The following is a 57,671-nucleotide window of genomic DNA, read 5'->3' as shown; positions in this document are numbered from 1 at the left end:
TGCTGCTCCGGAAGCTTAAAAACTTTCCTTTATTATTTGGTGATCTTTGATTGCTGAAGATAAATTAGCATAGAGTCAAAAACCGTTCGTGGGAAACTGCGAACGGTTTTTTTGTGAGTGATTGATGTCTGCTAGGTTTGATTTTGGTGAAAGAAAATGATGCGAGCAATTGAAATTACGCAGTATGGCAAGCCAGAGGTTTTGCGTTTGTGCGAGCGGCCAATTCCTGTTCCTACTGCTGGTGAAATTTTAATAAGGGTGCGGGCTGCTGGTATAAATCGGCCAGATATTTTGCAAAGGATGGGACATTACCCAGTGCCTGCTGGAGCTTCTGATTTGCCTGGGTTGGAGGTGGCGGGTGAGATTGTTAGTGGCGATGTTTCGGGAAGTGACTTTGCTGTCGGTGATTTTGTGTGTGCTTTGGTGCAAGGTGGCGGTTATGCTGAGTATTGTGTTGCACCTGTGGTGCAATGTTTGCCAATCCCTAAAGGCCTGAGCTTGATTGAGGCGGCGTCTTTGCCTGAAACTTTTTTTACGGTCTGGTCGAATGTGTTTGATCGCGGGGCTTTGTTAGTTGGTGAAACTCTGCTGGTGCATGGTGGGACATCGGGAATTGGTGTGGCCGCGATACAGATTGCAACAGCACTGGGTTCTAAGGTTTTGACTACCGTTGGTTCTGATGAGAAATGCTGTGCTGCAATTAAATTGGGTGCTGTGCGTGCAATCAATTATCGCACCGAGGATTTTCTGGAGGTCGTGAGGTCGGAAACTGCTGGTAAGGGTGTCAATGTGATCCTTGATATGGTTGCTGGAAAATATCTTTCTAAGAATATCGATAGCTTGGCTGATGATGGTCGCTTGATATTAATTGCTCTTTTGGGTGGTGCTAAAGCTGAAATTGATTTATCGCAGTTGTTGCGGCGTCGTTTGCATTTGACTGGGTCAACATTGCGGCCACGCACTGTTGAGTTTAAAGCTACGATTGCACGTGCGTTGCGCGAAAAAGTTTGGCCTCTGTTGGAAAGTGGAGCGGTGAAACCCGTAGTTCATCAAGTTTTTCCTTTGTCTCAAGCCAGTGAGGCACACGAGCTGATGGAGGCTAGTCAGCACATCGGTAAGTTGGTGCTTGAGTTGTAGTTTGAGTGGCATTGTTGTTCACCTGTTCCAGTAAATTTGTGGATGAGATGTTGGTTTGTGTGTTATTTCTTGGTAATGCGCTCAAAAAAATAGGAATTTATTTAAACTTCTAATGGGGAAAATTGACCCTCTGAGCTCTGGCGCGATACAATACACAGTTAATTAAATTTTGAATCTTATGGCACAGCAACGACGTACATTAATAGCCGGTAACTGGAAGATGAACGGCAGTCTTACAGCGAACTCTAACTTGTTGGGAGATTTGCTGGCGGCAAAGATTGAATCTGCATGTGAAGTTTTGGTTTGCGTGCCAGCTGTGTATATTGCGCAGTGTGATGCAATGTTGTCAAAGTCAGGCGTGGCATTGGGGACGCAAGATGTGTCCGCTCATCAGTCTGGCGCCTATACAGGGGAGATTTCTCCTGCGATGTTGGCAGATTTTTCCTGTAAGTATGTCATTGTGGGGCATTCGGAGCGCAGAGCTTATCATCATGAATCGAATGAGTTGGTAGCGCAAAAGGCCTTGCAGGCTCTCCGTTCAAGTATTTTTCCGATTGTTTGTGTTGGTGAAACGTTGGAGCAGCGCGAGGCTGGTAAAACAAATGAAGTTGTGGTTGCTCAGTTGCGGGCTGTGATGGATGTGCTTGACGATGGTGCGTTGGCGCGTATTGTTGTTGCTTACGAGCCGGTATGGGCTATAGGTACTGGTAAGACGGCAACTCCTGAAATGGCGCAAGATGTGCATGCTGTCTTGCGTAAAACTTTGGCTGAACGTAGTGAATTTGCAGCTGAAAAAATCCGCATTTTGTATGGTGGAAGTATGAAGCCTGATAATGCAAGGGAATTGTTGGTGATGCCGGATATTGATGGTGGTTTGATTGGTGGGGCATCGCTGAAAGCTGCGGACTTTTTGGCAATTATTGCGGCTTCTTAGTGCGTCGGGGATTTTGAGGGCCTTGGTTGGTTTCTCTATTATGGGTTGTAAAAGATTAAACTTGAATGGATGTTTTAAATGAATGCTTCTTTATCTACGTTGGTGATGGTTGTGCAGGTGATTTCTGCTTTGGTGATTGTTGGATTGGTTTTGTTGCAGCATGGTAAGGGGGCTGATATGGGTGCCTCATTTGGATCTGGTGCGTCTGGTAGTTTGTTTGGTGCGACTGGTTCCTCAAACTTTTTGTCAAAGTCAACAGCGGTAGCTGTTGCGGTTTTCTTTATTGCGACATTGATCTTAACTTCTTTTGGTGCAAACAAGGCGCCATCCGTTGGTGTGATGGATAATTTGCCTGCGGCAAAAACTGTTTCTGCTAGTGCTTCTGCGGCTGCAGTGGCTGTGCCAGGCGCGGCATCAGCCTCAGCTGCGAGCAAGGCTGCAGAAATTCCGAAATAAATTAATGTAGATTAGTTTGTCCAGTAAAAAAATCTTGAATTGGTGCAATTGTGCGTTGAACAATTGAGCTGGATCTAGTAGAATGCTGGGCTTATGCCGACGTGGTGAAATTGGTAGACACGCTATCTTGAGGGGGTAGTGGCGAAAGCTGTACGAGTTCGAGTCTCGTCGTCGGCACCATAGAATAAATCAAGTATCTCTGCTTGATTTGATCGAGGAAGTGGTTGCGAATTTGGTTTGAATTGAGCAATCACTCAATCATGCAATTAACATCTCAATGTTGCGTTTTTATACGGATAAGCTAACGTGAACCTCGAAAATTATTTCCCAGTTCTTCTCTTTATTTTGGTCGGTATTGCGGTTGGTATTGTGCCGCAAGTTCTTGGTCGCATTCTTGCGCCGCATCGTCCGGATAGTCAAAAAACTTCTGCTTATGAGTGTGGTTTCGAAGCTTTTGAAGATGCGCGCATGAAGTTTGATGTGCGCTACTACCTTATTGCAATTCTATTTATTTTGTTCGACCTTGAAACTGCTTTCTTCTTTCCGTGGGCTGTATCCATGAAGGAGTTGGGGTGGACTGGTTTCTTGGTGATGCTTGGTTTCATCTTGGAATTTGCGGTCGGTTTTTGGTATATCTGGAAAAAGGGCGCTCTCGATTGGGAGTGATCTTATAGGAAAAGCTTATGTCAATTGAAGGCGTATTAAGCGAAGGCTTTGTTACCACTAGTTTGGACAAGCTGATTAATTGGACGCAGACAGGTTCGATGTGGCCAATGACGTTTGGTTTGGCTTGCTGTGCTGTTGAGATGATGCATGCGGGTTGTTCTCGTTATGATCTGGATCGCTTTGGTGTTGTGTTTCGTCCGTCACCGCGCCAGTCCGATGTGATGATTGTGGCTGGTACCCTGTGCAATAAAATGGCGCCAGCTCTGCGTAAAGTTTATGATCAGATGGCAGAGCCTCGTTGGGTGGTTTCGATGGGGTCTTGTGCCAATGGCGGTGGCTACTATCATTATTCATATTCGGTTGTTCGTGGTTGTGATCGCATTGTTCCTGTCGATATTTATGTGCCAGGCTGCCCTCCGACTGCTGAAGCCTTAATTTACGGCATTATTCAGTTGCAGAATAAGATTAAGCGTACCAATACTATCGCTCGCTGATTGATTCGATAGAGAAAATTACAAACTAAAGCAAAATGACTACCAAACTAGAAAATCTCGAGTCTGCGGTAAAAGCTGTCATCGGCGAGCGGCTTGTGCAGTCGCATGTGGCTCTCGGTGAGTTGACCATAGTTGTGTCTGCAAAAGACTACTTGCAAGTCATGTTCGATTTGCGTGATAGTGCTGCAACTTGCTTCGAACAATTGATTGATCTTTGTGGTGTTGATTATTCGACCTACGGGGATGGTGTTTGGGATGGTAAGCGTTTTGCTGTTGTGTCGCATCTGACTTCGGTCAAGCATAATTGGCGCCTGCGTGTTCGTGTGTTTGCCGAAGATGACGAGTTTCCAATTGTGGCTTCGTTGGTTGATGTGTGGAGTACGGCAAACTGGTACGAACGTGAAGCATTTGACTTCTTTGGTATTTTGTTTGATGGTCACAACGATCTGCGTCGCATCTTGACTGATTACGGGTTTATCGGTCACCCTTTCCGTAAAGATTTTCCAGTTTCTGGTTATGTTGAGATGCGCTACGACGCTGATCAAAAGCGTGTGATCTACCAGCCGGTGACGATAGAGCCGCGTGAAAATACGCCGCGCATTATTCGCGAAGAAAATTACGGGATAAAGGGTTAAGGACGCGATATGGCAGAGATTAAAAATTACACCTTAAACTTTGGTCCTCAGCATCCAGCTGCGCATGGTGTTTTGCGTTTGGTGCTCGAATTAGATGGTGAAGTCATTCAGCGTGCTGATCCTCATATCGGCTTGTTGCATCGTGCAACTGAAAAATTAGCTGAGCAAAAGACATTCCTGCAATCCGTTCCTTATATGGATCGCTTGGACTACGTGTCCATGATGTCCAACGAGCACGCCTACGTCATGGCGATTGAAAAGATGCTTGGTTTGGAAGTGCCTTTGCGTGCGCAGTATATTCGCGTGATGTTTGATGAAATTACGCGTATTTTGAATCACTTGCTGTGGATAGGTGCTCATGGTCTTGACGTTGGCGCAATGGCGGTAATGTTGTATGCCTTCCGTGAACGTGAAGATTTGATGGATTGCTACGAGGCTGTTTCTGGTGCGCGTATGCATGCTGCCTATTATCGTCCAGGCGGTGTTTATCGCGATTTGCCGGATGAAATGCCAAAGCATAAAGCATCAATTCTGAAAAATGAAAAAGCCATTCGTTTATTAAATGAAAATCGTCAGGGATCTTTGCTCGATTTTATCGAAGACTTTACCAATCGTTTCCCGAAATACGTCGATGAATATGAAACTTTGCTGACAGATAATCGTATCTGGAAGCAGCGTTTGGTCGGTATCGGTGTGGTTTCTCCTGAACGTGCTTTGGCGATGGGCTTTACTGGTCCAATGTTGCGTGGTTCTGGTATCGAATGGGATTTGCGTAAGAAGCAGCCATACGAAGTTTATGATTTGCTCGATTTCGACATTCCAGTTGGTGTGAATGGCGACAGTTATGATCGTTATTTGGTTCGCGTTGAAGAGATGCGTCAATCCAATCGTATCATCAAACAGTGTGTGGAATGGTTGCGTAATAATGCCGGTCCTGTGATGTCGACTAATCATAAAGTCGCACCGCCAAGCCGTGTGAATATGAAGTCGAATATGGAAGAGTTGATCCATCACTTCAAATTGTTTACTGAAGGTTTTCACGTTCCTGCTGGTGAAGCTTATGCGGCAGTTGAGCATCCAAAAGGTGAGTTTGGCATTTATCTGATGTCTGATGGTGCGAACAAGCCTTACCGTATGAAAATTCGTGCACCTGGCTTCCCTCATTTGCAAGGTTTGGATGAAATGGCTAAAGGTCACATGATTGCTGATGCGGTCACAATCATTGGTACGCAAGATATCGTATTCGGCGAAATCGACCGTTAACTGGTTGTTGGTAGAAATAAATATTGATAGATGATTGGCTCTTTTTGAGAGTCAATATTTGAGGCAAAAGCGATGGTCTTATCAGAGCAAGCATTAAAGAAAATTGATCGCGAATTGGCGAAGTTCCCAGCGGATCAACGACAGTCTGCCGTGATGGCGGCCTTGGCGATTGCCCAGGATGAAACCAGTTGGTTATCTCCTGAAGTGTTGCAATTTGTTGCCGATTACATCGGTATGCCTGCCGTTGCAGTGCAAGAAGTTGCAACTTTCTACAATATGTACAATACCAAGCCAGTCGGTAAGCATAAAATTACCGTTTGCACCAATTTGCCATGTGCGTTGTCTGGTGGTGAACGTGCTGCTCATCATCTAAAGCAAAAGCTCGGTCTCGACTACAAAGAAACAAGTGCTGACGGCAAATTTACCTTGATGGAAGGTGAGTGCATGGGAGCTTGCGGCGATGCACCGGTGCTGTTGGTTAACAATAAACGTATGTGCAGCTTTATGTCGAATGACAAAATTGATGCCTTGGTCAGTGAATTGAGTCAAACAGCAGAGGTGGGTAAATAATGACGAGTCTACATAATCGCCATATCAAGCCACTGATTCTTGCTGGCTTAGACGGAAAAAACTGGCATCTGCAAGACTATGTTGCGCGCGGTGGCTACCAATCTTTAAAGCGTATTTTGGATGAAAAAATCCCACCAGAGCAAGTGATTGCGGAGCTGAAGGCTTCCTCGCTGCGCGGTCGTGGCGGTGCGGGTTTTCCAACTGGCTTGAAGTGGAGCTTCATGCCACGTCAATTTCCAGGTCAAAAATATCTCGTCTGTAATACTGATGAAGGCGAGCCAGGTACATTTAAAGATCGCGACATCATCCGCTACAATCCACATGCTTTGATCGAAGGTATGGCGATTGGTGCGTACGCAATGGGTATCACGGTTGGTTATAACTATATTCACGGCGAAATTTTTGCTGACTATGATCGTTTCGAAGAAGCCTTAGAAGAAGCGCGCGCTGCCAACATGTTGGGTGATCGCATTCATGGTTCTGACTTCTCATTCCAATTGTATGCTTTCCACGGTTATGGTGCATACATCTGCGGTGAGGAAACAGCGTTATTGGAATCCTTAGAAGGTAAAAAAGGCCAGCCTCGTTTTAAACCACCATTCCCAGCAAGTTTTGGTTTGTACGGTAAACCAACGACCATCAATAACACTGAAACCTTTGCTGCTGTGCCATTCGTGTTGGCGATGGGCGGTGAAGCTTATGCTGCACTTGGCAAACCAAATAATGGCGGCACCAAGATTTTCTCTATGTCAGGTGACGTGGCGAAGCCAGGTAATTACGAAGTTCCTATGGGGACACCATTTGCGACTTTGTTGGAGTTGGCTGGTGGTATGCGCGATGGCAAGAAGATCAAAGCAGTTATTCCAGGTGGTTCCTCCATGCCAGTTTTGACTGGTGATGTGATGATGGCCACCGACATGGATTATGACTCCATTGCGAAGGCTGGTTCTATGCTTGGTTCTGGCGCGGTCATCGTGATGGACGAAACGCGCTGCATGGTCAAATCTTTGCTGCGTTTGTCTTATTTCTACTTCGAAGAGTCTTGCGGTCAATGTACACCATGTCGTGAAGGCACAGGCTGGCTGTATCGTATGGTTCACCGTATTGAGAACGGCCAAGGTCGTCCAGATGATTTGGACATGTTGAATGCAGTTGCAGATGGAATCCAAGGTCGCACAATTTGCGCTTTAGGTGATGCTGCTGCAATGCCAGTTCGCGCATTTATTAAGAATTTCCGTGCAGAGTTTGAATACCATATCGAGCATAAACATTGCTTGGTTCCGACTTATTTATAAACAAGGCTGTAGTTTGTTCTTGAATTGAGAATTCATTCAAGTCTGAATATTTATTCGCTTAGCGTACCCAGAGCACACCATGGTTGAAATTGAAATAGACGGCAAGAAAGTAGAAGTCCCTGCGGGCAGTATGGTGATGGACGCTGCCAATAAACTTGGCACCTACATTCCTCATTTCTGCTATCACAAAAAATTGTCGATTGCTGCAAATTGCCGCATGTGTTTGGTTGAGGTTGAAAAAGCACCTAAACCTTTACCTGCTTGTGCAACGCCAGTGACGCAAGGGATGATCGTTCGTTCCAATAGCGATAAGGCGGTCAAGGCACAAAAAGATGTGATGGAATTTTTGTTGATTAACCATCCACTGGATTGCCCAATTTGTGACCAAGGTGGTGAATGTCAATTGCAGGATCTGGCGGTTGGTTACGGTAAAACAAGCTCACGCTACGAAGAAGAAAAACGCGTTGTCTTCCATAAGAATGTCGGTCCTTTGATCTCGATGGAGGAGATGAGCCGCTGCATACACTGCACACGTTGCGTACGCTTTGGTCAAGAAGTCGCTGGCGTGATGGAACTGGGTATGCTCGGTCGTGGTGAGCACTCAGAAATTACTTCTTTCGTTGGCAAGACAGTTGATTCTGAATTGTCAGGCAATATGATCGACTTGTGTCCAGTCGGTGCATTGACTTCTAAACCTTTCCGTTACTCAGCACGTACTTGGGAATTGTCTCGTCGTAAATCCGTCAGTGCGCATGATGGCTTGGGTGCTAATCTCATTGTTCAGGTCAAAAATAATAAAGTCATGCGCGTCGTTCCGTTGGAGAATGATGCCGTGAACGAATGCTGGATTTCCGATAAAGATCGTTTCGCTTACGAGGGTTTGAATAGCGAGGATCGTTTGACTAAGCCGATGTTGAAGCAGGGCGGTCAATGGCAAGAAACCGATTGGCAAACTGCTCTGGAGTATGTGGCACATGGTTTGAAAAATGTGAAATATGAACATGGTGCGAATTCTATTGCTGGCTTGGCTTCTGCACATTCCACACTAGAAGAATTAAGCTTGTTGTCTCGTGTCGTGCGTGGCTTGGGTTCAGATAATATCGAAACACGTTTGCGTCAATCAGACTTTGCTTTAACTGGCAAAATCAAACCATGGTTGGGCATGTCAATTGCCGCATTTGCGCAATTAAAGCAAGTCTTTGTGATTGGTTCTTTCCTGCGTAAAGACCATCCACTGTTAGCGGCTCGTCTGCGCCAAGCGGTCAAGTCTGGCACGAAATTAAGTGTCTTGCATGCGACAGATGATGAGCTTTTGATGAAGGTCGCAAACAAAGCGGTTCTTGCGCCATCCGCATGGTTGTCTTTCTTGGCTGAAGTCGCAACAGCGGTTGCCAGTACAAAACAAATTGCTAAACCAACTGGTTTAGCCGATGCCGCTGTATCAGATGCGGCGCAAGCGATTGCAACAAGTTTGTTGTCAGGTACTGATGCACAATCAGCTGGCGTATTCTTGGGTAACACAGCGGCGCAACATCCGGATGCTTCTAAGATCCACGCACTAGCACAATGGATTGCACAAAATACCGGTGCTGGTTTCGGTTACTTAACTGAAGCGGCAAATACCGTTGGTGCTTATCTTGCTGATGCGGTTCCATCAAATGCTGATACAGCGACTAATGTTTTAAGTAATGCACGTAAAGCAGTGGTGTTGTTGAACGCCGAACCGACATTTGATTTTGCGAATGCTAACCAAGCGCAAGCGGTATTAGCGCAAGCTGATATGGTTGTTGTCATGTCCGCGTTCAAACACGGCATGGAATACGCGGATGTATTGTTGCCAGTTTCTCCATTTACCGAGACAGCGGGTACCTTCGTCAATTGCGAAGGTCGCGCACAAAGTTTCCACGGCGTGGTGAAGCCATTAGGCGATACGCGTCCAGCATGGAAAGTATTGCGTGTACTGGGTAATTTGTTAGGTTTGGATAACTTTGAATTCGAAACAGCAGAAGCGATTCGCGATGCCGTTTTGGGGCAAGGTCAAATAGATTTGTCGACTAAGCTAAATAATATTGCAGATATAGCGATTACTTCTTCTGTGCAGCATTCTGGTTTGGAGCGTGTCTCTGATGTGCCTATTTACAGCACAGACGCGATTGTTCGTCGTTCTGAATCCCTGCAACGTACTGCGGATGCAAAAGCAGCTGCCATTAGTTTGAGTGCTGCAGAGTTTGCGCGTCTTGGAATTGCCGATGGTGACTTCGTGAAATTGACGCAAGCGGGCGCATCCGTATTGGGTTCGGCTAAACTTGATAAAACTTTGCCTGCGACAGTAGTCCGCGTGGCTGCCGGTGTATTGGCAACGCATCAACTGGGTGCGATGTTCGGCCCAATTAATGTGGAGCGTGCATAATGAATTTCTTAGATACGGTTCAATCCTATGGCGTGCAATACCTTGGTGGTTTGTGGCCTTTAGTCTGGACTTTGGTCAAGATCGTTTGTATCACCTTGCCAGTCATGGGTTGCGTCGCCTATTTGACTTTGTGGGAACGCAAAATGATCGGTTGGATGCACGTGCGTCTTGGGCCAAATCGTGTCGGTCCTGCTGGTTTGCTACAACCGATTGCTGATGCTTTAAAGTTGCTCTTGAAAGAAATCATCATTCCGGCGAAAGCGAACAAAGTTTTATTCGTTATTGCACCGATTATGACAATCATGCCAGCCTTGGCAGCGTGGTCTGTTATACCTTTTGGTCCAGATGTCGTGCTAGCTAACGTTAATGCTGGTTTACTTTTGATTATGGCCATCACTTCAATGGAAGTGTACGGCATCATCATCGCTGGTTGGGCATCAAATTCTAAGTACGCGTTCCTAGGTGCGATGCGTGCCTCAGCGCAGATGGTGTCTTACGAAATCGCGATGGGTTTTGTATTGGTTATTGTGTTGATGGTTTCAGGTAGCTTGAATTTGATTGATGTTGTGAATGGTCAGTCAAAAGGCTACTTTGCAGAACATGGCTGGAATTTCCTGTCATGGAACTGGTTACCGTTGCTTCCTATGTTTGTGATCTACATTATTTCAGGTATTGCTGAGACCAATCGTCATCCATTTGACGTTGTGGAAGGTGAGTCTGAAATTGTTGCAGGTCATATGGTTGAATACTCTGGTATGTCATTTGCGATGTTCTTCCTCGCGGAATACGCCAACATGATTTTGATCTCTGCATTGGCATCGTTGATGTTCCTCGGCGGTTGGAACTCTCCAATTGGCCATGAAGTTCCGGTATTAGGTTTATTGGCATATCTGCCAGGCTGGATTTGGTTGGGTGTGAAGACTTTCTTCGTGGTGTCTTTGTTTATCTGGGCACGTGCTTCTTTCCCACGTTATCGTTACGATCAAATTATGCGTTTAGGTTGGAAGGTGTTTATTCCTCTCACCTTGGTCTACTTGGTTATCGTCGCTGCATGGATGCAAACCTCCTGGAATATTTGGAAGTAATCGGCTAAAGCAAAATGCCAGCAAATAATGGAAGCAAATAATGGAAGCAATTAAGGATTTCTTTGGCAGCTTAATGCTGCGCGAGTTGATCAAAGGCTTAGCCTTGACAGGTCGCTATATGTTTGCGCGCAAGATTACGGTGCAATTTCCAGAAGAAAAAACACCACAATCGCCACGTTTTCGTGGCTTGCATGCGCTACGTCGCTATCCTAACGGGGAAGAGCGTTGTATCGCCTGTAAATTGTGTGAGGCAGTTTGTCCAGCGATGGCAATCACGATTGAGTCCGATCAGCGTGAAGACGGCTCACGTCGTACTACCCGTTACGACATTGATCTGACTAAATGTATTTTCTGTGGGTTCTGCGAAGAGTCTTGCCCTGTTGATTCTATTGTCGAGACGCATGTTCTTGAGTATCACGGTGAGAAGCGTGGTGATTTGTATTTCACTAAAGAGATGTTGCTCGCAGTGGGTGATCGTTACGAACCAGAAATCGCGGCAGCACGTCAAGCTGACGCCAAATACCGCTAAGACTGGAAGAGCTGAATTATGGATTTTGTTACTGCCTTATTTTATGCATTCTCAGCGATTTTGATTATCGCTGCGACGCAAGTGATTACCGCGCGTAATCCGGTACATGCAGCCTTGTTTTTGGTGTTATCGTTTTTTACAGCCGCTGGTATCTGGTTGTTGTTGAAAGCAGAATTTTTAGCAATCGTGCTGGTGTTGGTTTATGTCGGTGCTGTCATGGTCTTGTTCTTATTCGTTGTTATGATGCTTGATATTAATATGGATAAGATGCGTGAAGGATTCTGGGGGCGATTGCCTTTGGCAGCAATCGTTGGCGTTATCGTCGCATTAGAAATGTCCGCAGTGTTATTGAAAGGATTTTTGCGTCCTGATAACACCGTTCCAGCAGCCGCTAACGAGATTGGTGTAACAAAAGCCTTAGGTATTGAAATCTTTACGAACTACGTATTTGCGTTCGAAGTTGCCGCAGCCATTCTCTTGCTGGCGATTGTCGCGGCGGTGGCATTAACATTGCGCCGTCGTAAAGATAGTAAATATTTTGATCCAGCGGCGGCAGTCAAAGTAAAACGTGCTGATCGTATCCGTATCGTTAGTATGAAGGCAGAGTCTGAACGGGCGAACGCAAAATCAGACGCGCAGACAAATGCAGAAAACACAGGTGCATAAATGACTTTGACACTGACCCATTTTTTGATTTTAGGTGCGATTTTATTCGCAATTTCCATTGTCGGTATTTTCATGAATCGCAAAAACATCATTGTTTTATTGATGTCGATTGAATTGATGTTATTGGCGGTTAACATGAATTTTGTTGCGTTCTCCCATTATCTTGGCGATGCGGCAGGCCAGATTTTTGTGTTCTTTATTTTGACCGTCGCGGCGGCAGAATCCGCAATTGGTTTGGCGATTTTGGTTGTGATGTTCCGTAATCTGGATACGATCAATGTTGAGGATTTAGGTACACTCAAAGGCTAAGCTATTTTTGCTTTGCTGATGTAAAGACAGATTAGATAGTTCGAGAATTTAAAAGAATTAAGATAAAAAAGGGTCATTATGGCGGGGCAACTTAACCCACATTTATTGCTGGCAGTACCGTTAGCGCCACTTGCTGGCGCTGCGATTGCAGGTCTGTTAGGCACCAAGTTTTTCGGCAACGTGGTTGGTCGCAAGGTGTCGCACACGGCGACTATTCTTGGCGTATTGGTTGCGTTTGTGTTGTCCTGTATGACCTTATCCGATGTCATGGCTGGAGCAAGCTACAATGGCACTTTGTATCATTGGATGACGGTTGGTAGTTTGAAACTGGAAGTTGGTTTCCTCGTCGATAGCTTGACCGCAATGATGATGTGCGTCGTGACCTTCGTGTCATTGATGGTGCATATCTACACTGTTGGTTATATGGCAGAAGACGAAGGCTACAACCGCTTCTTTGCTTACATTTCCTTGTTTACTTTCTCGATGTTAATGCTTGTGATGAGCAATAACTTCTTGCAGTTGTTCTTCGGCTGGGAAGCAGTCGGTCTGGTCTCTTATCTGTTGATCGGTTTCTGGTACACCAAGCCAACTGCTATTTATGCAAACATGAAAGCCTTCTTGGTGAATCGTGTTGGTGACTTTGGTTTTATTTTAGGTATCGGTTTATTAGTGGCTTACGCAGGCTCGATGGATTATGCAGAAGTCTTTGCGAAAAAAGCAGAGCTAGCTCCTTTGATGTTGCCAGGCACTGACTGGATGCTGATTACTGTCGCCTGTATCTGTTTGTTTATCGGTGCTATGGGTAAATCTGCGCAGTTCCCACTGCACGTTTGGTTGCCTGATTCTATGGAAGGCCCAACCCCGATTTCTGCTTTGATTCACGCTGCAACGATGGTGACAGCTGGCATTTTCATGGTGGCACGTATGTCACCTTTGTTTGAAATGTCAGATACAGCGTTGAATTTCATCATGATCATTGGTTCTATTACCGCATTGTTCATGGGTTTCCTTGGCATTATTCAAAACGATATTAAGCGCGTGGTTGCTTACTCAACCCTGTCTCAATTAGGTTATATGACTGTGGCTTTAGGCGCATCTGCTTATTCAGTGGCCGTATTCCATTTGATGACGCATGCTTTCTTTAAAGCTTTGTTGTTCTTAGCGGCCGGTTCAGTGATTATTGGTATGCATCATGATCAAGACATACGTAATATGGGTGGTCTGCGTAAGTACATGAAAGTAACTTGGTTTACTTCATTGTTAGGTTCTTTAGCATTGATTGGTACGCCATTTTTCTCAGGTTTCTATTCAAAAGATTCGATTATCGAAGCTGTTATGCTGTCGCATTTGCCAGGTGCTGGCTTTGCTAAGTTTGCGGTGTTGGCGGGTGTATTCGTGACCGCGTTCTATTCTTTCCGTATGTATTTCTTGGTCTTCCATGGTAAAGAAAACTTTGGACATGCACATGATGCGCACGGACACGATGATCACCATCATGGCTTAGCACCAGGACAAAAACCGCATGAGTCTCCAGCGGTGGTTTGGGTGCCTCTCGTATTGTTGGCGATTCCATCTGTCTTCATTGGCTTGTACACGATACAACCTATGTTGTACGGTGACTTTTTTAAAGATGTGATTTTTATTGACCACCACTCACATCATGCAATGAATGAGCTGAAGGCAGAGTTCCATGATTGGAAAGCGATGGCTATCCATTCTCTGCAAACAGCACCATTCTGGTTAGCTGTTGCCGGCGTGGCATTGTCCTACTATTTCTACATGGTGAAACCTTCGATTCCAACCATGATCAAGCAAAAGTTTAGTGCCGTCTTTACACTACTCGACAACAAATACTACATGGATAAATTCAATGAAGTCGTGTTCGCCGGTGGTGCACGTTTATTGGGTGGTGGGTTGTGGAATATCGGTGATAAGGGATTGATCGATGGTTTAGTGGTGAATGGTAGTGCGAAGCTGGTCGGCTTATTTTCTAAATTGATTCGCCTATTCCAGACTGGTTTCATCTATCACTATGCGCTGGTAATGATCTTGGGTGTTTTAGGCTTCTTGATTTATTTCATGCCTCTCCCATTTGTTAAATAAGTGACCATAATAAGATAATCATGATGCTGTCAAACTCTCCATTATTAAGCCTGTCGATCTGGTTACCAATCGCATTTGGCGTTTTCGTATTAGCTTTTGGTCGTGATAAGAATCCTAGCTTGGTTCGTCTCATTGCTTTGGTTGGTTCGCTGTTTAGCTTTGCTGTGACAATTCCAGTAATTCAAGGTTTCGACAATGCCGCGCATGGCATGCAATTCGTAGAACGTATGAATTGGATCGAACGCTTTCACGCTTTCTATGCTTTAGGTGTTGATGGTATTTCTATGTGGTTGGTGCCGTTGACGGCTTTCATTACAGTGATTGTCGTGATCGCAGCATGGGAAGTCATCGAAAAAAACGTTGCGCAATACATGGGCGCGTTCCTTATTTTGTCCGGCCTCATGATTGGTGTTTTCTGTGCCACTGATGGTTTGTTGTTCTACGTATTCTTCGAAGCGACTTTGATTCCCATGTACATCATTGTTGGTGTCTGGGGTGGACCAAATCGGGTTTATGCAGCGTTTAAGTTTTTCCTATATACCTTGCTTGGTTCTTTGTTGACCTTAGTAGCGATTATTTATCTCTACTTTAAATCGAATCAATCTTTCGATATCTTGGCTTGGCATCAATTACCGTTGAGCCTGCATGAGCAAATCTTATTGTTCGTCGCCTTCTTAATGGCGTTTGCTGTCAAAGTGCCGATGTGGCCTGTGCATACGTGGCTGCCGGACGCCCACGTTGAAGCACCAACTGGTGGCTCAGTCGTGTTGGCGGCGATTATGCTGAAACTTGGTGCATACGGGTTCTTGCGTTTCTCATTGCCAATCGCGCCAGATGCTAGCCACTATTTGTCTGGCATGATGATTACGCTGTCTTTGATTGCCGTGATTTATATTGGTTTGGTTGCATTGGTCCAGAAAGATATGAAAAAACTGGTTGCTTATTCTTCCATTGCGCATATGGGCTTCGTGACACTTGGCTTCTTCATGTTTAATGAATTAGCGGTGCAGGGCGCGATCGTGCAAATGATTTCTCACGGCTTTATTTCCGCTGCGATGTTCTTGTGTATTGGCGTTTTGTATGACCGCGTGCATTCACGCGAAATCGCTGATTACGGTGGAGTAGTCAATACCATGCCTAAGTTTGCGGCACTGTTTGTGTTGTTCTCAATGGCAAATTGCGGCTTGCCAGCGACTTCAGGTTTTGTTGGTGAATTCATGGTCATCATCGGTGCGGTTAAGTTTAATTTCTGGATCGGTATGTTGGCAGCAACGGCCTTAATCTTCGGTGCAGCTTATTCTTTATGGATGGTGAAGCGTGTCGTTTTTGGTGCGATTACGCATGACCACGTCGCCAAATTGACCGACTTAAATACGCGTGAATTCTTCATGTTGGGTATCTTGGCAATTGCTGTCATTGCGATGGGTGTCTATCCAGCGCCGTTCACAGATGCGATGCAAGTCTCCGTGGCTGATTTGTTGAAGCATGTCGCAACATCTAAAATTGCTCCATAGTCGTCATTAGAAATTAGAAATCAATAATATGAACCTGATTCCACCATCACTTTATCCAGAAGTATTTCTGCTAGTGTCAATCTGCGCAATTTTGCTGATTGATATGTTCCTGGCCGATGACAAGCGAAATATTACCTATGCACTGAGTCTGTTATCGCTCGGTGTTTGTGGTGTATTGACTATGAATGGGACGACAAGCGGCTCGGTTTATCTGAGTAACAATATGTTCGTTTCAGACGCAATGTCGAATTTATTGAAAATGTTTAGTTACATTGCGGTTGGTGTGACCTTCATCTATGGCCGCCAGTATGCAACTGACCGTGGCATGACGAAAGGTCTGCTAGGTGGTGAATTTTATGTTCTGGCGTTGTTCGCTTTGTTGGGCCAGATGGTGATGATCTCTGGTAATAATCTTTTGATTATTTATCTTGGTTTGGAATTAATGTCTTTGGCTTTGTATGCGTTGGTTGCATTGCGTCGCGATCACACTGCATCGACTGAAGCAGCGATGAAGTACTTTGTGCTTGGTGCTTTGGCTTCTGGTTTCTTGTTGTATGGTATTTCGATGTTGTACGGCGCAACAGGTACCTTGAATTTAAATGAAATGTCCAAGATTGCCGCGTCTGCGACGGCAAATAAAACGATCCTAGTTTTTGGTATCGTGTTCTTAGTTGCAGGACTCGCGTTTAAGTTGGGTGTTGTTCCATTCCATATGTGGGTTCCGGACGTCTATCAAGGTTCTCCTACTGTCGTTACCTTGTTATTGGGTGGTGCGCCTAAATTGGCGGCTTTTGCTATCACCTTCCGCTTATTGGTAGAGGGGCTGTTTCCGCAAGTGGTCGATTGGCAGCAAATGCTGATGGTCTTGGCGGTCATGTCGATGGCGATTGGTAATATTACCGCGATCGCACAGACCAATTTAAAACGGATGCTGGCTTATTCCACGATCTCTCAAATGGGCTTCATGCTCCTCGGCTTCCTCTCAGGCGTGTCAAATGGCAACATCACGCTAGCGGGCGAAGCGTATAGCGCGTCGATGTTCTATGCAATCACCTATGTAATGACAACTTTGGGTACCTTCGGCATTATTTTGTTGTTGTCGCGTGCTGGATTTGAAGCAGAAAACATTTCGGATCTCAAAGGCCTGAATAAACGTAGTAAATGGTTCGCCTTTATCATGTTGCTGTTGATGTTCTCGTTGGCAGGTATCCCTCCATTAATGGGCTTCTATGCGAAGTTGTCGGTATTGTCATCGGTAGTAGCTGCTGGTCAGGTTTGGTTAGCTGTATTGGCGGTTCTGTTCTCATTGATTGGTGCGTTCTACTACTTGCGTATTGTTAAAGTCATGTACTTCGATGAGCCAGTTGACACATCACCGATCGTTGCTCACATGGACCTGAAAATAGTTCTCAGTGCAAATGGTTTAGCAGTTTTAGCTCTGGGCATCATGCCAGGGACATTATTGCAAAGCTGTATCGATGCCATCAAGAGTAGTTTGGCGTCTTAATTTTTCATCCTCATATAAAAGAGAAGTGCTTTGAATACATCACTATCTAGTTGGCTTGTGATTATTGTGGCACTTCTTGCCGCTAGCCTGCCGTTTGTCACAGAGCGCGTCTTCGGCTTAATCCGTTTAAGTCGTGAAAAGACAGTCTGGTTGCGCTTAGCCGAATTGATCGTCTTGTATTTTGGCGTTGGTGCTTTAGGCTTTTTACTGGAAGCAAACGTTGGTAATCGATTTGAACAACGCTGGGAATTTTTCGCGATCACGGTTTGCTTATTCACTGTGTTTTCTTTTCCTGGTTTCGTCTATCGCTATCTTCTCAAACGCGCTACCTAAAAATTCATACCAAACATGAATATCCTTGATCTCGCTCCAGATCAAAATCCCCAATTAGCCGAAATTAAAGTTGATAGCCAACGTGTCTATCAAGGTAGTTTCCTGCACGTAGAAAAAGATACGGTCAGACTGCCAGATGGGAATCTGGTCACGCGTGAATACATCAAACATCCTGGTGCGGTCGTGATTCTGCCATTATTTGAAGATGGCACAGTCTTGATGGAACGCCAGTTTCGCTATCCACTCAATCAAGTCTTTCTAGAATTCCCCGCCGGAAAGATTGATCCAAACGAAGACTCTTTAGTTTGCGCAAAACGTGAGCTCAAGGAAGAGACAGGCTACACCGCCACTGATTGGCAATTCCTCTGCACTATCCATAATGCGATTGCCTATGCAGATGAACATTTGGATATTTATCTGGCACGTGGCTTGATTGTAGGTGAGGCAAAACTCGATGAAGAAGAGTTTCTAGAAACCTTCACTGCGCCAGTATCCGAAGTCTTGGAATGGGTCAAATCAGGAAAAATCACCGATGTGAAAACCGTCATCGGTGCATTTTGGTTAGATAAAATTCTTAAGCAAGAATGGTCAGTGTGAACTACCTCATCACAATTTCATTTCTATCGTGACCCCAAATTGCCTGAACGAAGGGGAAAATTCCTGATTCGTGGTTTTGAGCTTACTGCTGACATATTGTTGGATACTGAGGTTGTCTTGCGCTAGCAAATTTCTCACAACAAATCGCATTGTGGTCTCCTTGTTCCATTTCCACTTCACAAATGCATCCAAACGGCGACTCACACTACTGTAGCGACTGTTTTTTCGGGATAATTGAAATCGACCGCCGCTTGTGAAGGTATAGGACGCGCCACCTGACCAACTATCATTCGCTTTGTAATCTATCCCAGTGTTGGCAGATAAACGTGCTTGCTGCGCAAACCGATTATTGGGTGCAGGGACATTATCAACAGACGACCAATTGCGGGCGGCATTCGCTCTGAATTCAATATTTTTGCCACCTTCGAATAACACTGATAAGGGAAATTTGGTGTCGAGTTCGATGCCATGCGCTTGTGCATCACCATCATTGACGGGCATATCAACCCAGCGTTGATTGATCTCACTAATCTCCCGGCGGATGACGTTTTCAATCTTTTTAAGATAGGAAGTCACACTGTATTTCACACCATTATCACCAAAATGTTCAAACCCCGCATCAAGACCTAAGGCTATTTCTGGTTTTAAAAATGGATTGCCACTTCTTTCTGGAAATGCAGACTGATTGTTTAAGCCTGTAAAATTCGTCGGAATTAAGTCTGCCGCATCCGGATTTTTAAAGCTGCGAGCAATTGCCAGCCTGACTTGATTTCCCTTACTATCTGGCAGCTTCCACAAGCTCTGCAATATTGGACTTAATACACTAGTGTTATTTTTAAACTGGCTAAAATTATCGCCCGATCCTTTGGTCTGAAACATTTCCCAACGCACGCCCAGATAGTTTGACCAAGTCGGCGTAGTTTGCCATTCATCTTGTACATAAAATGCTGCGCGCTGAATTTGCACTTGGCTCTTATCGTTCAAGTCCTTAGCTTGTATCGCAGTTTGATCATTCTTTTGGTTTCTACGACTGTCAGAAGCGCTGAAAGCACTATCCCATCCACTTTTAATAATGTGTGTTTTGGCGAGCGAAGTCACGTAACTTCCTGTTGATTTCCAATCCTGATGCGTTTCATTAATTTGTGTTTGTCGTGTTAGGGGTAATGTGGAATTGGTATTCAAAGTTTGATCTGAACCTGCTATTCCAAGACTGAAATGATTAAAACCAAGATTGAATTTGAGTATAGACTCATTGCCAAATTCATTGGCTAAACGACGCTCCCAATTGAGCTGAGAACCCAGTGCTTTTCTATCGTCATGTGTCCTTGTCTTTTCATTACAAAATGCCCACTCGGTGAAATCACTTCTCGATACTTTTTGATAAAACACGTTATTCTTTAAAGTCAGGATATCGCCATTGCCTAATACCCATGTAAAACGCGGATCGATAATGAGTCCTGGGTATGATGTTTTTGTTTGCAATCGTGCGTGTTGTGTTGAAGCTTGTGTTTTTGAGTCATCCCATTCATTCAACTCTCTTTCTTTGGCCGCCGAGAAAGTACCTCCCAAAATGCGAACACTAATGCCGTAGGAAAATTGGTCGCTCTTATCCGATTGAATAAAATTGATATTCCTTAATGAATCGGTCGGAGATCGATTTAGACTCATCATTAAATCGCGGCTTGTCGTCTCTATCTTCTTCATCACGATATTAATGGTGCCGGCGATGGCACTTGTGCTCATATCCGCCGTGCCAGAACGTAGGATTTCTATGCGTTTAATCTGATTAACATTGATCGTATCGATGCTCATGCCTCTTGGCAGCGGCTCGCCATCAATAAGAATCTGCGTGTATCCATTGGCTAGACCTCGCATACGAATCTCACTACCGCTGACGGTAATGCCTGATTGCCGTTTGAGAATCTCCGCGATATTGGATTCACCATATTGCTTAATTTCTTCTTCCGTCACCACGATTTTTGTGGCAGTGTCCTCGCGCCGCGCATCATACTGCTTGGCCGTGATCTCTACCCTTTGTTCTTGTTCAGATTTTGCTGGTGGTTTGTTCGCGAGATTTTCTTGTGCATGTACCACATGGGCACTGCATACATAGCTCAATATTGAGCACGCTAAAATCTGGTGGTGTAGGGAGGCGGAGTAAAAGACAGGCATAAAAAATCGTTTCAAGAAAGTGATGCAATTTTTAACAATATCACATTGTATTATCTACAACTAGATTTTTTTGACTATGTTGGCATGTTTGTTTTTGCTTTATAGACTGTTTCTTAAAACTTTGGAAAGACGTGAAGAAATATGCACATTAAAAAGCAAAAAAACCGCTAAAAAATAGCGGTTTTTAAGTTACTTCAATGAGTCGAGATCTACATAAAGTCACTCAACAACAAATCACATACTAGGATAATTCGGACCACCGCCACCTTCTGGCGTGACCCACACGATATTTTGCGTCGGATCCTTAATATCGCAAGTTTTACAGTGCACACAATTCTGAGAATTAATTTGTAGACGATCTGCACCTTCATCGGTTTTTACATATTCATACACACCAGCAGGGCAGTAACGGCTTTCTGGTCCAGCATATTTCGCTAGGTTGATGTTGACCGGCACGCTGGCATCTTTCAAAGTCAGATGAATAGGCTGATCTTCGGCGTGATTAGTGTTGGAGATAAATACGGAAGACAAGCGATCAAACGTCAACTTGCCATCTGGCTTAGGATAGTTGATCGGTGTGAACTCAGAAGCCGGGCGCAGGCAAGCATGATCTGGCGTGGAGTGGCGCAAAGTCCATGGTGCCTTACCACGCAATAACACTTGATCCAACCAGACCAATGGCGAACCGTAAGCGCCTTTTTTCAGTAAATTCTTGACGTTACGTGCGACGTGCAATTCTTCATGTAACCACGATGCTTCAAATGCGCTTGTATAGGCTGTCAACTCATCATGTTGACGTTCTGCACCCAAGGCTTCAAAAGCAGCAGTTGCTGCTAACATGCCGGTTTTGATCGCAGCATGACTACCTTTGATTCGGCTCATGTTCAAGAAACCAGCATCGCAACCGATTAATGCGCCGCCAGGGAAAGTGAGTTTAGGCAGCGATTGCAAACCGCCTGCAGTGATTGCACGTGCGCCATAAGAAATGCGCTTGGCACCTTCGAAGAAACCACGAATCGTTGGATGCGTTTTGAAGCGTTGGAATTCTTCAAATGGTGAGATGTAAGGATTTTCGTAAGCGAGACCGACCACATAGCCAACCGCGACTTGATTGTTCTCCAAGTGATACAGAAAAGAACCCGCGTATTCACTCATCATCGGCCAGCCTGTCGTATGCACGACTAAGCCTTCCTGATGTTTGGATGGATCGATCTCCCATAATTCTTTAATGCCGATACCGTAAGACTGCGGATCTTTACCTTTATCCAGCTCGTATTTTGCAATCATTTGTTTGCCCAGATGACCACGTGCGCCTTCTGCAAACAAAGTGTATTTCGCATGCAACTCCATGCCGATCTGGAATGATGGAGAGGCTTCACCCTCACGGTTCACGCCCATATTGCCAGTTGCCACACCCTTGACAGAGCCATCCTCATTGAACAGAACTTCCGCAGCGGCGAAGCCCGGGAAGACTTCTACGCCCAGTGCTTCGGCTTGTTGCGCTAGCCAACGTGTGACGTTAGCTAAGGAAACGATATAGTTGCCTTCATTATGAAAGCATTTTGGCACTAACCAATTCGGTGTTTTGAATGCGCTATTTTCCGTTAAAACATAGATACGATCTTCTGTGACTGGCGTATTGAGTGGTGCGCCGAGTTCTTTCCAATTTGGGAAAAGTTCGGTCAAAGCAATTGGATCCATAATCGCGCCAGACAAAATATGCGCACCGGGCTCGCCACCTTTTTCCAAGACCACGACAGAAACTTCTTTGCCACTTTCTGCCGCTAATTGTTTGAGCTTGATTGCCGCAGATAAGCCAGCGGGGCCGCCGCCGACGATCACAACATCATATTCCATGGCATCGCGAGGACCGTATTCTTCTAATAATTTTTGTGAGGTAGTCATAATTGTCAGGGCTTTCTAAATGGATTGCTTCGCTAGCTAAAGTTGATGCACGATCTTATGGGGACTCACGCAAATGTGCAAGGTGATCGACTAGTGGTGGATTTCTAATGCTAGTTTGTTGTTGTAATTTGAATTGACATCAAGAGCGGAATTATCCCAGATTTTCTAGATCATGCCTGCATTCCACCGCTGATGAAACTGCGATTTGTGTCCCGAAATGGCGGTTTTTCTAACAAAAGCTTGATTATTATCTGACCGCGATTGTGGCAAATCACCATCAGCTTGTTGATTGCGAGTATGATTCGATCCAACTTGTGACATCAGTTGTTGAGCAGATTAGCCCGAAAAGTGGATGAAGCGAACAAAGAGTGAACCGATTTTTAGTTGGAGATGACAATGGGAATTGAAGTAAATTTCGAAGGTAAAGTGGCCTTGATAACTGGCGCCTCAAGTGGATTGGGCGCACGTTTTGCAAAAGTGTTGGCGATGGCGGGCGCACAGGTCGTGTTGGCCTCAAGACGGATAGATCGCTTGAAAGAGTTGCGTGCTGAAATTGAAGCAGAAGGCGGTGCTGCGCATGTGGTGGCTTTGGATGTGACCGATTATGCGAGTATTAAATCAGCGATTGCGCATGCAGAAACTGAGGCTGGTCCAATTGATATTTTGATTAATAATTCTGGTGTTTCAACACAACAGAAATTAGTCGATGTGACACCAGAAGATTATTCTTTTGTGATGGATACCAATCAACGCGGTTCATTTTTTGTTGCGCAAGAGACGGCGAAACGCATGATTGCTCGCTACAAAGGCGACCACAAGAAACAACATCGCATCATCAATATTGCATCGGTAGCCGGTTTGCGCGTGATACCGCAATTAGGTATCTATTGCATGAGTAAAGCGGCCGTGGTGCAGATGACGAAAGCGATGGCGGTTGAATGGGGTAAGTTCGGTATCAATGTGAACGCGATTTGCCCGGGCTACATCGAAACAGAGATCAACGAAGATCATTTCAGAACTGAACAAGGCAAAAAGCTAATTGACATGTTGCCGCGTAAGCGCGTTGGTACTCCAGAGGATCTAGACGGTTTGTTGTTGCTACTGGCGGCAGAGGAATCTCGCTTCATTAATGGTGCGATCATGTCTGCTGATGATGGATTGAGTGCGTCGTAGGCTTCCACTTATCTGAAACAAAAAATACCCACACTGCGAGGTCTGGGTATTTTTTTTGTCTTTGGAAATTAGCCAATTCGTAAGAGTTTGTTAATTAGCTCGCTGGATGTGGTGGCATTAAGTTTTTTCATCAATTTAGATCTGTGCATTTCCACTGTGCGTGGGCTTAAATTCAAATTGCGCGCGATTAGTTTGCTGGTTTGACCATCGGCTAGTAACGCCGCAATCTCACGCTCTCTGGTCGATAATTCCTGTGAAACTTTACGCTTGGCACTCAAGTCGTCAAAAGTCCAGATGCCCGCCGCATGCGCGTCGTTGGGATGCAATGAACGTCCGGTTACGTGGCACCAAAATAGTTCATGATTGGCGCGTTTCATAATGCGCTCATCCGAATACGTGCCGGTTGCATTGATGATAGGCACGATGCGCGCGCCGGTCCGTTCAAATTCATCCGAGCTAGGATACAAGATCAAAAATGACTGTCCAATAAGATCATCTTGAAGATAGCCAAACATCGCCGCCAAAGCTTGATTGCAAGCGGTAATGCGACGATTTTGTGAGACACACATGCCGATGGGGGCCAACTCAAAAATACTCGCAAAGTCGATGGGCGGGGCAGTGGACATAGATGGATTGGAAAGAAATGGCTGGATACGATTTATGAGCTGCATAGAATACAACGAAGCGACTATTCTGGCGAGAGTTAGCAAACAGGTTGATGCCTTGCTGCATATTGATTGTGCAATTATCAGATAGTAGTTCTACGGTATTGCATTGTCCCGCATAGCACTCTATGCTTGATTTTTTTTGTACACCTAGAAAAGGGAGACGTATGAATAAGCTTTATCCTGATGCTGCAACGGCACTGGCTGATATAGTCAAAGATGGTCAAACCATTGCGGTTGGTGGTTTTGGTTTGTGTGGAATTCCAGAAGCGCTGATCGGTGCTTTGCGCGACAGTGGCAAGAAAAATCTGACGGCGATCTCCAATAATGCGGGTGTCGATGGTTTTGGTTTGGGTCAATTGTTGACGACTCGTCAAATCACCAAAATGATTTCTTCTTACGTTGGTGAAAACAAAGAATTTGAACGTCAATATCTGGCAGGTGAATTGCAATTGGAATTTACGCCACAAGGTACTTTAGCTGAAAAATTGCGTGCGGGCGGTGCTGGCATCCCAGCATTTTTCACGAAGACGGGTGTCGGTACTATTGTCGCCGAAGGTAAAGAAGTGCGTGAGTTCGATGGCGAACAATATGTAATGGAACGTGCTTTGGTCGCTGACGTGTCCTTGGTGAAAGCGTATAAAGCTGACAAGGCAGGTAATTTGGTTTACCGCAAAACGGCGCGTAACTTCAATCCCAACGTTGCCATGGCGGGCAAGATTACGATTGTTGAAGTCGAGCATTTAGTCGAAATTGGCGAGATCGATCCGGATGAAGTTCACACACCTGGCATCTACGTTCATCGTATCGTTGTCAACGCGAATCCAGAAAAACGCATTGAACAACGCACTGTAACGCCTAGCTAATCACAGAATAAGAAAGAGGACATCATCATGGCATGGAATCGTGACGAAATGGCTGCACGTGCAGCGCAAGAATTACAAGATGGTTTTTACGTGAACTTGGGAATTGGTTTGCCGACCTTGGTGGCAAATCATGTACCTAGTCACATGGAAGTGTGGTTGCAGTCCGAAAATGGTTTGCTTGGTATCGGCCCGTTCCCAACAGAAGATCAAGTGGATCCTGATTTGATTAATGCCGGAAAACAAACGGTCACAACATTGGCAGGCTCCTCGATTTTTAGCTCCGCTGATTCCTTCGCGATGATACGCGGCGGTAAAATCAATGTGGCGATTTTGGGCGCGATGCAAGTATCCGAAAGAGGCGATCTCGCGAACTGGATGATCCCAGGAAAAATGGTCAAAGGCATGGGCGGCGCAATGGATTTGGTCGCTGGTGTTGGTCGCGTTGTGGTCTTGATGGAACATGTGGCTAAAGGCGATGCGCACAAGATTTTGAAAGCCTGTAATTTGCCATTGACCGGTGTCGGTGTAGTCGATCGCATCATCACGGATTTAGGCGTGATCGACATTACTGCGACAGGTTTAAAGCTGGTTGAATTGGCACCTGGTGTGACGAAGGAAGAAATTCAGGCGAAGACCGAAGCTGCAATTGATATGAGTGCTGTGTAATTAACGAACTTAGTTTTCTCTGTTTGTCGCGTACAAAAAATAGCCTGAGACAATTCTGTCTCAGGCTATTTTTTTTGTTTAAATTCTTTCGATAAGTTCTGGGTTATTGCGCAACCCAGCCACCATCCATGTTCCAAGCAACGCCGCGAATTTGGGTGGCTGCATCACTGCAGAAAAATACCGCTAAAGCACCCAACTGTTCAGGCGTGACAAATTCACCTGATGGTTGCTTTTCTGAGAGTAGGGATTTTTTTGCTTCATCATTGCTGATGCTATCGCGTTCCGCGCGGGCATCGACTTGTTTCTGCACCAGTGGGGTTAATACAAAACCTGGACAGATCGCATTGCAAGTGATTGCGCTGTCAGCGGTTTCTAAGGCGGTCGTTTTAGTGAAGCCAACCAAACCATGTTTAGCGGCGACATAGGCGGATTTTTGCGCGGAGGCGACCAAGCCATGTACAGAAGCGACGTTGATAATTCTCCCCCAATTTTTCGCACGCATCGACGGTAAAGCCAGACGGGTTGTGTGGAAGGCGGATGTTAAATTGATCGCGATGATCGCGTCCCATTTTTCAACTGGAAAATCTTCAATCGCTGCCACATGTTGGATGCCTGCATTATTGACGAGAATATCAACCCCGCCAAAATCGCTTTGTGCTTGCGTCATCATGTCGGCGATTTGATTCGCTTGGGTCATATCTGCGCCGGAATAGCTGGTTTTGACCTGAAATTCTTGCTCAATGGCTGTGCGTAAATTCGCAATCTCTTGCGCGTCACCGAATCCATTCAAGCATACGTTCGCACCTTCGGCAGCGAGTGAACGGGCGATTCCCAAGCCAATTCCAGAAGTAGATCCTGTGACTAAGGCAGTTTTTCCGACAAGTGATCGAGATTGCATGCTGTTTCCTATAGAAATTTCAAAAATAGTGAGCAAAAAAAGAAGTTCACAAGGATTTTATGCTAAACCCTCGGTAAAATGGCAGCTTACTTTCTCAATCCGACAAAGAATTTTTTATGATTGTTAATCGTCAATCCGTGCAGTGCATTTCTCCTGCTGGTCTTCATCGAATGTCGTATAAAGAATGGGGCGATCCGAAAAATCCTAAGGTGCTCATTTGCGTGCACGGCATTACCCGCGTGGCGGATGATTTTGATGCTTTAGCGGCTGCTTTGCAGAATGAATATCGCGTGATTTGCCCAGATGTCGTCGGACGCGGTCAATCCGAATCTTTACCAAATCCCCAGCTTTATCAAATACCGCAGTATGTGAGCGATATGGTGACATTGCTGGCCCGTCTAAATCCACAAACGGTAGATTGGTTTGGTACATCGATGGGCGGACTAATCGGTTTGATTTTGGCATCGATGGAAAAAAATCCCATCCGCAAATTGATCTTAAATGACGTTGGTCCGAGCTTGAATTTTGACGGATTAAAACGGATTGGTGAGTTGATCGGGCAAGATGTTCGTTTTGATACCTTCGCAGAAGGTGCTCAGTTTATTCGTGAAGTGTCGAATTCCTTTGGGCCACATTCTGAGGCGCAATGGGATAAATTGGCACGCGATGTATTGAAACAAAATGCGGATGGAAAATGGGTGCGTCATTATGATTTGAGTTTGGCCATTCCAGTGCAAGCAACTACCTTGGAAACTGCTGCCTTCGGAGAGAAAATGTTGTGGGCGGCTTATGATGCGATTCGCTGTGAAACATTGTTGGTGCGTGGCAGTGAATCTGATCTGCTCAGTCCTGAGACCGCACAGCAAATGCAAAGTCGTGGACCTCGTGCCCAACTTGTTGAAATCGCTGGTGTTGGACATGCGCCCACGTTTGTGCAGCCAGATCAAATTGCGATTGCAAAAGATTTTTTATTGAGTTGATGTACTGAGTTGATGTACTGAGTTGATGTACTGAGTTGATGTACTGAGTTGATGTACTGAGTTGATGTACTGAGTTGATGTACTGAGTTGATGTACTGAGTTGATGTACTAGGTTGATCTATTAAGTTGATTTACTAAGTTGTTTCTTTTGGAGTTAGATTGCTATGCAACGTTTTCATGTTGGACCACGTTTGTCCGAGTTTGCCATTTTCAACAAGACAGTTTATCTCGCTGGGCAGGTTCCAGAAGATACGAGTCAAGACATCGTCGGACAAACCAATAATGTCTTGGCGCAAATAGATCGTCTGCTAGAAGAAGCCGGTAGCGACAAATCACGCATCTTAATGTGTCAGATTTTTATCACCGACATGGCCAATATGGCTGGTATGAATCAGGCATGGGATGCTTGGGTTCCTGCTGGTAATACGCCACCGCGTGCGACTGTTCAAGCAGCACTGGCCAATCCAGAATGGTTAGTTGAAATCGTCGTTACTGCAGCACAGAAATAACATCGAATTAATATGGTCTCACTCTCCGCCACACTTTCGGAAGCACAATTAGTCGAGGGTTTGTCACCCGCTGATGCTGCGCGCATTGCGCAAGCACTGGAATTCGTCACGCCTTTTTTTGAAGATAGAAATATCGTCACGGAACAAAATGCCTTGCAATTTGCGATTGGTGTTGCATCTACCTTAGCAATGCTGAGAACGGATGCCGATACCCGCATCGCGGGGATATTGTTTGAGTTGTCGGAGATGAATCCGCTGGCTGCAGAAAAAATTGAAGCAAAATTTGGTAAAGAAATTGCAGAGTTGGTCGCTGGTGTCCGACGTCTAATGCGCCTACGTGAAGCGACTTTGACCCAGCATGACGTTGGGCGTGGAAAAGATGAAGCCGAACGCACCGCTTCACAAATGGAAGTGCTGCGCAAAATGGTGTTGGCGATGGCGAACGACATGCGAGTCGTGCTGGTACGCTTGGCGTCTCGCGTCACGACTCTACGGTATTTCGCTGAATGCAAGCGCGATGACGGCGCGGTGCAACAATATGCCAGTGAGACCATGGACTTGTATGCGCCTTTGGCAAATCGTTTGGGTGTGTGGCAGTTGAAGTGGGAACTAGAAGATTTGTCGTTCCGTTTTTTAGAGCCAGAACAATACAAACGCATCGCCAAAATGCTGGAAGAAAAGCGTGTCGAACGTGAGAGTTTCGTGGTTTCTGCTATCGCGCGATTAGAGCATGAATTGAAATCTGTGGATGTGAAGGCTGAAGTGAGTGGCCGCCCTAAACACATCTACAGTATTTGGAAAAAAATGAAGGGCAAGAAGGTCGACTTTGATGAACTTTATGACGTGCGGGCTTTTCGCGTCATTGTTGACGATATCAAAGATTGTTATACGGTGTTGGGCATTCTGAATAATTTGTGGACGCCTATCCCGAAAGAGTTTGACGACTACATTTCTCGCCCTAAACCGAATGGCTATAAATCCTTACATACTGTGGTGGTAGTCGATGATGGCCGTCCATTAGAAGTGCAAATTCGCACCAAGGAAATGCATCAATTTTCTGAGTTCGGTGTGGCAGCGCATTGGCGCTATAAAGAAACTGGCGGCTCGAATTTTTCAGCGCAAGAATATGATGAGAAAATTGCTTGGTTGCGCCAATTGCTTGCATGGAAAAATGAAGTGTCGGATGTGGTGGTCGATCAAGAGCAATTGCAGCGTGAGTGGGTAGAAAAAGTCAAAGCGGCGACCTTAGATGACCGCATTTACGTACTGACACCGCAAGCGCGTGTGATCGAATTGCCGACTGGTGCAACACCAGTTGATTTTGCTTATCAGCTGCATACGGATGTTGGTCACCGCTGTCGTGGCGCGCGTGTCGATGGTGTGATGGTGCCGTTGAATACGAAGTTGAAAAATGGCCAGACGGTTGAAATCATTACCCTCAAAATTGGTTCGATTCAGACTGGGCCTTCGCGCGATTGGTTGACGCCCGAGTACACGGTTGGCACTCGCACCCGTAGCAAAATCCGCGCATGGTTTAACGCGATTGACCAAGAAATTACGCTTTCCACAGGTCGCGGCATGATAGAAAAAACTTTGCAGCGCGAGGGTAAAACTTCTGTTAATTTAGAAGAGTTGGCGCGTAAGCTGAGTTTCGCCAGCCTCGATGATTTATTTTTAGCGGTCGGCAAAGAAGAGTTTAGCTTGCGTCAAGTCGAGACTGCTTTGCGGGATGATCCAGAACCGGAACAGAGCCCGGAGTTTGTGATCTCGAATAAGATCCGCGCAACGAGCGTCGAGCACGGTGCGAAATCTGGGGTGTTGGTCGTCGGCACAGAAGGATTAATGACGCAGTTAGCACGCTGTTGTAAACCTGCACCACCTGATGACATCGTTGGTTTTGTCACGCGTGGGAAGGGGGTCTCTATACACCGTCTTACCTGCAAAAACTTTGGCGAGATGCGCAATAAAGCGCCTGAGCGTGTGATACAAACGACCTGGGGTGATGGTGGCAAAGACACCGTTTATCCGGTCGATATTTTTGTATTGGCGCAAGACCGACAAGGTTTGCTACGTGACATTTCAGAGGTTTTTTCACGTGAGAAAATTAATGTCATCGGGGTAAATACGCAAAGTGCGAAAGGGCAGGCAAAGATGTCTTTTACCGCCGAGATCAATGGTACTAGTCAATTGCAGAAAGCGATGACAGTGATCCGTGAGGTTAGCGGTGTTCAAGACGTGCGTCGCGCCTAATTTGATTGATCTTGGGTGTCGTGAACAAAATCTTGGACTTCGGAGAAATTTGACGGAACTTATTTAGCGTTAGTTGTTCTGATTGAGATGCTGTAAAACCGATAAAAATTAAATTGTGAAGTGTTGCCAGCGTTTGGCAATACGCACTTACCAAAAAGAGTGGAAAAAATGAATAAAAAGGTGATGATGAATGTAAAGGCGCTTTGCTCCGCAGCTTTGGTTTCCCAATGTTTAATCCTTTCGGGTACCGTCTTTGCGCAAACTAATAGTACGGCTGGTGCAAAACAAGTACCGATGTTGCCGGCAACCATGCAAGCCACCGTCGACCGTATATCTGCAGAGTCTATGCGCGGACATTTGACTTTTTTGGCCTCAGATTTATTAGAAGGACGTGATACACCTTCGCGCGGCCTAGATTTGGCTGCGGAATACATCGCAGCGCAGTTTCGTGCAATTGGCTTAGAACCAGCGGGAAATGATGGCTATTTTCAAACGGCTGATTGGAATATTTTGAAGAAGGAAATTCGTCGTCGTCCGGGGGCGCCAGTTCCTCCTGCTGAGGCAGAGCCAACAACTCCGACTATCGTTCGAAATGTAATCGGTGTTCTGCGCGGTTCAGATCCTGTGTTGCGTGATAGTTATGTGTTGGTGACAGCGCATTACGATCACGTCGGCATCAAGGAGAGTCTAGCGGGCGATAAGATTTTCAATGGTGCGAATGATGATGCAAGTGGAACGGTATCTGTTATTGAGTTAGCCAAAGCTTTTGCTGGCATGAAAGAACGTCCAAAACGCAGTATCGTTTTTATGACTTTCTTTGGTGAAGAGAAAGGCTTGGTCGGTTCTCGCTATTATGGGAAAAATCCTATTTTCCCTATCGAAAAAACGATTGCTGGCATCAATATTGAACAAGTAGGTCGTACGGATGATTCCGAAGGCCCACAAGTTGCTTCTGTTGGTGTAACAGGATTTGATTTTTCTGATGTCGGTGCCATTATCAAGCAGGCCGGTGATAAGACCGGTATCAACGTGTGGAAACATCCTGTCAATAGCGATAAATACTTTGGTGCCAGCGATAATCAAGCACTCGCAGATCAAGGTATTCCGGCGCATACGATTAGCGTTGCGTATGGATTCCCCGACTATCATGCCCCTGGTGACGAAGCCCACAAGATTGACTATCACAATATGGCTAAGGTCAATCGTGCGGTTGCTGTTGCGGTTGAACAGATAGCTAATAGCAAAACAATCCCAAAATGGGATGAGAAAAACCCTAAGGCATCAAAATATCTGAATGCTTGGAAACAGCGTCAATCCGCTCAATAATTTACGGAGCCCTTCCTAGTTTTTGATAAAACGACTTGAGTGATGATTTACTCAGGTCGTTTTTTTATTGGTCACCGAAACTTTTTTCGCTATTTGACGTTCTATCTCATTTTCAAAATATAAAAAATCAAAACCATGAATAAATCCATCTTAACTCTCAGTGTAATCGCTTGTTTAGGCGGTCTTTCTGCGACTAGTTTTGCGCAAAAATCTTCTCAAGCAAAGACAGATAACTGGCCACAGGCGCGTTTTGAACAAAATAATTATCAGAGCACTAGCACGGTTGCCGATGTCGCTCAGTTTATGGCGGCATTGCAAAAGAAGGATAAATCCCTGACGACGTATCAGCCGAAAAATGCACCGCGCGGCACCGAGACTGGACAGCCTTTAAATGCTTGGCGCTTGGCAGCAACCGGTAAAGATCCATTGCGCGTGTATATCAATGCTGGTATCCATGCTGGTGAAGTTGAAGGTAAAGATGCGATGCAAATTATCTTGCGCGAATTGATGCAAGGTAAATATCCAGAGATACGTCAAGCAATCGAAATCGTTACTTTGCCGACCTACAATGCGGATGGGGCTGATGCACAGGATCCTCTCAATCGCCGCCATCAACCGAATCCAGACCATGGTGTTGGGCCACGTGAAAATGCATTTGGAATTGATTTGAACCGCGACATGATGAAGGCTGCTGCAGCTAATACTCGTTGGATGCTGGCGATGTATCAAGACTTTCAACCAGCGGCGGTGTTTGATTTGCATACCACCAATGGTAGCTATCATGGCTTTCATATTACCTATGAACCTGCATGGGCAACTGGTGGCGATGCACCATTGCAAGCCTTAAATCGCAAAATGCTGACAGATGTGCGCTCTACAATGTTGACGCGTGGAATGCCAACTTATGACTACGGGAATTTTCGCTTTGATAAGGATAAAAAAATTGTGGGATGGGAGTCAGCATTTTCCTCGCCCAACCTAGTCAGTAACTATCCGACTTTGCAATACGCACTAGGCATTTTGGTGGAGTCTTATGTGTATCGAGGCTTTAAGGAAAGAATCGAAGATAATCGTTTGTATGTAGTGGAGTTATTGCGTTGGTTGGCGGCGAATAAAGATCAAGTGAAGAGGGAGCAAGTCGCAGCGAAATCACGTTGGGCAGATCAATGGAAAAACAATGATGCTCGCTTGCCATTGCGCACGGAAATGACTCTGGCGGAAACCTATAGTTTTGACGTGGTTGATCCGATTAAAGATGCTAACGGTCAAATTGTGGGTGAGAAATCACGTACGAAGATGGATTTGCCTGCTTATGTTGCTTTTAAAGCGGTCGATGAAATTCGCGTACCGCAGGGTTATCTGATTGACCCAGCTTATGCTGATAAACTGCGCCCGATTTTACAAGCGCATGGCTTGAAAGTATTGCCGGGGTCAGCACGTCCTAAGAACGAGGCGTTGATGTACTTCCATGAAACTGAGAAGAATATTGCGAAAGATACTTTCCAAGGGATTTTTACCGCACAAATTAAAGGGCAGTGGAAAGAACAAGCTCCAGAAAAACGTGCCGGCTATGCTTGGACCAAAGAGACATTAGATAAAGCGCTTTATGTCCCGTTGAATCAGCCACTAGGTCGTTTGGGATTTTATCTGCTCGATCCGCGCAGTGCTGATGGATTGGTATATTGGGGTTATTTGCATGCCTACTATGCTCGCGGAAAAGGTATGTGGGGTGAACCGCCGCGTCAGCCAATTTTGGCTGTTGGTAGTGCTGCCGCGAATCATACAGCCGAAAGTGCAACAGGAAAGCCGGAGCGAGTACAGGAGTAGTTTGTTATTTTAAGTTAATTTAAATAAGTTACTTTTGCGTCCTTCTTTGCATAAGACAATTGACACTTTAGTACGCAATAAAATGTAAAAAAAGTGCTGCGATAAGAAATCACCCAGATGTTTCGGGTTATAATCGCGGCACTTGATCGGGAGAGAGCCGTGACTCACAGAGTGCACCGCCGCCGAAGGGGCTAATACCCAACAAACTCTCAGGCAAAAGGACCGATCAGCGGGGTTGTGTGAAAACTCCCCTACTCTGGAGAGCGGTAGCAGTGCAGAGAAAGCTTGCGCTGAACTACCCACCGAAGGTGCGACGAGAATCGTTAAATGACGAATCTCGGAATCTCTCAGGTACCAGGACAGAGGGGTAACGATTGTTTGGTTATTTTTGATTTTCAAAAGTGACCAGGTAGCATACGGAATGTAATGATTCGTATGTTTTTTTTCGTCCCTTTTTCTGTCCAAACTTGGTACTGAGGCACTCACATGACGCAAGCAACTCTTAAAGTAACTCCCTTGAACGCAGCACACCGTGCAGCCGGCGCGAAGATGGTTGATTTCGGTGGTTGGGATATGCCCGTGAACTACGGCTCCCAAATCGAAGAACATCATGCGGTGCGTACTGACGTCGGTATGTTCGACGTTTCTCATATGTGCGTAGTTGACCTTAAGGGTGAAAACGTACGTAGCTTCTTGCGTGGTTTGGTCGCTAATAATGTCGATAAATTGCAAGTGCCAGGCAAAGCGCTGTACTCAGCCATGTTAAAACCTGAAGGCACAGTGATCGACGACTTGATCATCTACTTTATGAACGAAACTTGGTTCCGTCTGGTGGTTAATGCCGGTACAGCGGAAAAAGACGTAGCGTGGATGAATGCACACAACTCAGCAACGAACGCTGGTATCACCATCACACAACGTCGTGACGGTGCAAATTCTTATGGCTTGATCGCTGTTCAAGGCCCAAATGCTCGTGCAAAGGCATGGGAAGTTTTGCCAGAGACTAAAGCTGCTAGTGCTGACATCAAACCATTTAATGCAGTCATCGTTGAAAACACTTCCTTCGGCGAAGTGATGGTCGCACGCACTGGTTACACAGGTGAAGATGGTTTCGAAATCGCTGTTTCTGCAGAACGCATCACTGACTTGTGGAATGCTTTAGTAGCCGTAGGTGTAAAGCCAGCAGGCCTAGGTGCACGCGACACATTGCGTTTGGAAGCTGGCATGAACTTGTACGGCCAAGATATGGACGAAACAGTGAATCCATTGAACGCTGGTTTGGCATGGACGATCGACTTGGTTGCTGAACGTGATTTCGTCGGTAAGAAAGCTTTGCATGAACAAGGTCAAACACAACAATTCCTTGGCTTGATCCTGCGTGAAAAAGGCGGCATCTTGCGCGCTCATCAAAAAGTGGTGACACCACAGGGCGAAGGCGAAATCACTAGCGGTACTTTCAGCCCAACGATGCAAGAAGCAATCGCCTTGGCACGTTTGCCTATGGGTGTAGCGATTGGTGACACGGTTCACGTGCAGATTCGCGATAAGCAATTGGTAGCGACAGTAGTGAAGCTTCCGTTTGTGCGTAATGGTAAGGTTTTAGTAGCTTAATTATTTTTTGCCGCAGAGGCGCGGAGTACGCAGAGGCTTTTGAAGCATTTCTCAGCGATCTCTGCGCCTCTGCGGCAAAGGTTTTTGTTTTTAGTTTTTAAAGATAATCATTTTAAATTTTTTGGAGAACAACATGACAATTCCAGCAGATCGTAAATACACAGAATCCCACGAATGGGTACGCGTTGAAGCCGACGGTACAGTGTCCGTTGGTATTACTGATTTCGCACAAGATGCATTGGGCGATATCGTTTTCGTTGAAGTGCCAAAAGTCGGTACGGTGCTGGCTGCAGGTAAAGATTGCTGCGTGATTGAATCTGTGAAAGCAGCTGGTGACGTGTACGCACCAGTCGCTGGTGAAGTTGTTGCAGTGAACGATGCAGTAGTTGATGCACCTGATTCTATCAATTCAGGTGCATTTGATGCATGGTTGTTCAAATTGAAGCCAGCTAATGCAGCGGATGTTGATGCGTTGATGTCAGCAGAAGCATACCAAAAAAATATCGGCTAAAAATATAAGAAAAGCCACGCCGCAGAGGCGCAGAGTACACAGAGAAATTCATCAAGATCTCTGCGTACTCTGCGCCTCTGCGGTTAGATGTTGAACTTATTTTTCTAATTTTTTAAGACTACCATGACACGTACTAGCCTTTCCCAACTTGAGGCACATGATGCCTTTATCGCCCGTCATATCGGCCCATCTGAAGCAGAACAAGCTGCTATGCTCAAAGTGTTGGGCTATGCGGATCGTACAGCGTTGATCGATGCGATTGTTCCAGCGAATATCCGTCGTAAAAATGTTTTGCCATTGGCGCAATTCACAGAAGCGAAATCTGAAACTGAAGCATTGGCAACATTGAAGGCATTGGCGAGCAAAAATAAAGTGCTCAAGTCTTTCATCGGCCAAGGCTATTACAACACGCACACGCCTGGCGTGATTCTGCGTAATATTTTTGAAAACCCAGCTTGGTACACGGCTTACACGCCATACCAACCAGAAATTTCTCAAGGTCGCTTAGAAGCGATTTTGAACTTCCAGCAAGTCATCATGGACATGACAGGCATGGACATCGCGAATGCGTCTATGCTCGATGAAGGTACAGCCGCTGCAGAAGCGATGACCTTGATTCAACGCGTTGGTAAATCGAATTCCAATGTGTTTTACGTAGCACATGATGTGTTGCCGCAAACACGTGAAATCATCGAAACCCGTGCTAAGCCATTGGGCATCGAAGTGCGCACGTTGACGGCGAATGAAGCTCTAGAAAACGATTGCTTCGGCGTGTTATTGCAATACCCAAGTGTAGACGGCGAGATCCGTGATTACCGCGAATTTGCGACCGCAATCCATGCTAAAGGCGCTATGGTGATCGCTGCAGCAGATTTATTGGCGTTGACCCTGATCGAAGCGCCAGGTACTTGGGGCGCAGACGTGGTTGTCGGTAACAGCCAACGCTTTGGTGTGCCACTCGGCTTCGGTGGCCCACACGCTGGCTTCATGGGTACGAAAGATGCCTTCAAGCGTTCTATGCCAGGCCGTTTAGTCGGTGTGACGATCGACGCCCAAGGCAAGCAAGCTTACCGTTTAGCATTGCAAACACGTGAGCAGCATATTCGCCGCGAAAAAGCGACTTCTAACATCTGTACAGCGCAGGTTTTATTAGCAGTGATCGCGTCTATGTACGCCGTGTATCATGGTCCAGCTGGCTTGAAACAAATCGCTCAACGTACACATCGTTTGACTGGTACCTTGGCTGCTGGTTTGAAACAAATGGGTGTAGCTATCGCAAACAGTAGTTTCTTCGATACATTGACGATCAATGTTGCTGACGCTGCAGCATTGCACGCAGCAGCGCAAGCAGCGGGTTATAACTTGCGTCAAATCAGCGCGACACAAGTTGGCGTTTCTCTCGATGAAACCGCAACCCGTGCCGATATCGAAGCTTTGTGGTCTATCCTCGGTCAAGGCAAAGCAGCACCAGCGTTTGACGCGACTGAAGCAAGCGTCGCGGATGCTTTCCCAGCAGCCTTGGCGCGTACGACGACCTATTTGACGCATCCAACTTTCAGCCGCTATCACGCTGAACACGAAATGTTGCGTTACCTGCGTAGCTTGGCAGATAAAGATTTGGCGTTAGATCGCACGATGATCCCGCTCGGTTCTTGCACCATGAAGTTGAATGCAACATCAGAAATGATCCCAGTGACATGGCCAGAGTTTTCTAACATCCATCCATTCGCACCGAACGATCAAACGATCGGTTACCGCGAAATGATCGATCAGTTAGAAGCGATGTTGTGTGCAGCGACTGGATACGACGCAGTCTCTTTGCAACCAAATGCAGGTTCACAAGGTGAATATGCTGGCTTGTTGGTGATCCAGGCTTACCATCAATCTCGTGGCGACGCACATCGCAATATCTGCTTGATCCCATCCTCCGCGCACGGTACTAACCCAGCGTCTGCTTCGATGGTAGGCATGGAAGTTGTGGTGGTTGCATGCGATAACAACGGTAACGTTGATTTGGTTGATTTGAAAGCCAAAGCAGAAAAACACAGCGCCAATTTGGCGGCAGCGATGGTAACTTATCCATCTACGCACGGTGTATTTGAAGAAGGCATCCAAACTTTGTGCGAGATCGTTCACGCACACGGCGGTCAAGTGTATGTCGACGGCGCGAATATGAATGCCTTGGTCGGCGTTGCTGCACCAGGTAAATTCGGTGGCGACGTCAGTCATTTGAACTTACATAAAACATTCTGTATTCCACACGGCGGTGGCGGCCCGGGTGTTGGCCCAGTCGCGGTTGGCGCACATTTGGCTAAGTTCTTGCCGAATCAAAAATCAACCGGTTATGTACGCGGTGAAGATGGTATCTCAGCAGTTAGCGCAGCACCGTTCGGTTCAGCATCGATTTTGCCAATCTCGTGGATGTACATCGCCATGATGGGCGCAGAAGGCTTGAAAGCAGCAACGGAAACAGCGATCTTGGCAGCGAACTACATCGCTAAGCGTTTGGCACCACATTACCCAGTACTGTACACAGGCCATGATGGCTTGGTAGCGCATGAATGTATTTTGGATTTGCGTCCATTGACAGATGCAACCGGCATCTCGAATGAAGACGTAGCAAAGCGTTTGATCGACTTCGGTTTCCATGCACCGACGATGAGCTTCCCAGTGCCAGGTACGTTGATGATTGAGCCAACAGAAAGCGAATCACAAGCTGAGTTGGATCGTTTCATCGATGCGATGATCGTCATCCGTGAAGAAATCGCTAAGGTGGCCAGCGGTGAATTTGACGCCAAAGACAATCCACTCAAAAACGCACCACATACTGCAGAAGTATTGGTCGCCAACGAATGGAATCACGCCTACGGTCGCGAAGTGGCGGCTTTCCCAGTACCAGCATTGCGTAAGCAAAAATACTGGGCACCGGTAGGTCGTGCTGACAATGTCTACGGCGATCGTAACTTGTTCTGCGCTTGTGTACCGATGAGTGATTATGAGTAAGCTTAGTTCTTAAAATGAGTGCCTTCACATGTCGCAAAACGACATGTGAGTTTGCAAAAAAACGGACATGCAATTCGCATGTCCGTTTTTTTATTTGAACGATGTGACTGCGGTTTGATAATTAGAGTATCTATTTCGATAAATCGAGAGTCTAGTATCAATGTTTAGATTTTTTGCGCAGTTCGGAAATTAGGCAACCAAGGAAAGTCGCAAAAAATCACGCTGTGCTGGCAGCGATCATAAAAAGCACGCCCCCATCGGATGCCAGATTGCAGTGTCTCTTGATTATTTAGACCGCCTACAGTCACCAAGAAGCCCAAAAAAGATGCCAACTTGCTACAAGCAAAAATAAGCAAGTAGCGGTACTACAGCAGCGAGGCTATGAATTTGCTAGGAAAATGAAAGTGACAAGTGGAAATCTGACGATGAAGTCGAGAGTTGAAACGCATTCATTTCAAAAGAGTAATTGAGGTGTCAAATATACTGAACCACGCTCTATGACAATTGCAAAATTGGCTTAATTTCACTTAAAACTTCGAACTTGGCTTCTCACCGATTTTCTATTTAGTGTATGCAGAGCTTGGTGTTAGTATTTTTTCCTCGATTGCAGCTAAATAAGTAGCTAATTAAGATTTTCTTTTCTTGATTAACCGAACAAAATGATATCAATGCCTATGATTTATATGGGAAATTCGCCAATTCGCCACGGAATTTAGAATTTTGTTTGGGCTTTGAATTTCACTTCCGAGCAAAATTTCATATTTCATTACCTTGCCAAAATTTACTCTTTTTTTTCATCTAATTGTCTTTCATCCACGCATTTTATCGAATACACCATTGATATTTATTAAATATATTTATAAGATAGGTTGTCTTTGCTTGAGGCTTGTTTTTTCCAAGGGAGGTGAAACAAGGTTTAAGTTACTACCGTTTGTGTGGGGTTTGCGAGATAGGATATTTCAGACGCTAGCTTGTAATTATGACTGTGGTGAGGATGTTTTGTTAGCGACACCGACCGCAGGACAGTGTTAACACATTACGTTGAGAGCGAAGCTAGCTTTCACAGATGTCAATCTAAACGCGACCTACGAATAAAGTCTTGTTGTGATCATTACGTGGGATTGTTTCGTCTTCATTTGGATCTCCTAATGTTAGTGCTGAAGATGCTTCCCACAAGGCAGCACCTTAGCTCTTAATTGAAGGAAGCGATTCTTTGAGTCAGAATGATCCACTGCTTCCCAGGCATGTAATGATTTTTTGCCGAACATGTTGCAAAACATGTTCGGCTTTTTTACGTCTGTTGCGAGAGAATATATTTACATAAGGCAAAATATACTGATTAAATTTTACGCAAAGTAGTTGCCTTGTGGAAAAAAACGATTTAGAATGTCGTTTCTTTCCATGCGGCAATTTAATTCTTTAAATCGATTACCTCATGGGCAAAATTCAATCTAATTTCCATGATCTGACTATGAAAAAAATCTTGTTAACAGTTGCTTTATTAAGTTCCGTATTGGCCGTGAATGCTGCTGAAGTTCCTTTGGTAGAGAAGCAAACTTGTGAGAAAGCTGTTTATCCAAAATCATCTTTGATGAATGAAGAAACGGGTACCGTGATGTTATCAGTTTTGGTCGGTGCCGATGGCAACGTAGTTGACTCCAAGGTCGAACAGTCTAGTGGTTCCAAAACACTAGACAAGGCTGCGGTAAAGATTTATTCCTCATGCAAATTTAAGCCAGCTGTTAAAGATGGTAAGGCGCAACAAGCTTGGGCAAAATTAGAGCACGTCTGGAGCTTGTCATAATTTGGTGCTGGCCTATCGATGCTATACAAGTGACTGAGTAGACTAGTTAAACTTGTTAGGGCACAAAAAAACGCGCTTGGAAGAGCGCGTTTTTTGTTTGAATAGATGCTTTTTCGAAACACTAGTATGGCAATTTCCAACGTCGATATAAAAAGCCGATCACAAAAAGAGGGCCGATTAAGAGAAATTGTAAGTCTTCAAAAAAGGATGGCTTCTTCCCTTCGATTTTGTGTCCAATAAATTGAAAAATCCATGCAATAACGAAGGCTACAACCGCGACTGTCAAAATCAGGTCTTGTGGCATGCTGTGTAAAATACCAATCATGACGGCAGCCATCATACTCATACCAATCGCAAATCCTATCGACAGACTCGCATAGTAAATTAAGGCGAGGCCTGTCAGCGACAATGCCAAAACGGGGTGCAAACTCCAAGCTAAGGCAAGGACTGTCCACATAATGACTGGCACACAGACGAAGTGAATTTTTTCATTCGTCGGGTGTTGATGACTCTCTCCATAGCGGCTCAGTAGGAGATTGACTTTCCGATTGGTATCGAACGTTTGGTTTGCTAGCCCATTATCCATAGTGACCTTCTTGATTTGATTGAATGGAGCTTAAATCAAGTTACTGGGTATCGTGGAATGCTTATTCGCGACATTCGCCAAAACAGTAAAAAATACAACAAAAAAGTAATATAAAGGAAACGCCTTGCTGAACGTGACTCGTATGTTTGCAGATTCTTAGCGTTGGCTTGGCATCGCTTGATACAGTCGATTGGCCATCGTAATTGGGACTACATCGAGCCTGAGTCGAATCAAGGTAAATGCCTCCGAACCTGTTACGCTGGAAAAGTAGGCGCTACTGTCAGGCATTTTTGTAAAAGTAAATTCAAAGCCCAATTGGGGTTTCGATCCTCGATGATCGCTAAACGCCAAACCTTTTGCAGTCTGGTGAGAGCTTTCCATTAGCTGCGACATCAACTCGACGACCGCAGTATTTGCCAGAATATTTGGATGAAATGTCGGTGCTTGATCGGTATCTTCAGATCGCACAGAGTCGACGCGACTTTTGTCAGCGGCTGGTTTGATTTGCTTGGTATGAATGTTGAATCGATCGCCGTGTGATAAATAGGAGATGCGTGCGTTTTGTAGATTGAATTCGGTAAAGTTAGGGTTCGTTGTTGTGTTACTCAAATCAAAAAGAATGGCGCCCTTGTAACCGATAATTTCGACTTCATTTTGCTGGCGCACCAGTAATGCCGTATTTTCGTCTATACCCAGCCCCAGTTGATAGGACTTGCTCAGCATGACGGGTAACATGCGGGCAAATCGTCCACGAATGATCAAATGTTGATCGATGAAAACTTGTGGCCCTACGAAGCCTAGGCCGTCTGCGATTTCATCGCCATCTTTGACACCCAGTTTCAATGTGTCGAGTACACCTTTTGCGTTGTTAAACATCGTCGTACTCATGATGGCTGCACCAGCACTGGTTCCCGCGATGACTCCACCGTGACGATAAAGGGCCCAAATCGCTTCAAGCATCGGGCTAGGCTGACCATTGTCTTCACGCAAGGCCGCAGTGATTTTGGCCTGATCTCCGCCCGTAAAATAGACGGCTTTCGCTTGTCGTATTTGCTCTAGCCAATGTGGGTCTTTTCGTATTTTATGAGGGGCCTTCGAGGGATCGACGTCAGTATATTTCGTCGACAAGGGAACGATGAAAGCGTCAGCACCGTGCTGATTGAGCGCCGCTGCAGCAAATTCTGCAGCCCGCTGTGGGTTGGCTGACGCGGAGGGAATAATGGCGATTTTGCTCCCTTGTCCGCCTGCTTCTTTGACGATGCTTTGCCATACAGCAGCATTGTCATTACGCAGGGCGCCACCAATGATTACCAAGGAACCTTGGACTTTATCGTCTGCATGGCGTGGATCTGTAGGCAATTCGACTGCGGATAGATTGCTTGCGAGGTTGGTTAAAAAGAGGCTGAGAGCGATCGCACCGGCGAGCAGGATTTTTGTTGAAAATGGCGAGGTAGAAGTCATCTTGGTTCGAAGAGAAGACAAATAAAAAAAGGGGTAACAATCTAGAGATGCTACCCCAAATGCGGGGAATTACCGCACAAGAAATCAACCATAGGTCACGAGAGAGAAGCGCAGGCTTCTCTCTCGTTTTACTGCCTCATTTCTTACGCTGCATTAAAATGCATAATTCAAGCGTACATAGTATGAGCGACCACGTGGATCAACGTAGGTGGAATCAAAGCCCGCGAAGTAGGTGAGCGTTTGATTCGAGAATGGTGGCTTGGTATTCAACACATTCAAGACCCCACCTGTAATCTTCAAACCTTTGAAGCCATAGTAACCAGCTTGCAAATCCCACAAGCTATAGGAGGCAACTGTTGGACGCTTCCCACTTGGATCTAATTGCTGATCTTCATGATGCAATTGGAAACTGTTTGCGATCGTCATACCCCAGTTACCAATGTCCCAATCAGCACTTAAACGATGGCGCCATTTTGGTGTCACATATTCAAAGCCCCATTTGCCCAAATTATCAAACACTTTGGAGTTGGCAGAGAATTGTTGCTCGCTCTTTGTCATCAAGGTGCCCGACAAGCGCGTCGTCACTTTGCCCATGCCATCGAACTTGGTGCGATAAGCAAAATTTAAATCGATACCACTCTTGGTTTCTTTACCTTGGTTTTGCGCAGTCAATGCCCAGTTTTCAATGAAACCATCGCTGTCGCGGGTAATCGATTTTTCTACGAATTCAGGATCGGTATCGATCAAGGTTTCTGGTGCAAACTTAATCACATCCGTCTTACGCACGCTCCAGTAATCGATCGCTGCAGAGAATGCAGCTAATGGTTCCCAGACAACACCCATCGAGAATTGCTTGGATTTTTCTGGTTTTAGATTGGCATTGCCAGCTTCTGTTGTTGGAATTTGATCGCTATAGCATTGTGACTTGAATTTCGTACAGCCTATCGTATCGAAATACAAGCCACCAGTTGAGGTCTCAACCGTAGATGGGTCTAAGTCTTTCATCGTCGGAGCACGGAAGCCTGTACCGAAAGAAGCACGGAACAAGAGATCCTTACTTGGTTGGTAGCGCAATGCCAATTTAGGATTCGTCGAGCTGCCGATATTGCCGCCGTAAGAGTCGTGACGTATCGCCATCTGCGCATTCAATTCTTTCGTCAACGGGACATCGAATTCAGCGAAGATAGCTTTCACGTCGCGTGATTCAGAAACACGACGTGATTTGGATGTGGAATAGATTGTGCCTGCCAAAATTTCATCAGAAGAGTTATCTTCCAATTTTTCACGACGGAATTCGATACCTGTCGCCATGCCGACAGCGCCCGCATCAAGTTGCGCGATTTCACGGGTAAAGCGTGCGTCAAACACATCCGTAGTTGACTTGCCTTTGCGACCGTCGATGTTACGTTCTGCTGAATCCAATAGAGCCTGACCTTCTGCACTTTGGGCGCCAAACGGATTGATTTTGCCCGTTTTGAATGCAGCTAAGAGCAGTGCTCTATCGTAGTAACCGTTGGTGAGCGTTTGCGTATTTTCTGAAACAGAGTGGGCGTAAGCTGTGTTGTAATCCCAACCTGCGATGACACCTTCCGCGCCCAACAACAAACGCTGTTGTTCTGATTCTTGGCCATTCGTGCGTGCACCACCTGGTGTCAAGCGGATGCGGACATTGAAAGGTTTGCCGTCAGTCGCCACCGTTTGTCCAGCAGAGTTGACGTAAGTTTTTGGATAGAATGGGCCGCCAGCAGGATAAGTCCATGCGCTGCTGCGGGTTCCTTGAGCGCCATTAACGCCAGTTGGTGACAAGCGATACTTGGCATCGTTTTTGGAGGCGGTAAATTCTGCGATCAGGGTGTGGTCAGAATTGATTGCGAAAGTACCACGTGTGATTAAATTCGTTTTTTGTGATTCCGGATAAACGTCAGCTGCCGCTTGGTAGTCGAAACGGCAAGCGCCGGCGATCAAGATACTTGATGGTCCTGCGCAATCTGGCGCACTTGGATTGCCCAAATAACGGCTTGGGGATACTGAGTAGATGCCAGCTGGGAATGTGTTTGCTGAAGTGAAGTTGTCAGGATAACCGCGAGCTTCTAATGGACGCCACGCACTGACCGCGAAGTCGCGTTGTGATGTGCGCAATTGATCATTTTTTTTGTGCTGCAAACTAGCGAAAAAGTTGTAGCCATCATTATTGATATTTCCGAATCCCGCGAGCAAGCTCAGCGCCGTGTCACCACCGCCACCTTCCGCTGTACGCATGCCACTGACGCTCGCTTCAAAACCTCTGAAGTCTTTGCGCGTAATGAAGTTGATGACGCCACCAACGGCATCCGCACCATACACAGCAGATGCGCCATCCTTCAATACTTCAACGCGATCAATCGCCGATAAAGGAATGGAGTTCAAGTCGGTTCCTTCGCCGCCGAAGGCGAAAGCGGCCATACGGCGACCGTTCAACAAGACTAGTGTCGACGAAACGCCAAGGCCACGTAAGTTAGCGCCAGATAAGCCACTGGAACCAGGTTTGTCACTAATACTTGCGGACTCTTGGGTGTAACCGGTGTTAGCCGTCAGCGTGCTTAGCAATTGTTCTGCTGTCGTTGCACCAGTTTTGGCAATATCTTGACGACTAATAACTTGTACAGGCAAAGCTGTCTCTGCATTAATTCTTTTGATCGATGAACCCGTAATTTCAACTTTTTGTACGGCGACTTCTTCAGTCTGCGTTTGTGCGATGGCATTGCCGTTTGCGACACTCAAGATCGCCATGACGCCTAGTGCAGACCAAGTTGCTGCTGTAAGTTTTTTGGGGACTGCATTCCAGCTTTGCTGTTGATGTTTCATTTCTTTGTACTCCTCAGTTTTTGAAAAAAGTATGACTAAAAAATTTGCAAAAAAGGGCTCCCTATCGAGCACTGTTTCAAGTGCTCGTTGATTGATAAAAATAGGGAAGGGGAACTACTTTTTCGGCTTGCGACTTTCCAGTTGCATGGTTCTTGGTGCGTTATCGTTATTGTGTAAATAGCCTGAGAGCGCTTCTGTTAAGCGGATCGCTTTCTCAACGTTTTTCTTATTGGACACCATCATGCTGCTGACTAAAGCTTCGATGACGGCGGTTGCTGCGCTGGAGCTGCTAGCCAATACAGCATGGCTACTTGGCGCTAATAATAAATAATCGCCAAGCTGAGCAATGGGTGACGCGGATGAATCGGTGATCGCCACGATACATGTCGAATGTTTGCGTGCGAATTCAGTCAGGCGAATCACATCCAGGGCATAGCGCGGAAATGAAATGACGATCAACACATCTTTATCTGAAATACTTGCAAGGTTACCTGCCGCGACTTCAGTGCCACCGTAGGCGACGACTTCGACTACATGGTTGCAGTAGGGTTGCAGGTGTAATGCCAACATGCCAGCAAGATGCGAACTAATGCCAAAACCCATGATGTAGACGGTGCCGGCTTTTGCTAAGCGGGTGATGATTTGATCAATCTGGTCGTCGTTAATTCCTTGGCTCGCTGCATTGATATTCGCCAACGCGGATTGCAAACTAGCACCCATTGGTGATGACGTGTTTTTTCGACCTTCTATGGTATTGCGAAGTTTTTCGACTGGCGAAAAGATTTCTTGTACTGTTTCCGCGATTTTGTTTTTCAGTGCAGCGTAGTTTGTAAAATTCAGGTCTCGGGCAAAGCGACTGATGGTAGCAGTGGATACTTCACACTGTTCTGCCATATCTTCAATGCCTAAAGCAGTCACTTTGACTTGGTTACGTAGCAGATAATCAGCAATTCGTTTATAAGAAGATGAACCATCTTTTAGCTGCGCCATCAAGGCCTCACCTAAACTCGATTTGGCAAATACTAGATCGGGTGAGTGCGATTCGGTTGGTGTAAGGTTTTTTTTCATTTTTTGGATTTTGAAAAATTCTGAACAATCTCGATGACGAACTTTAGAACGAATCAAAATAAATTTCAATAGTTATTGTCAGATTTTTTTCATAAAGTTAGAATGTGTAAAAAATCAGACATAAAATTGTTGTTTCGTTTATTTTGGGTCTGATTTGTTGGGTAAAGGCTGGATTGATGAATAATTTTAAGTCGTTGATGTAGTGGGCAATATAGCGAGCAATATAGCGACAAACAAGCGGTAGCCACACGTAAAGAGATGCCAGCCTGCACTGCCAAACGTATTTTGTATTGATTGAAAAATAGACGAGAGAGAGTACCGAACTATGCGAATTGAAAACCATCCATTGCCAGCGATTAGTGCAGGCACCACACGCCAAATAACCAGCTTGCATTTCGGCCATGCGAAGAGTGCACAGAAAGTGTACATCCAGTCATCCTTGCATGCGGATGAGATTCCCGGCATGTTGGTCAGTCATTATTTGCGACAGAGCTTACTCGCTTTAGAGCAAGCTAATGCCATAGTGGGTGAGATTGTCTTAGTTCCGGTTGCTAATCCGATCGGTCTGGCGCAAGACATACAAGGAAGCGCCTTTGGTCGCTTTGATTTGGCAACGGGAATTAATTTTAACCGTGCCTATCAATATTTGACGCCAGCGTTGGTCGAGAAACTAGCTGGTTGTTTGAGTACAGATGCGACCGAAAATGTCGCGTTGATACGACGCGAAGCTCTCGCGATTTTAGCGCAGTTGCAGCCAGCGAATGAGGCCGCAGCACTCAAAAAAATTCTACAAACTTTAGCGATTGATGCAGACATCGTGCTCGATTTGCATTGCGATAATCAAGCAGTGATGCATCTCTACACTGGCACGCCCTTAGCCGAAGCAACGATGCCTTTGGGACGGTATTTAGGTGCGCGTGCTGTGTTGTTGTCGGTGCTCTCTGGTGATGATCCATTTGACGAATCATGTTCACGACATTGGTGGGAATTAGCGCAGCACTTTGGCTCGGCGACGCCGATTCCTCTGGGGTGTCAAGCGATTACGATTGAGTTACGTGGCGAGAGTGATTTGTCCCATGAGCTTGCGCAGCAAGATGCGAATGCGATTTTGCAATTCTTGATTCAATCTGGACATATAGGTGGTACAGCAGCACCAATGCCTGAGGCGCTTTGTCAAGCAACCCCGCTGGAAGGGTCAGAACCAATTGTTGCGGCACATGCAGGTGCTTTGGTGTTCACCAAGAACACTGGAGACATGGTTGCTGCTGGTGAATCCATTGGGGATGTGATTGATCCCATCACTGGTGCCGTCACGCCGATGATTTCTAGCGTATCTGGTGTGCTGTATGCCCGAGTCGCCAGACGTTATGCGCAACATGGCATGCGGGTCGCGAAAGTCGCTGGAACAAAGGCTTATCGGCACGGTAATTTATTGTCGATGTAAATCGATTGAAAAGAGTAAATGGAGACTTAGCATGTTAAAAAAAATCAGAATGCCCAATACCTTCGTGTTGCTGTTTTCGCTGTTGGTGATGCTTGCGATTTCCACCTGGTTTGTACCGGGCGGCAAATACGAAACGCAAGTGATCAATGGTAAAACCGTGATTGATCCAAGTTCGTTTCATTATGTCGCTAGCAACCCTCAGGGCTTTGTCGATTTGATGATGTCACCGATCAAAGGATTTGTGGAAGCCGCTTTGATTATCGGCTTTGTCTTGATCGTTGGCGGGGCTTTTGCCGTTTTACAAAAGACACAGGCGATCGATTCGATGATCAAATCGGTAGCCTTAGCGCATACACGTTCATCCTTAGTTCGGGTCATGATTATTCCGGTGTTTGTCACCTTATTTTCATTGGGGGGCGCTAGTTTTGGGATGGCAGAGGAAGCAATCCCATTCGTGATGATTTTTATTCCATTGGCGTTGGCCTTGGGGTATGACTCAATTGTCGGTGTATCGATTCCGTTTGTAGGTTCACAGGTTGGATTTGCCGCTGCTTTTTTAAATCCATTTAATGTCGGCATTGCGCAAGGTATCGCTGGTGTGCCAGTATTTTCAGGTATCGCTTTTCGCTTGGTCGTTTGGTTTTTGGCTACCGCTTTGACCATTGCGTTTTTGATGTGGTACGCGGCAAGAATTAAAAAGAATCCAGAGCTCTCACCAACGTATGCGATTGATCAAGAACGACGTGCGCAAAAGCAGGATCATGAACTGAGTACATTTGAGGGAATGACCAAGATTCATAAAGCGGTGCTCTGGATGTTTGTTGCGACCTTGAGTGTGATGGTTTTTGGAGTCGTAAAATATGAATGGTTCATTAATGAAATCGCCGCTTTGTTTTTAGTCATGGCGATCCTAGTTGGGATAGTAGGGCGTTTGAGCTCTGATGAATTTGTTGATGCTTTTATTCAAGGAGCCAAAGATTTAATTACGACGGCACTCGTGATCGCGCTGGCGCGCGCCACCATGATTTTGGCGCGTGATGCGCATATCATTGACACCATGTTGTTTCATTTGACGCCTTTAGTGCAGTCAGCCAATCCTGTGTTTGCAGCTCACAAAATGTTTGTGATTCAGTCTGTGATTAATTTCTTTATTCATTCAGGTAGCGGGCAGGCGGCCTTGACGATGCCGATCATGGCGCCGCTATCAGACCTCGTCGGTGTATCGCGTCAAACGGCCGTTCTGGCTTTTCAATTTGGTGAGTTCACCACACCGATGATTCCAACCTCTGGCATCACTGTGGGGGTTTTGGCGTTAGCACGCATACCTTGGGTAACTTGGGCGAAATGGATGATTCCTTTGCAGGCGATCTATTTTGTTTTAGCCTTAATTATGTTGGCAATCGCTTGTCAGCTCAATTGGTAGACATGCCGGACCATTGTTTGGCTTGATAAAGAACGCCCTGATCGACATTTGAAGATCAGGGCGTTTCAACTTTACTTAGCACTTATTTGAGAGGATTACTTTGAGGGCTAACTTGAAATTGCGTGCGGAGATAGCCTAAGGTCTCGGCTTTATCTAAAAGTCGTTTTTGGATCGCGGGATCAAGCTCTGGTGTGCGTGACAGTATCCAGCCATATTTGCGACTGGGTTCTCCCACTAAGACCCACTGATAATTTGGATCTAAGTCGAGTACCCAGTAATTACCATAAAACGGGCGAAAAAAGCTCACTCGCAGTTTGGCGTTGTTACTGGCCTCGACCACTTTGGCGATGCCATTTGCTTGTTCAATGCTACCGTCTTTAGTTCGGCAGCGATTGATGACACGGATGTCTTGATTCTCAAGTTGATATTCTGCTTGGGTATCTGCAACACACATCGATTGAAAACTATTGGGTATAAAACTGACTTGATACCATTTGCCGAGATAGGGCGTGAGCTCGAGCTGTTTCACTGTTTCCATCGGTGCATATTTCTCATTGCACGCCGTAAGTAAACTTGCTGCGGTTAAGAGGCTAACCACCAAGGTAGGTATTCGCATATTACGCCTGTTTGTTATGAGTGACAGCTTCACGATACATCAATATTGGGGCGAATAGTTGACTTTCTTACTCATCGATTTCTCAGATATTTTGTGCGGGAATCTTGCTTTTGGAACTCGCTAAAGGATAAAAAAAGGGTCGACTATACAAGCCGACCCCAAGAGGGAGAGTAAACCTTAATCATTGCCAGTCATTGCAAGTCAATGCAAGGCAGCGCCAAATTTATTTGGTTTGGAGCATGGTATTGATAAGAATATTGTTGACTGGGACATCATTGAGACCTGAACGCGTTGTGGTCGGTACCGCTTGAATTTTATCTACGACATCAAGGCCAGACAGTACTTTTCCAAATGCGGCATAGCCATCAACTGCGTCGAATGATTTATTATCGACAGCGTTGATAAAGAATTGCGAAGTCGCTGAATCAAACACAGAAGTCCGAGCCATTGCAATCGTGCCACGTAAGTTGCTCAATCCATTTCCAGCTTCTAACTTGATTGGTGCTTGTGTTGCTGGCTGAGATAAGTCGGCGGTAAATCCTCCTCCTTGAATCATGAAATTTTTGATGACACGATGAAAAATCTTGTTCACATAAAAACCAGACTCAACATAATTCAAAAAGTTATCGACCGTGATTGGTGCTTTTGCGGGATTGAGCTCGATAACAATATTGCCTAAAGAGGTATTCATGGTCACCTGCGGTTGTGCGGCAAGTGGGATTGTTAGATTGCCTGTGTAGAGCGAATTTTTATTGCCGTCAGTAATGATGACGGGAACGCTGCCGACCCCAACGAGTTTGCAACTGAAGACTTTTTGCGTTGCTGTACTTCCCGTTAATTCGGTAATTTTCAGGCAGCCCGGGTGGGATAAATTAATGCCCATATCTAGGTTTTGTCCTTTGACCGTCATGACACTGGTTTTGCGGTAAACCAGTTGATCGGTAGTGACTTCTGATACGCTGACTTTTTTCTGCGGTGTTGATGTGGCATTGTCGCTGCCGCCACCGCATGCGGTTAAGGCGATGGTGCAGCTGATGAATAAAAGTTTTGATTTCAAGTGGAACTCCAAGAGCTTGATGACGAAGTCTTGGAGTATAGGGTGAGCTCTTAGAATCAGAAATTGTTTTCCTGTCCTAATTTTGTAGACAGTTGTATGCTTTTGTAAAAGTTGTGAGTCGTACTAACGCTAATTATTTTGTATTGTTTTTTATTTTTTTATCGATTGCGACCATTTTTTTCAAACTGCGATTGATCTGCTGAATTAATTTTGGATTTTGTCCGCGCAGAATAGCAAAACGAATGCCGTCTTTCAAAACGGGGTTTGCCAACACCACAAAGCGCGCTCGTTGATTCGATTGTTCGTCGGTTTCATTTGGAATTTTAATTTTGTGAATAAGTTCTTCAACGTCTCGCGGATTGGTGAGTGCGCTTGAGAAAATAATGGCATCGACTTGTCGATTACTAAGTTTTTTTAATCGTGGTCCATATGCATCGATATCATCGTCAGTTTTGAATAGAATGTTTCTTTGCTGATCGAATTCACCACCATACTTTGATCCTCGCACGACGCCTATTGTTTTGCCTTTTAAATCTTGAATTGAATTAAATTCGAATTGTCGATCAGCTGGGGTCACTAGCCATAAATACTGGTAAAGCGCAGGTTCTGAAAAGTCGAAGATCGCTTCGCGCTCGGGGGTTAAACTCAATCCAAAAATCAGACCACCTTCGGTACTGGCGATTTTTACTGCGCGGTTCCAAGGATAGAGTTGAAGTTGGAACTGAATCGATAAATCTTTTTCGATAGCCGCAAAAATCTTTGTGAATCGCTCAGGAATAGGCGTTAGCTCTCCTTTTTCATTGCGATTTTCACCTGAGAGTAAAGGAACTTTGGTTTGTGCAAAAGCAGCTTGCGCGATGCTTATCGTCACTATCAAGAAAAGTGCAAGGCTTAAGCTCGAAAACCACCCGATGAAGCGTGAAGGAGCATCGACGAGGTGGCATTGCTGCGCTCGTCGCAATTGCTTAGGTTTGTCAATTAGCAGGTCTATTTCTCGCATCGTGCTCAGTAAGTCTAGATAATTGCCGTGTTGCAATTATAAATGTGAATGGCGTATTGGAACACGATCTCTGCAAGATTAGGCAAACATGTGAACAGTTTTGTTTGTTTTGAGGATGAAATGCCAAAAAACTCTACATTAAGCCCTCAAACAATAAGATATCCACTAAGTTGCCAGCGTCAATGTTAGCTTGATCATCATGTAATACGATCATGCAATTCGCTTCAGACATCGAGCGAAGCACGCCTGATCCCTGGTTTCCTGTAATGGCCACTTCTAATTGGCCATGTGAATTTCGCTTCGCAATTCCACGCTGGTATTCGGTACGTCCACAGCGTTTGCGGATCCCGTCTCGTGAAATCGCAGGAACTAGTAGCGGTGGAATTTGATTCGCGCCGATTGCTTGCTGTAAGGCCTGTTTAACAAAAAAATAAAAAGTCACCATAACCGCGACTGGATTGCCGGGTAAGCCAAATAGGTAGGCCGATTTCCCATTTGATTGAATCGCGCCAAATGCCATAGGTCGTCCTGGTCGCATGGCGATAGTCCAGAAATCAACTTGCCCTAATTTTGCCATCACGTGCTTGGTGTAATCAGCCGCGCCAACAGACACGCCGCCTGAGGTGATGATCACATCTGCTTGCGCACATGCAGACCGCAATGCCTGCTCTAAGGCTTCGGGGTGATCTTTGATGACACCCATGTCAATGATGTCGCAGCCAAGGCGCGACAACATGCCGTAAACAGTATAGCGATTGCTGTCATAGATGCATCCAGGTTCTAGAGGCTGGCCAAGTGTGCGTACTTCATCGCCGGTTGAAAAGTAAGCGACTCTGAGTCGCCTTTGAACGTGTACCGTAGCGATGCCTAATGAGGCAAGTAAGCCAAGCTCCGCCGCTCCAATTGTTTTTCCTTTGGCGATTGCACATTTACCAATTTGTAAGTCTTCACCTCGTAGACGACAATTCTCGCCTGGTCGAAGCAAATTCGCTGGAATATTGATTTTGGTATCTGTTAAAGTCGACGTTAGCTCTTGTGGCACAACGGTGTCGCAGGAATCGGGCATGACCGCACCAGTCATGATTCTGATACAGGTACCGGCTAGGACTTGCTTAGTGTAAGGATGGCCTGCAAAAGCTTCACCCGCTATGGTCAAACTTAGAGCTTGATCCGTGAGCATCTGCGCACCATGAAAAGCGTAACCATCCATGGCTGAATTATTGTGGGCAGGAACGTCAATTGGCGATAACACGTCGTGTGTTAATACCCGACCAAGCGCCGATTTTAAGTCAACTTCTTCAGATTCGGCAATCGGTCTAATGTGCGCTTGTATCCAATTTTGTGCTTGAGCAACCGATAAGAACTGGCTCTCTTTTTGCTGCACGATGTTGTTTTGTATAACGTTTACTTGGTTCATAAATACAGATTCTTTAATGAATTAAAGATAATGTTAACTTGGATTGCTATCAATTCGATGCGGCTTTTGTGGTGTGTGTGTCGGCATCAGTCGCGAATTGCATGAGTTCTTCTCTTGTATTGATATTGCGAAAATCAGCGCTATGGTCAAATGCGACTTCGACGATCTTTAAATCTTGATACCAATCACTGACTTTGCGGCCGCCATTGTTGAGAAACGTTTCCAAATTGGATTTTAAGTCAGTTCTGAGCAGACAAAAAACAGGCTGCTGTTGCCATCGCGTGCCCAGTTCCTGTGAAACTGTTTCTGCTTCGGCGGTTATGACGACGGCAATTTGAGCTTGCTCCTGCGTCAAAGCTTCAGCAAGTTTTTCGACCAGATTAAGTGGTAAAAAAGGGGAGTCGCACGGTGCCGTCACTAAAAAATCGGTGGTGCAAAGCGATAAGCCCGCATGGATGCCAGCGAGCGGACCTGCGTAGTCGGGAATGAGGTCACCGACTAAGTAGTCGGAAAATTGTGCATATTGATCTGTATCTTGATTGACGTTGATCATAAGCTGAGTAACTTGCGGACTTAGCCTGCGCACCACATGTGCAACCATGGCTTCGTTCTTGAATGCTTGCAGACCTTTATTGACTTGCCCCATACGCATACCGCGACCACCTGCCAATATCAAGCCAGTAATTTGTTTAATGGGAATCATCTTGATCGTTTTTATAAATGAGTTGAGTTCGCTAGGTAAATTTTTTGAATAACAAAATTCTTCACCCGCCGATATAAGACATCTCGATTTTTTGTGATTTTGTGCTTGATCCATCGCTCGCGATGCGACGTAATTCAGAATAGCGGTCACCACGATTTTGCCAGATAGCTGCGATTAAGTTGGAAATCGTCGTATCGCTGTGCGTCAATACTTGATCTGGCACAGGGTTTCGCAAATATTGACGTAAGTCGTAACCTTGGCTGGCAAACAAGCAGGTGTATAACATGCCCTGCGTAGAGAGTCGTGCGCGACTGCAATCACGACAAAAAGCTTGGCTAACGCTAGAGATGAAACCAAGTTCTCCTTGCCCATCGAGATGTTGGTAGCGTGCAGCGGTCTCACTTTTGTTGTTTGGCTGGAGTCGGGTCAAGGGCATACCGGCTTGTGCCAACGTGTCGATAATCTGCGCCGAGGACATGACTTCATCGAGACACCAGGCATTCGATGAACCAACATCCATGTATTCAATGAAACGTAAAATATGCGGTGTGTTTTTGAAATATCGCGCCATCCCAACGACTTGGTTAGCGTTGACATTTTTTTTAACAACCATATTGATTTTAATTTGCTTAAATCCAGCAGACTCGGCCGCCTGTATTCCTTCAAGCACTTGCGTCACTGGGAAGTCGACGTCATTCATTTGTCTAAAAATGTCGTCATCGAGTGCATCAAGTGAGACGGTCAATCGATTTAGTCCTGCTTCTTTTAAACTCTGTGCTTTTTGCTTTAATAGGGCAGCATTCGTTGTCAAGGTAAGGTCAATTTTTTGATGATCGATTGTGCGTAGTGCACTGAGCATGCGTATTAGCTCTTCTAAATTTTTTCTTAGCAATGGTTCGCCGCCAGTTAAGCGAATTTTTGTCACGCCATGAGCGACAAAAATCTCTGCTAGCCTCGTGATCTCTTCAAAGCTGAGCAAATCACTTTGGGGTAAATAGACATAATCTTTGTTGAACACTTCTTTCGGCATGCAATATGTGCAGCGAAAATTACAGCGATCGGTTACTGAAATTCTCAAGTCTTGTAACGGCCGATGTAAGCGGTCTTCGAGCTTTCCAATTGGAATTGGTGACGATAAATTATTCCAAGATAAATCCATTGGATTACCGACCGTAGGAAGCATTGTTATTGGAATGAATTTAGTAGACATGGGTCAAAAAAGGCGGCAAGACAATGTTAAGCACAATATCACGAGTGCCTATTTTTTGTTGTCGATTGAATAGATTTGATTGATAAAAAAACAGCCCAGCACTTAAAGTGACTGGGCTGTATTTAATAGCGGATGTCGACTATTTTTTTGTTTCTACAAAAACTAAAGGCTCATCAGCGACGGCAGCTACAGGTTTGCGTTCACGTCCGAGGCGAGGCGCAACAAGCACTTGATTAGATGCCTCTTGCGCAGCTTTCAATTTGACTGGGTCAGTTGCAGCTAATACTAAGCCAGCCTGTGCTAAGACGGAGCCTAAATCAACGGCTGGTACCGTTGTAGCTTCTTGTGCAGCTGATTGTGTCGGGGCTTCTGAAGTAGTTGTCTCAGCGAACATTGGCAGTGTTTCATTGAGCGCCACTGTCGTGGTCGTTGGTGTCACATCGACCTGTGGTTGAGAAACTTCAGTAATTGTTTTTACCTCAACAACTGGCGTTGTATCCTCTGAGTTAGGACTGACGTCAGCAGTAGACTCCACGGCAACAGGCTCAACAGCAACAGGCTCAACAGCAACAGGCTCAACAACAGCGGTTGTCGGCGCAATTACATGCTCAGCGATCGAAGCAATTGCCAATTCAGGCTGGATTGCTGCATCTACGTTTGCAGGTGCTGCTGTATCAGCTTGAGTTGTAATGACAGTATTGACCGGTTCAATTACTAACTCTTTTGTGATTGCAGGAGCAAGATCGAGGCTAGTTTGTACTGGTTGTTCCGCTGCTATTTCAACGCTTGCGATATTTGCTTGAGCAGCGTTTTCAGTAGTCGCCGGCGTGTCAACAGTAATAGGTGCGTTAATCATTAAATCTGCAACGGGTATGAATGCCGGAGGATCGTCATGCTTTTGTTCCGCACTTGTTTCATTCAGATTGCTTGTCAACTCAGAATTGTCTGCACCGTTACGATCGCGACGATTACGGTTGCGACCGCCACGACGGCGACGACGGCCCTCCTCAGCTTGTTGCTCAGTGCCATCTTGCTCTTGCGCTACCACAAGGTTTTCGCGAGGTTCACGAACTTCCTGATTTTTTGGCTTATTAAGTGCGGGTGCCGTGACAATGCTAACGGCTGCTGGGTTGGTCAATTCTTCAGTTTTGCTCTCTGAATTGCCGGATTCCTTCTTAGCATCGCGTTGGCGTTGTTGACGATCACGACGACCTTCTTGGCCTTCTTTTTCTTCACGTGGTGGACGAGCTGGTTTGCCTTGACGTGTTTGTGCTTGTGTCTCGGCAGCCGGCTTCGTTACGTCTTTCTCTGCAGCGCGATTGGTATTGCCATTCGCGTTTGGACTAGTACTTGCAGGACGATCTTCTTCGGCGCCGGTACGCGCATTGCGGCCATTGCGACCATTCTGCCCACGATTGCGTTGTCGATTGCGATCATTTCGGTCGCGACCGTGTTTTGGTTTTTCTTCTGGTACTGGTGTTTTCTGCTCTGTACTACCGAAGAGAGAACTGAAAAATTTCGCAATGCCAGCAAATAAACCACCACCATTTGATTCTTTGACTTCCACGGCAACAGGTGCAGGCTTACGCTCAACGATCGGTGCAGTTTCTGGTGTGATGCTCTTTACCACAGCTTCTTGACGTGGTTTGACATCATCTTTCTGACGTTTGCTGTAACCAATGTCCGTATCTGCTTGTTCTGCCATTGCATAGCTGACGTGCGCTTCTTCCAAGCGTGGATCGTCATGTTTCAAACGATCGAGTTTGTAATGTGGCGTTTCCAAGTGTTTATTTGGAATCAAGATTGCAGTCACACGATGACGGTTTTCAATTTTCAGGATTTCGCCACGCTTCTCATTCAATAAGAAGGCTGCGACATCGACTGGAACTTGGACGTGGATCGCTGCCGAGTTTTCCTTCATCGCTTCTTCTTGGATAATACGCAAGACTTGCAATGCGGAAGATTCGGTATCACGGATATGGCCAGTGCCGTTACAACGAGGGCAAGTGACATGGCTACCTTCTGAAAGAGAAGGGCGCAGGCGTTGACGGGATAATTCCATTAAGCCGAAACGGGAAATCTTACCCATTTGAACGCGAGCGCGGTCATAGCGCAGAGCATCTTTCAAACGAGTTTCCACTTCGCGTTGATTCTTGGCGTTTTCCATGTCGAT

49 protein-coding genes, 1 tRNA gene and 2 riboswitches (2 of these 52 cut by a window edge) are annotated in these 57,671 nt (G+C 45.7%); of the genes, 35 read left to right on the top strand and 15 right to left on the bottom strand.

Annotated features, from left to right (window positions below):
• The 21 genes from pnp to H8K52_RS11970 form a co-directional block, all read left to right on the top strand.
• On the top strand, positions 1–19 hold the 3' end of the coding sequence (gene pnp, locus H8K52_RS12070) for a polyribonucleotide nucleotidyltransferase (RefSeq protein ID WP_186923153.1). It extends 2,117 nt beyond the left edge of the window; 19 of the gene's 2,136 nt are visible here — the last part of the coding sequence; its start codon lies beyond the left edge, outside the window; its stop codon occupies positions 17–19.
• Positions 20–159: 140 nt separating this feature from the next.
• Positions 160–1,137, top strand: a complete 978-nt coding sequence (locus H8K52_RS12065) for an NAD(P)H-quinone oxidoreductase (protein WP_186923172.1) — start codon at positions 160–162, stop codon at positions 1,135–1,137.
• A gap of 178 nt (positions 1,138–1,315) precedes the next feature.
• Positions 1,316–2,071: a triose-phosphate isomerase gene (gene tpiA, locus H8K52_RS12060; RefSeq protein ID WP_186923152.1), complete on the top strand. Its 756-nt coding sequence runs from the start codon at positions 1,316–1,318 to the stop codon at positions 2,069–2,071.
• 78 nt (positions 2,072–2,149) lie between these two features.
• Positions 2,150–2,527 carry a preprotein translocase subunit SecG gene (gene secG / locus H8K52_RS12055; protein WP_186923151.1) on the top strand — a complete coding sequence of 126 codons (378 nt, stop codon included), beginning with the start codon at positions 2,150–2,152 and terminating at the stop codon, positions 2,525–2,527.
• A gap of 95 nt (positions 2,528–2,622) precedes the next feature.
• Positions 2,623–2,707: transfer RNA gene (locus H8K52_RS12050), tRNA-Leu, on the top strand.
• 126 nt (positions 2,708–2,833) lie between these two features.
• Positions 2,834–3,193 carry an NADH-quinone oxidoreductase subunit A gene (locus H8K52_RS12045; RefSeq protein WP_186923150.1) on the top strand — a complete coding sequence of 120 codons (360 nt, stop codon included), beginning with the start codon at positions 2,834–2,836 and terminating at the stop codon, positions 3,191–3,193.
• Positions 3,194–3,210: 17 nt separating this feature from the next.
• Complete coding sequence (locus tag H8K52_RS12040; RefSeq protein ID WP_186923149.1) at positions 3,211–3,687, top strand: NuoB/complex I 20 kDa subunit family protein; 477 nt, start codon at positions 3,211–3,213, stop codon at positions 3,685–3,687.
• 35 nt (positions 3,688–3,722) lie between these two features.
• Positions 3,723–4,322, top strand: coding sequence for an NADH-quinone oxidoreductase subunit C (locus H8K52_RS12035; protein WP_186923148.1), 600 nt, complete (start codon positions 3,723–3,725; stop codon positions 4,320–4,322).
• A gap of 9 nt (positions 4,323–4,331) precedes the next feature.
• Entirely contained in the window at positions 4,332–5,585 is a 1,254-nt protein-coding gene (locus H8K52_RS12030; RefSeq protein WP_186889859.1) for an NADH-quinone oxidoreductase subunit D, read from the top strand.
• A gap of 72 nt (positions 5,586–5,657) precedes the next feature.
• Positions 5,658–6,155: an NADH-quinone oxidoreductase subunit NuoE gene (nuoE, locus tag H8K52_RS12025; protein ID WP_186923147.1), complete on the top strand. Its 498-nt coding sequence runs from the start codon at positions 5,658–5,660 to the stop codon at positions 6,153–6,155.
• On the top strand, positions 6,155–7,450 hold the full coding sequence (nuoF, locus tag H8K52_RS12020; RefSeq protein ID WP_186923146.1) for an NADH-quinone oxidoreductase subunit NuoF: 1,296 nt from the start codon (positions 6,155–6,157) through the stop codon (positions 7,448–7,450). The genes nuoE and nuoF overlap by 1 nt, the downstream gene beginning before the upstream one ends.
• Before the next feature lie 79 nt (positions 7,451–7,529).
• Entirely contained in the window at positions 7,530–9,860 is a 2,331-nt protein-coding gene (gene nuoG, locus H8K52_RS12015; protein ID WP_186923145.1) for an NADH-quinone oxidoreductase subunit NuoG, read from the top strand.
• Positions 9,860–10,945: an NADH-quinone oxidoreductase subunit NuoH gene (nuoH, locus tag H8K52_RS12010; protein ID WP_186923144.1), complete on the top strand. Its 1,086-nt coding sequence runs from the start codon at positions 9,860–9,862 to the stop codon at positions 10,943–10,945. Before nuoG ends, nuoH begins: the two co-directional genes overlap by 1 nt.
• Before the next feature lie 40 nt (positions 10,946–10,985).
• Positions 10,986–11,474: an NADH-quinone oxidoreductase subunit NuoI gene (gene nuoI, locus H8K52_RS12005; protein WP_186889854.1), complete on the top strand. Its 489-nt coding sequence runs from the start codon at positions 10,986–10,988 to the stop codon at positions 11,472–11,474.
• Between the two features lie 18 nt (positions 11,475–11,492).
• Entirely contained in the window at positions 11,493–12,140 is a 648-nt protein-coding gene (locus H8K52_RS12000) for an NADH-quinone oxidoreductase subunit J (RefSeq protein WP_186923143.1), read from the top strand.
• Positions 12,141–12,449 carry an NADH-quinone oxidoreductase subunit NuoK gene (nuoK, locus tag H8K52_RS11995; protein WP_186923142.1) on the top strand — a complete coding sequence of 103 codons (309 nt, stop codon included), beginning with the start codon at positions 12,141–12,143 and terminating at the stop codon, positions 12,447–12,449. It begins immediately after the preceding gene.
• Positions 12,450–12,527: 78 nt separating this feature from the next.
• Positions 12,528–14,552, top strand: coding sequence for an NADH-quinone oxidoreductase subunit L (nuoL, locus tag H8K52_RS11990; protein WP_186923141.1), 2,025 nt, complete (start codon positions 12,528–12,530; stop codon positions 14,550–14,552).
• A gap of 20 nt (positions 14,553–14,572) precedes the next feature.
• Positions 14,573–16,066 carry an NADH-quinone oxidoreductase subunit M gene (locus H8K52_RS11985; protein WP_186923140.1) on the top strand — a complete coding sequence of 498 codons (1,494 nt, stop codon included), beginning with the start codon at positions 14,573–14,575 and terminating at the stop codon, positions 16,064–16,066.
• A gap of 28 nt (positions 16,067–16,094) precedes the next feature.
• Complete coding sequence (gene nuoN, locus H8K52_RS11980) at positions 16,095–17,573, top strand: NADH-quinone oxidoreductase subunit NuoN (RefSeq protein ID WP_222613766.1); 1,479 nt, start codon at positions 16,095–16,097, stop codon at positions 17,571–17,573.
• 30 nt (positions 17,574–17,603) lie between these two features.
• Positions 17,604–17,906 (top strand): DUF2818 family protein, encoded by a 303-nt coding sequence (locus H8K52_RS11975; protein ID WP_186923139.1) that lies wholly within the window; start codon positions 17,604–17,606, stop codon positions 17,904–17,906.
• Positions 17,907–17,921: 15 nt separating this feature from the next.
• Positions 17,922–18,503 (top strand): NUDIX domain-containing protein, encoded by a 582-nt coding sequence (locus H8K52_RS11970; protein ID WP_186923138.1) that lies wholly within the window; start codon positions 17,922–17,924, stop codon positions 18,501–18,503.
• A gap of 9 nt (positions 18,504–18,512) precedes the next feature.
• Here the strand turns inward: H8K52_RS11970 and H8K52_RS11965 are convergent, their stop codons facing one another.
• Both H8K52_RS11965 and H8K52_RS11960 read right to left on the bottom strand, forming a co-directional pair.
• On the bottom strand, positions 18,513–20,675 hold the full coding sequence (locus H8K52_RS11965) for a TonB-dependent receptor plug domain-containing protein (RefSeq protein WP_186923137.1): 2,163 nt from the start codon (positions 20,673–20,675) through the stop codon (positions 18,513–18,515).
• Between the two features lie 234 nt (positions 20,676–20,909).
• Entirely contained in the window at positions 20,910–22,580 is a 1,671-nt protein-coding gene (locus tag H8K52_RS11960; protein WP_186923136.1) for an electron transfer flavoprotein-ubiquinone oxidoreductase, read from the bottom strand.
• Between the two features lie 396 nt (positions 22,581–22,976).
• On the opposite strand from H8K52_RS11960, the gene H8K52_RS11955 reads away from it, so the two are divergent.
• Complete coding sequence (locus tag H8K52_RS11955) at positions 22,977–23,753, top strand: SDR family oxidoreductase (RefSeq protein ID WP_186923135.1); 777 nt, start codon at positions 22,977–22,979, stop codon at positions 23,751–23,753.
• A gap of 68 nt (positions 23,754–23,821) precedes the next feature.
• Here the strand turns inward: H8K52_RS11955 and H8K52_RS11950 are convergent, their stop codons facing one another.
• The gene (locus H8K52_RS11950) at positions 23,822–24,379 is read right to left on the bottom strand and encodes a LuxR C-terminal-related transcriptional regulator (protein ID WP_186923134.1); all 558 of its coding nucleotides are present in this window, start codon (positions 24,377–24,379) and stop codon (positions 23,822–23,824) included.
• A 206-nt stretch (positions 24,380–24,585) separates the two neighbouring features.
• Between H8K52_RS11950 and H8K52_RS11945 the strand changes: the two genes are divergently transcribed.
• Positions 24,586–25,284, top strand: a complete 699-nt coding sequence (locus H8K52_RS11945; protein WP_186923133.1) for a CoA transferase subunit A — start codon at positions 24,586–24,588, stop codon at positions 25,282–25,284.
• A gap of 27 nt (positions 25,285–25,311) precedes the next feature.
• Entirely contained in the window at positions 25,312–25,950 is a 639-nt protein-coding gene (locus H8K52_RS11940; protein ID WP_186923132.1) for a CoA transferase subunit B, read from the top strand.
• A 103-nt stretch (positions 25,951–26,053) separates the two neighbouring features.
• Here the strand turns inward: H8K52_RS11940 and H8K52_RS11935 are convergent, their stop codons facing one another.
• Complete coding sequence (locus H8K52_RS11935; protein WP_186923131.1) at positions 26,054–26,848, bottom strand: 3-hydroxybutyrate dehydrogenase; 795 nt, start codon at positions 26,846–26,848, stop codon at positions 26,054–26,056.
• 116 nt (positions 26,849–26,964) lie between these two features.
• Here H8K52_RS11935 and H8K52_RS11930 point away from each other — a divergent pair, with 116 nt between their 5' ends.
• The 9 genes from H8K52_RS11930 to H8K52_RS11890 all read left to right on the top strand — a co-directional run bounded on the left by H8K52_RS11930 (position 26,965) and on the right by H8K52_RS11890 (position 40,669).
• Complete coding sequence (locus H8K52_RS11930) at positions 26,965–27,828, top strand: alpha/beta fold hydrolase (protein ID WP_186923130.1); 864 nt, start codon at positions 26,965–26,967, stop codon at positions 27,826–27,828.
• Between the two features lie 158 nt (positions 27,829–27,986).
• Positions 27,987–28,337, top strand: a complete 351-nt coding sequence (locus tag H8K52_RS11925) for a RidA family protein (protein ID WP_186923170.1) — start codon at positions 27,987–27,989, stop codon at positions 28,335–28,337.
• Positions 28,338–28,349: 12 nt separating this feature from the next.
• Positions 28,350–30,587 carry a RelA/SpoT family protein gene (locus H8K52_RS11920; protein WP_186923129.1) on the top strand — a complete coding sequence of 746 codons (2,238 nt, stop codon included), beginning with the start codon at positions 28,350–28,352 and terminating at the stop codon, positions 30,585–30,587.
• 168 nt (positions 30,588–30,755) lie between these two features.
• Positions 30,756–31,913: a M28 family peptidase gene (locus H8K52_RS11915; RefSeq protein ID WP_246464474.1), complete on the top strand. Its 1,158-nt coding sequence runs from the start codon at positions 30,756–30,758 to the stop codon at positions 31,911–31,913.
• Between the two features lie 135 nt (positions 31,914–32,048).
• A complete protein-coding gene (locus tag H8K52_RS11910) occupies positions 32,049–33,740 on the top strand; it encodes a M14 family zinc carboxypeptidase (protein ID WP_186923128.1) in 1,692 nt (563 codons plus the stop codon).
• Between the two features lie 137 nt (positions 33,741–33,877).
• Positions 33,878–33,975: riboswitch (glycine riboswitch) on the top strand.
• A gap of 11 nt (positions 33,976–33,986) precedes the next feature.
• Positions 33,987–34,113, top strand: a riboswitch (glycine riboswitch).
• 113 nt (positions 34,114–34,226) lie between these two features.
• Positions 34,227–35,351 (top strand): glycine cleavage system aminomethyltransferase GcvT, encoded by a 1,125-nt coding sequence (gcvT, locus tag H8K52_RS11905; RefSeq protein WP_186923127.1) that lies wholly within the window; start codon positions 34,227–34,229, stop codon positions 35,349–35,351.
• 133 nt (positions 35,352–35,484) lie between these two features.
• Positions 35,485–35,862 (top strand): glycine cleavage system protein GcvH, encoded by a 378-nt coding sequence (gene gcvH, locus H8K52_RS11900; protein ID WP_186923126.1) that lies wholly within the window; start codon positions 35,485–35,487, stop codon positions 35,860–35,862.
• A 123-nt stretch (positions 35,863–35,985) separates the two neighbouring features.
• The gene (gene gcvP, locus H8K52_RS11895) at positions 35,986–38,865 is read left to right on the top strand and encodes an aminomethyl-transferring glycine dehydrogenase (protein WP_186923125.1); all 2,880 of its coding nucleotides are present in this window, start codon (positions 35,986–35,988) and stop codon (positions 38,863–38,865) included.
• A gap of 1,471 nt (positions 38,866–40,336) precedes the next feature.
• A complete protein-coding gene (locus H8K52_RS11890) occupies positions 40,337–40,669 on the top strand; it encodes an energy transducer TonB (RefSeq protein WP_186923124.1) in 333 nt (110 codons plus the stop codon).
• A gap of 121 nt (positions 40,670–40,790) precedes the next feature.
• Here the strand turns inward: H8K52_RS11890 and H8K52_RS11885 are convergent, their stop codons facing one another.
• The 4 genes from H8K52_RS11885 to H8K52_RS11870 form a co-directional block, all read right to left on the bottom strand.
• Positions 40,791–41,255 (bottom strand): Mpo1 family 2-hydroxy fatty acid dioxygenase, encoded by a 465-nt coding sequence (locus H8K52_RS11885; protein ID WP_186923123.1) that lies wholly within the window; start codon positions 41,253–41,255, stop codon positions 40,791–40,793.
• A gap of 156 nt (positions 41,256–41,411) precedes the next feature.
• Positions 41,412–42,716: a cyanophycinase gene (locus tag H8K52_RS11880; protein WP_186923122.1), complete on the bottom strand. Its 1,305-nt coding sequence runs from the start codon at positions 42,714–42,716 to the stop codon at positions 41,412–41,414.
• Between the two features lie 153 nt (positions 42,717–42,869).
• Positions 42,870–45,560: a TonB-dependent receptor plug domain-containing protein gene (locus H8K52_RS11875; protein ID WP_186923121.1), complete on the bottom strand. Its 2,691-nt coding sequence runs from the start codon at positions 45,558–45,560 to the stop codon at positions 42,870–42,872.
• 114 nt (positions 45,561–45,674) lie between these two features.
• On the bottom strand, positions 45,675–46,628 hold the full coding sequence (locus H8K52_RS11870) for a MurR/RpiR family transcriptional regulator (protein WP_186923120.1): 954 nt from the start codon (positions 46,626–46,628) through the stop codon (positions 45,675–45,677).
• A 325-nt stretch (positions 46,629–46,953) separates the two neighbouring features.
• Between H8K52_RS11870 and H8K52_RS11865 the strand changes: the two genes are divergently transcribed.
• Positions 46,954–48,072 (top strand): succinylglutamate desuccinylase/aspartoacylase family protein, encoded by a 1,119-nt coding sequence (locus tag H8K52_RS11865; protein WP_186923119.1) that lies wholly within the window; start codon positions 46,954–46,956, stop codon positions 48,070–48,072.
• Positions 48,073–48,103: 31 nt separating this feature from the next.
• Positions 48,104–49,495: a YfcC family protein gene (locus tag H8K52_RS11860; protein WP_186923118.1), complete on the top strand. Its 1,392-nt coding sequence runs from the start codon at positions 48,104–48,106 to the stop codon at positions 49,493–49,495.
• A gap of 82 nt (positions 49,496–49,577) precedes the next feature.
• Here H8K52_RS11860 and H8K52_RS11855 read toward each other — a convergent pair whose 3' ends face one another.
• The 7 genes from H8K52_RS11855 to H8K52_RS11825 form a co-directional block, all read right to left on the bottom strand.
• Positions 49,578–50,111 (bottom strand): lipocalin family protein, encoded by a 534-nt coding sequence (locus H8K52_RS11855; RefSeq protein WP_186923117.1) that lies wholly within the window; start codon positions 50,109–50,111, stop codon positions 49,578–49,580.
• Positions 50,112–50,334: 223 nt separating this feature from the next.
• Positions 50,335–51,168, bottom strand: a complete 834-nt coding sequence (locus H8K52_RS21605) for a peptidylprolyl isomerase (protein ID WP_281387951.1) — start codon at positions 51,166–51,168, stop codon at positions 50,335–50,337.
• 133 nt (positions 51,169–51,301) lie between these two features.
• A complete protein-coding gene (locus H8K52_RS11845; protein WP_186923116.1) occupies positions 51,302–52,168 on the bottom strand; it encodes a substrate-binding periplasmic protein in 867 nt (288 codons plus the stop codon).
• 133 nt (positions 52,169–52,301) lie between these two features.
• Complete coding sequence (gene moeA, locus H8K52_RS11840) at positions 52,302–53,585, bottom strand: molybdopterin molybdotransferase MoeA (protein ID WP_186923115.1); 1,284 nt, start codon at positions 53,583–53,585, stop codon at positions 52,302–52,304.
• A gap of 49 nt (positions 53,586–53,634) precedes the next feature.
• Complete coding sequence (gene mobA / locus H8K52_RS11835; RefSeq protein ID WP_186923114.1) at positions 53,635–54,288, bottom strand: molybdenum cofactor guanylyltransferase MobA; 654 nt, start codon at positions 54,286–54,288, stop codon at positions 53,635–53,637.
• A gap of 61 nt (positions 54,289–54,349) precedes the next feature.
• Positions 54,350–55,498, bottom strand: a complete 1,149-nt coding sequence (gene moaA / locus H8K52_RS11830; RefSeq protein WP_186923113.1) for a GTP 3',8-cyclase MoaA — start codon at positions 55,496–55,498, stop codon at positions 54,350–54,352.
• Positions 55,499–55,637: 139 nt separating this feature from the next.
• Positions 55,638–57,671, bottom strand: the 3' portion of a protein-coding gene (locus tag H8K52_RS11825) for an Rne/Rng family ribonuclease (RefSeq protein WP_186923112.1). Its footprint extends 1,035 nt past the window's final position; only the last 2,034 of its 3,069 coding nucleotides appear in the window; the start codon falls outside the window, past its right edge; it ends in the stop codon at positions 55,638–55,640.

The organism is Affinundibacterium seohonense (genome assembly GCF_014284305.1).
Lineage (GTDB): Bacteria > Pseudomonadota > Gammaproteobacteria > Burkholderiales > Burkholderiaceae_D > Undibacterium > Undibacterium seohonense.
Note: the sequence above shows the minus strand (reverse complement) of the source record. Positions and strands in the feature narration are given on the sequence as shown.

Excerpts from the sequence above, each read along its gene's own strand:
- H8K52_RS12065 (WP_186923172.1), top strand. The coding sequence starts at position 160 with ATGCGAGCAATTGAAATTACGCAGTATGGCAAGCCAGAGGTTTTGCGT.
- tpiA (WP_186923152.1), top strand. The coding sequence starts at position 1,316 with ATGGCACAGCAACGACGTACATTAATAGCCGGTAACTGGAAGATGAAC.
- secG (WP_186923151.1), top strand. The coding sequence starts at position 2,150 with ATGAATGCTTCTTTATCTACGTTGGTGATGGTTGTGCAGGTGATTTCT.
- H8K52_RS12040 (WP_186923149.1), top strand. The coding sequence starts at position 3,211 with ATGTCAATTGAAGGCGTATTAAGCGAAGGCTTTGTTACCACTAGTTTG.
- H8K52_RS12035 (WP_186923148.1), top strand. The coding sequence starts at position 3,723 with ATGACTACCAAACTAGAAAATCTCGAGTCTGCGGTAAAAGCTGTCATC.
- H8K52_RS12030 (WP_186889859.1), top strand. The coding sequence starts at position 4,332 with ATGGCAGAGATTAAAAATTACACCTTAAACTTTGGTCCTCAGCATCCA.
- nuoE (WP_186923147.1), top strand. The coding sequence starts at position 5,658 with ATGGTCTTATCAGAGCAAGCATTAAAGAAAATTGATCGCGAATTGGCG.
- nuoF (WP_186923146.1), top strand. The coding sequence starts at position 6,155 with ATGACGAGTCTACATAATCGCCATATCAAGCCACTGATTCTTGCTGGC.
- nuoG (WP_186923145.1), top strand. The coding sequence starts at position 7,530 with ATGGTTGAAATTGAAATAGACGGCAAGAAAGTAGAAGTCCCTGCGGGC.
- nuoH (WP_186923144.1), top strand. The coding sequence starts at position 9,860 with ATGAATTTCTTAGATACGGTTCAATCCTATGGCGTGCAATACCTTGGT.
- nuoI (WP_186889854.1), top strand. The coding sequence starts at position 10,986 with ATGGAAGCAATTAAGGATTTCTTTGGCAGCTTAATGCTGCGCGAGTTG.
- H8K52_RS12000 (WP_186923143.1), top strand. The coding sequence starts at position 11,493 with ATGGATTTTGTTACTGCCTTATTTTATGCATTCTCAGCGATTTTGATT.
- nuoK (WP_186923142.1), top strand. The coding sequence starts at position 12,141 with ATGACTTTGACACTGACCCATTTTTTGATTTTAGGTGCGATTTTATTC.
- nuoL (WP_186923141.1), top strand. The coding sequence starts at position 12,528 with ATGGCGGGGCAACTTAACCCACATTTATTGCTGGCAGTACCGTTAGCG.
- H8K52_RS11985 (WP_186923140.1), top strand. The coding sequence starts at position 14,573 with ATGATGCTGTCAAACTCTCCATTATTAAGCCTGTCGATCTGGTTACCA.
- nuoN (WP_222613766.1), top strand. The coding sequence starts at position 16,095 with ATGAACCTGATTCCACCATCACTTTATCCAGAAGTATTTCTGCTAGTG.
- H8K52_RS11970 (WP_186923138.1), top strand. The coding sequence starts at position 17,922 with ATGAATATCCTTGATCTCGCTCCAGATCAAAATCCCCAATTAGCCGAA.
- H8K52_RS11965 (WP_186923137.1), bottom strand. The coding sequence starts at position 20,675 with ATGCCTGTCTTTTACTCCGCCTCCCTACACCACCAGATTTTAGCGTGC.
- H8K52_RS11960 (WP_186923136.1), bottom strand. The coding sequence starts at position 22,580 with ATGACTACCTCACAAAAATTATTAGAAGAATACGGTCCTCGCGATGCC.
- H8K52_RS11955 (WP_186923135.1), top strand. The coding sequence starts at position 22,977 with ATGGGAATTGAAGTAAATTTCGAAGGTAAAGTGGCCTTGATAACTGGC.
- H8K52_RS11950 (WP_186923134.1), bottom strand. The coding sequence starts at position 24,379 with ATGTCCACTGCCCCGCCCATCGACTTTGCGAGTATTTTTGAGTTGGCC.
- H8K52_RS11945 (WP_186923133.1), top strand. The coding sequence starts at position 24,586 with ATGAATAAGCTTTATCCTGATGCTGCAACGGCACTGGCTGATATAGTC.
- H8K52_RS11940 (WP_186923132.1), top strand. The coding sequence starts at position 25,312 with ATGGCATGGAATCGTGACGAAATGGCTGCACGTGCAGCGCAAGAATTA.
- H8K52_RS11935 (WP_186923131.1), bottom strand. The coding sequence starts at position 26,848 with ATGCAATCTCGATCACTTGTCGGAAAAACTGCCTTAGTCACAGGATCT.
- H8K52_RS11930 (WP_186923130.1), top strand. The coding sequence starts at position 26,965 with ATGATTGTTAATCGTCAATCCGTGCAGTGCATTTCTCCTGCTGGTCTT.
- H8K52_RS11920 (WP_186923129.1), top strand. The coding sequence starts at position 28,350 with ATGGTCTCACTCTCCGCCACACTTTCGGAAGCACAATTAGTCGAGGGT.
- H8K52_RS11915 (WP_246464474.1), top strand. The coding sequence starts at position 30,756 with ATGAATAAAAAGGTGATGATGAATGTAAAGGCGCTTTGCTCCGCAGCT.
- H8K52_RS11910 (WP_186923128.1), top strand. The coding sequence starts at position 32,049 with ATGAATAAATCCATCTTAACTCTCAGTGTAATCGCTTGTTTAGGCGGT.
- gcvT (WP_186923127.1), top strand. The coding sequence starts at position 34,227 with ATGACGCAAGCAACTCTTAAAGTAACTCCCTTGAACGCAGCACACCGT.
- gcvH (WP_186923126.1), top strand. The coding sequence starts at position 35,485 with ATGACAATTCCAGCAGATCGTAAATACACAGAATCCCACGAATGGGTA.
- gcvP (WP_186923125.1), top strand. The coding sequence starts at position 35,986 with ATGACACGTACTAGCCTTTCCCAACTTGAGGCACATGATGCCTTTATC.
- H8K52_RS11890 (WP_186923124.1), top strand. The coding sequence starts at position 40,337 with ATGAAAAAAATCTTGTTAACAGTTGCTTTATTAAGTTCCGTATTGGCC.
- H8K52_RS11885 (WP_186923123.1), bottom strand. The coding sequence starts at position 41,255 with ATGGATAATGGGCTAGCAAACCAAACGTTCGATACCAATCGGAAAGTC.
- H8K52_RS11880 (WP_186923122.1), bottom strand. The coding sequence starts at position 42,716 with ATGACTTCTACCTCGCCATTTTCAACAAAAATCCTGCTCGCCGGTGCG.
- H8K52_RS11875 (WP_186923121.1), bottom strand. The coding sequence starts at position 45,560 with ATGAAACATCAACAGCAAAGCTGGAATGCAGTCCCCAAAAAACTTACA.
- H8K52_RS11870 (WP_186923120.1), bottom strand. The coding sequence starts at position 46,628 with ATGAAAAAAAACCTTACACCAACCGAATCGCACTCACCCGATCTAGTA.
- H8K52_RS11865 (WP_186923119.1), top strand. The coding sequence starts at position 46,954 with ATGCGAATTGAAAACCATCCATTGCCAGCGATTAGTGCAGGCACCACA.
- H8K52_RS11860 (WP_186923118.1), top strand. The coding sequence starts at position 48,104 with ATGTTAAAAAAAATCAGAATGCCCAATACCTTCGTGTTGCTGTTTTCG.
- H8K52_RS11855 (WP_186923117.1), bottom strand. The coding sequence starts at position 50,111 with ATGCGAATACCTACCTTGGTGGTTAGCCTCTTAACCGCAGCAAGTTTA.
- H8K52_RS11845 (WP_186923116.1), bottom strand. The coding sequence starts at position 52,168 with ATGCGAGAAATAGACCTGCTAATTGACAAACCTAAGCAATTGCGACGA.
- moeA (WP_186923115.1), bottom strand. The coding sequence starts at position 53,585 with ATGAACCAAGTAAACGTTATACAAAACAACATCGTGCAGCAAAAAGAG.
- mobA (WP_186923114.1), bottom strand. The coding sequence starts at position 54,288 with ATGATTCCCATTAAACAAATTACTGGCTTGATATTGGCAGGTGGTCGC.
- moaA (WP_186923113.1), bottom strand. The coding sequence starts at position 55,498 with ATGTCTACTAAATTCATTCCAATAACAATGCTTCCTACGGTCGGTAAT.